Consider the following 54,377-nt stretch of genomic DNA (forward strand, 5'->3'; position numbering starts at 1 on the left):
CATCGTTCAGTTTTCAAAGTCCGATATGTCGTTTGACGACTTTTAAATCTTACAGTAAAGTATTAACTGGTGTCAATGACTTTTTTATAAGTTATTTTTCGTTTTCGACGTGTCCGTATGGCGTGTGCCTCAGCGACATGTATTAATATATCAACTCTTCTTTTTCCCGTCAACTGTTTTTCTAAAAAAATATTAAAAAAAGAGAGTCACCTTTCTAACAGATGATTTTGTCAGAAAGGTGACTCTTCGTTTATGCTCTTTTTCCAGAAGGTGCCTTGGCTGCAGCCGGTTTTTCCTGCAAGCGGTGCAACATTAAAATTTGATACGCATTACAAACGAGTAACGTGGCAAGTGCCGCCCATAACATCCGCTTGTCTTGCGTCGCCTGAAGTGCCGGAACCCATTCAATCAATGTGATGACTGTCATCAAAAATAACGTCGGCACGAATGCCGTGAAGTTCGTCTCTCGTGCTTTTGTTCGAGCGACAAAAAACGCAATGATTAATAACACGACCATTTCCCCGATGTATAGATTCGTCTTTTCGAACCCGAATGCCAATCCCCGTAAATAGATCCCGTCGAATAAGGCAAATGCAATCAAGACGATTTGGACCCGATCCCAGAGCTTAGCCCCTCGGAAAATATCGAGTCCGACCCGGTGAAGGATCAGATATGAAAAGAATCCCATCAAGCTGATTGCAGTCCATGTACTACTGTAAGCCAGTGCCGTGACATATCCGCTAATCGATTGATTCCGGACATACCCTGGTTCAGCAACAAGGTTAAACACGAAGCCGGCGAGCGTTCCGATCAGGAGCGTCATCCAAAACAGCTTCAAAAATCCTTTAGTCTTCATTTTTATCCCTCTACTTTTTCGATGACACGCGTTGCGAGTTCATTATAGTGTGTTTCAAATGGATGACCGTCACGATAGATGGACGGTGCGAAATCCGTCTCATTCGCATACGGCTGACCAAGTGGAATCTTAGCTAGAATATCTGTTTTTAACGCTTCTGACAACTTCTCTCCGCCACCTGAACCAAAGACGTACTCTTTTTCACCTGTCGTCTTGCTTTCGAAATACGCCATGTTCTCGATGATACCGAGCAGGCGGTGGTTCGTTTTGATCGCCATCGCCCCGGCGCGTGCTGCAACGAATGCTGCGGTCGCGTGTGGTGTCGTGACAATCAGTTCCTGACAGCTCGGCAACATCGAATGGATATCGAGCGCGACGTCGCCTGTACCTGGAGGTAAATCCAGCAATAAATAATCCAGTTCGCCCCACTCGACGTCTGAGAAGAAATTATTTAACATCTTCCCAAGCATCGGACCACGCCAGATGACCGGTGCATTGTCTTCGACGAAGAAGCCCATCGAGATGACTTTGACGCCAAAACGTTCAGGCGGCACGATCCGGTCATTGACAACCGTCGGACGTGTTTCGATTCCCATCATATCCGGAACACTGAATCCGTAGATATCCGCGTCGATCAAACCGACCTTCTTCCCTGCACGTGCCAAGGCAACCGCTAAGTTGACGGATACCGTTGATTTTCCGACGCCCCCTTTACCGGATGCAATTGCGATGAACGTCGTCCCTGATTCCGGTTTGAGGATAGATGGTGTTGTCGCTGCTTGGATGCCGTGATCACCTAGTGCCTCAAAACGTAAACCAACTGTCTTGAATCCTTTTTCTTTCAACTCTTTGACGATTTGTTGCTGTAACGCGAGCTGTTCGCCGGATCCTGCTTGCGCAAGCGCAATTTTGAGACTGACATAGTCTCCCTTGATGCGGACATCCCGAATCCCGTTCGTATCTGTAAGCGAGCGTTCAATCGTCGGATCGACGAGTTTACCAACCACCTCGCGAATTTCTTGTTCATTCAACATAGTGCCTTCCCCCTGAGAACGTTCGATTTAATCCATTTCAGTATAACAAAAATAAGATAGCGCTTGCACATTTCGACTCGGAAAGGATGACATTTCCTTGTCGACTTGGAAGAACCCACGCTGACGACGCCTAAAAAAAGAGATCGTCCTCATCGCTACCGCAAAAAGAAGATCCCTTGTCTTTAAAACATACGATTCCACGTCGCGGGGCCAACGACCCCGTCGACCGCTAATCCTTGACGCGTTTGATAGGCACGGACGTTTTCAACCGTCTCTGCGTCAAATCGTTTCGTGACCGTCGCTTTGACGGCGCGTTGAATCCGCTCGATGTCCCGACTGTTCATGTTGACAGCCCCTCTATAAAGGGGTTGACCCGGATACGGAACTAAGGCATCCGTCGTTGATTTGTTTAATTCAAAGTGTGGATAATCCTTGAACCCGTCCCAATCTCCGCCCCATGAAAAACCTTGGCGTTTCATCGCCTGCACGATTTGTTGAAAGTTGGCATCGTTAGTAAAGATGGCTTTTGTCCCATCCATCGAATATTGAAACAGATCAACGGCAATCCCCCGGTTATGATTCGATTGTCCTCCGCGGGCGTTCGTGACGATTGCTCCCGGCGTCGTCCGTCCTTGCGCATACAGCTTCTCCTGCTCGGCATAGGAACGGAATCCTTGGGCGACGCCGACATAAATGCCTTTGACATGGAGCTCACGGATGACCTGGCGGGTCTTTCGGGCGACTTCCGGCGAGAGTCCCGGAACATTCAGTTTCCGATTCGCCCGTTCCAGCAACCAACTGACTGATACTGTCATCTTTCACCACACTCCTTTCTCATCTGTTCCCGAAAACGGAATCCGGTATACTTGACGGTGGACTTGTTCTCACCAATCAATCGGAAAAAGGAGTTTTTTGATGAAAAAGATGTTAGTCGTTACGGGCGTCTTGACCGTTCTCTTACATATGGGTTATGCGATCTACTTTTATGCGGTCCATGAAGCAAACGCGACTTATCAGCCCGCTCTCCCTGAGAACAGCACCGTGTTAAGTCAGGATACATCATTTGTCGGTCAGGTCGGTTCACAAACGGAGTACGATCCTATTTTTTTTTTTAAGGATCTTTTCCTGTGGAGCATTCCGCTGACATTCATTGGTTTGATGGCACTTTTATTCCTCATCCGAACCATCCGACGTCGTACATTCTGAACAACAGACCGCTTTTTGACCGCTACCGGTCAGAAAGCGGTTTTTTTTGCATAAAAAAAATCTCCCACCCGTAAGGATGAGAGATAAAACGATTAACGTTTTGAGAACTGAGGTGCACGACGTGCTGCTTTAAGACCGTATTTTTTACGTTCTTTCATACGAGCATCGCGTGTGAGGAAACCTTTAGCTTTAAGTGTGCCACGGAAGTCTGGATCCGCTTGAAGAAGAGCACGTGAGATACCGTGACGGATTGCGCCTGCTTGACCAGTGAAGCCGCCGCCTTTGACCGTTACCATGATATCGTATTTGCCTTCTGTTTCTGTGAGTACAAGTGGTTCTTTTGCAGTCATGATTAATGTTTCATAACCGAAGTATTCGCTGATATCGCGCCCGTTAACTGTGACTTTACCGTCTCCAGCAACGAGGAAAACGCGAGCTGCCGCGCTTTTACGGCGACCAGTGCCGTAGTAACGTACATCTGCCATCGTGTAGTTCCTCCTAAATTCGTATTAACCGCGAAGTTCGTAAACTTCTGGTTGTTGTGCTTCTTGCTTATGAGTATCTCCAGCGTAAACGTGGAGTTTGTTGAACATTTGACGACCGAGGCTACCTTTTGGAAGCATCCCTTTGATCGCGAGTTCAAGCATACGCTCAGGTTTGTTAGCGAGTAAGTCGCGTGCGACAGTCTGCTTCAAGCCGCCTGGATGACCAGAGTGACGGTAGTAGACCTTTTTGTCGAGTTTGTTACCAGTTAATACGATTTTCTCAACGTTGATGAGGATAACGTGATCCCCACAGTCAACGTGTGGTGTGAACGTAGGTTTGTGCTTACCGCGGAGAAGTGAAGCCACTTCGCTCGAAAGACGACCGAGTGTTTTGCCTTCTGCGTCGATAAGGAGCCATTTGCGTTCTACATCAGTAGCTTTCGCCATGAAAGTTGTGCGCATGTAAAATACCTCCTAAGGAATTTAAAAATTTCTTTTTTGATTTTTCATTTATTCACTGTGTGAATCTATCAGAATCTTAGGTGTACGGGGCTAAGATTGTGGTTTCATAATAAATGAAATGCCAATAAACATTGTATGTTTTTTAGCGGCTAATGTCAAATGCCTTTTTTAGACTCTGGGTAGAAAACTTCCCAAAGGTATAACCCGTGCGGTGGTGCCGTCACACCAGCGACGTTTCGATCTTTCGCTTCGAGCATTCGTTTGATGTCTTCCGGAGCAAAACGCCCGCGTCCGACATCAAGCAACGTGCCGACCATGATCCGAATCTGATTGTAGAGAAAACCACTTCCGTGAAAACGGAAAATCAGTTCGTCTCCTTGCTCGATCAGTTCCGCCTCATAAATCGTCCGAACACGATTGTCCGTCTCTGTCTTCGCGACACAGAACGAACTAAAGTCATGAGTCCCGACTAAATACGCTAATCCCAGACGAATTTGCGCCACGTCGAGTGAATACGGAATCAAGACCGATTGATGACGCCGAAACGCATCTTCCGCCTGACGCACGAAGTACCGATATTCTTTCCCTACTACATCATACCTTGCTTCGAAGTCAGAAGCGACCTCTTTACAGTCCCGAACCCGAATATCGTCCGGTAATAACGTATTTAACGCCTTCACCATGCTGTCTGGAGCAATCGAAAGTTCCGTATTAAAATGAATGACCTGTCCCTGAGCGTGTACACGGGCATCTGTACGTCCGGAGCCGATGACCTTGACCGGATGCTTGTGCATCCGTTCCAGCGTCTTCTCGATCACTTCCTGGATCGTCAGACCGTTCGGTTGCACTTGATACCCAGAATAGTCCGTCCCATCATACTGAATCGTACATTTAAAACGCCGCATCAAAACCCTCCTCGTAAATAAACTAAAAGGAGTCCGAGTGCGATAAGGAGAATCATCAGACCCGTATCCCGCCCGGTCCACTTCGACTCGCGGAGCCGTGTTCGGCCTTCACCACCACGGTACCCCCGCGCTTCCATCGCTGTCGCGAGATCTTCGGCCCGTTTAAAGGCCGAGATGAACAGGGGAATCAGCAGAGGAATGATGGCCCGCAACCGTTCTTTGATCGGACCTGCCGACAAATCGACGCCACGTGCCTGTTGCGCCTTCATGATCTTCTCCGTCTCTTCTGCCAGGGTCGGCAGGAAACGGAGCGAGATCGACAGCATCAAGGCAATTTCATGCGTCGGGACACGGACGACCTTAAACGGTTTAAGCAGCAGCTCAATCGCATCCGTCAGTTCGATCGGTGACGTCGTCAGCGTGACGAGTGTCGTGATCGAGACCAGATAAAAGAATCGGAGCGAGACGATGATCGCAAGACGTAACCCTTCTTCGTAGATCTTGAACCAGCCGAATTCGAGCAGTACCGCCCCTTCCCGGGTAAACAGCAGCTGAATGATAAACGTAAAGACGATTAAAAATAAAATCGGCCGTAGTCCTTTTAAGACATAACGGATCGGTAATTTACTGCTCGCGAGCGCCAAAAACGTAAAGACGAGTAAAAAAAGATTGGTTGCTGCATTGTTGGCCAAAAAGACGAGCGGAATGAAACAAAACGCAAAAATGATTTTGGCGACAGCAGACGAACGGTGTAAATACGATGTTCCCGGTATATGTTGGCCAACGATCATCGTCTTCCCTCCCGTACATGCAAAATCCACTCAATCAATTCGGCTTCTGTCTGAAGGGCCGGCCGGTTGACGTTCAACTGATCCGCCATTTGCCAAGCGAATGCTAAGACGTGGGGTAAGTCGAGATGGAATTGACGCAATAACGTTTCTTGACGGAATAGACCCATTGGTTCTCCATCATACGCCACTTGCCCGTCTTCCATGACGACGACCCGGTTCGTATATTCGAGCACTTGGTCCATATCGTGTGTGATCAACAGTAACGTCATCCCGGATTGTGCGTGAAGCTCAGCGAACAGACGAAGCATCTGCTTTCGTCCTTGCGGATCGAGTCCTGCCGTCGGTTCATCGACGATCAACACGTCTGGTTGACTAGCGAGTACGCCCGCAATCGCAACACGCCTCATTTGCCCACCAGACAGGTCAAACGGTGAACGTGACCAAAAGACTTCATCCAGCCCGACGGTACGTAATGCGTCCTTTGCCAAACGTTCAGCTTCTGCCGGTTCATGACCGAAATTCATCGGACCAAACATGACATCCTTCAAGACGGTTTCTTCAAACAGTTGATATTCCGGGTACTGAAAGACAAGACCCACCCGTTTACGGAGCGCCTTTAAATCTTGTTTTCGTTTTGGTTCGATGATGATGTCATCGACCTGTACCTTACCGGCAGTCGGCTTCAACAAGCCATTGATGTGTTGGACGAGTGTGGATTTCCCGGAACCGGTATGCCCCACAAACGCAACAAGCGCCCCTGACGGAATCTCAAGATTCACATCACGCAGCGCGACTCGTTCAAACGGACTATTGAGTTGGTACGTATAGTTCAATTCCTGGATTAAGATTGGCATAAGCGGTTCACCAAGTCTCTTTCATCTAGTATCGTGTCCTCATAAGTAAGACCACGTGCCGAAAGTTGCTCCTGCACCCGGACGACAAATGGAACATCTAGTCCAATCTGCTCAAGAAACGCGGATTGTGCAAACACCTCTTGCGGTGTTCCTTCTAATACGATTTGACCCGCATCCATGACAATGACACGACTGGCCCGTAAGACTTCGTCGAGTTCATGCGTAATGGCAACGACGGCCATCGGATGTTGTTCATATAATTCCTGGACGGTCGACATAACCTCAGTTCGTGCAATCGGATCAAGCATCGATGTCGCTTCATCGAGCACGAGAACATCAGGGCGCATCGCAAGCGCCGAGGCGATTGCGACACGCTGCTTCTGTCCGCCGGATAGTTGATGGGGTTCCCGATCAACAAAATCCGTAAGGCCAACGCGCGCTAGACTGTCGTCGATACGACGAACCATTTCCTCGCGTGGCACGCCCCAATTTTCGAGGGCAAATGCCACGTCGTCGCGCACGGTCGTGCCAACGAATTGATTATCCGGATTTTGAAAGACGATACCGATTGCGCGGCGCATCTCCCACAGTTGCTCCGGCACTGCACTCGAGAACATCTCGTTGACAGTGACCGTTCCTTGTTCAGGAAGCAACAATCCGTTAAACAACTTCGTCAGCGTTGATTTTCCGGAGCCGTTGTGTCCAACGATCGCGACCCATTCCTGCGAACGGATCGTCAGAGAGACATCTTGCAACGCTGGTTGTTCTTGTTCCGGGTAACGATAGGTCACCTGTTCCAACTCAATCAGCTTTGCCATGTCCGCTCCTCCTTCATCAAATCAAAATAATTTCATTTGTAACAAAAGGGCAGAAGCGAGTTACGCACTGCCCTTTTATCCGAATCATTTAAAAATTAAACGAGTTCGATGATGACCATTTCTGCGCCGTCACCACGACGTGGTCCCATTTTCATGATACGTGTGTAACCACCTTGACGCTCAGCAAAACGTGGAGCAACATCAGCAAACAATTTTTGGATTGCATCTTGTGTTTTACCAGCTTCGTTTTGACCAGCAGCTTCGCGACGAACGAACGATGCAACTTGACGACGAGCGTGGAGATCACCGCGTTTACCTAAAGTGATGAGTTTCTCAACGACTGGACGAAGTTCCTTCGCTTTTTGTTCTGTAGTTTGGATACGCTCATTGATGATGAGATCAGTCGCAAGGTCACGCAAAAGTGCCTTACGTTGTGAGCTTGTACGGCCTAATTTCGAGTATGCCATGGATGGATTCCCTCCTTCGTGCAATTAATAGTTTTAGTCTTCTTTACGTAGGCCCAATCCGAGTTCATCGAGTTTCGCTTGAACTTCTTCGAGTGATTTACGTCCGAGGTTACGAACTTTCATCATCTCGTCTTCGCTCTTGTTCGCGAGTTCTTGAACCGTATTGATGCCGGCACGTTTCAAACAGTTGTACGAACGAACTGAAAGATCGAGTTCTTCGATCGTCATTTCAAGTACTTTTTCTTTTTGATCTTCTTCCTTTTCGACCATGATTTCGGCATGGAGCGCTTCGTCCGTAAGACCAACAAAGATGTTTAAGTGTTCTGTCATGATTTTTGCACCGAGTGACACTGCTTCTTCAGGGCGGAGTGAACCGTCCGTCCAAACATCAAGCGTCAATTTATCGAAGCTCGCATCTTGACCGACACGTGTTTTTTCAACTTGATAGTTTACACGTTGAATTGGCGTGTAAATGGAATCAATTGGGATGACGCCGATTGGCATATCGTCCCGTTTGTTATCTTCAGCCTGAACGTAACCACGACCACGACGAGCGGTCAGACGCATATGAAGTGATGCACCTTCTGCAAGTGTTGCAATGTGGAGTTCTGGGTTGAGGATTTCGACGTCGCTGTCATGCGTAATGTTCGCAGCCGTGACAACGCCAGCGCCTTGGATATCGATCTCAAGTGTTTTCTCTTCTTCCGAGTAAACTTTGAGGGCGAGTTTCTTAAGGTTCAAGATGATTTGGGTAACGTCTTCTACAACGCCATCAATTGTCGAGAACTCATGAAGAACGCCATCGATTTGGACTGCAGTGACTGCAGCACCCGGAAGTGAAGATAATAGGATACGACGCAAAGAGTTACCAAGCGTTGTACCGAATCCACGCTCAAGCGGTTCTACCACGAATTTACCAAACGTAGCGTTGTCGCTTAATTCGACCGTTTCAATCTTCGGTTTTTCGATTTCGATCATCTGAACCCCTCCTTGAATATCGTCATGTTGGCCATCGCGTTCAATCGCCAACCGTCTTGTGTACGTGTCTACTGCCATGCTTGGTCAAACGATCAACGAAAGTCTACTCGAATTTCCGCTTTGCAGTACAAGACGGGTTACACGCGACGACGTTTTGGAGGGCGGCAACCGTTGTGTGGGACTGGAGTTACGTCACGGATCGCTGTTACTTCAAGACCGATTGCTTGGAGCGCACGGATTGCAGCTTCACGACCTGCACCAGGACCTTTAACGTTAACTTCTACAGTACGCATACCGTTATCCATTGCTGTTTTCGCAGCAGTTTCAGAAGCGAGTTGCGCAGCAAATGGAGTTGATTTACGTGAGCCTTTGAAGCCCATGTTTCCTGCAGTTGCCCAAGAGATTGCATTCCCTTGCATGTCAGTGATCGTAACGATTGTGTTGTTGAATGTTGAACGGATATGAACGATACCAGACTCAATATTCTTTTTGACTTTACGTTTACTACGAACATTCTGTTTACGTTTTGCCATCTTAGTTTACCCTCCCTTACTTCTTCTTGTTCGCTACTGTACGGCGTGGGCCTTTACGAGTACGCGAGTTGTTTTTAGTGTTTTGACCACGAACTGGAAGACCACGACGGTGACGAACACCACGGTAGCAACCGATTTCGATCAAACGTTTGATGTTGAGTGAGATTTCACGACGAAGGTCACCCTCAACTTTTACTTTATCTAATCCATCACGGAGTTGGTTGAGTTGTTCTTCAGTCAATTCACGAGTACGAGTATCTTCAGAGATACCAGCTTCTTTCAAGACTTTCTGAGCAGTCGTTTTACCAACACCATAGATGTAAGTGAGTGAGATAACGATGCGTTTCTCACGTGGAATATCTACACCAGCAATACGTGCCATGTGTGCACCTCCTTGTTTAATTACCCTTGTTTTTGTTTATGCTTAGGGTTTTCGCAAATAACCATTACTTTGCCTTTACGGCGGATAACTTTACACTTTTCACAGATCGGTTTAACCGAAGGTCTTACTTTCATTGTGAATACCTCCTCCTGAAAAAATCGGAGTTTTTATTTGAAACGGTATGTGATCCGTCCGCGAGTCAAGTCGTATGGTGACAACTCAACTGTTACTTTATCTCCTGGCAGGATCCGAATGAAGTGCATCCGAATTTTCCCTGAGACGTGCGCGAGGACCGTGTGGCCGTTTTCTAACTCCACCTTAAACATCGCGTTTGGAAGCGGTTCGATAACCGTACCTTCCACTTCGATTACATCTTGTTTCGCCATCAATTATACCCCTTTCTCTATAAAGTTGATTGGGAGCCCAGACGATTTGTAGCGCTTAGGGGCTTTCTACAGTAGCCGTGAGAGAATCATCGGTCACAAACACGAGTGGATAGCGGCTTATAGAAAGGTGACACCAATAACGCGCACAGCTCACTCTGCATCGACCGTTAAGATCTCGTAGCCTTCGTCTGTGATGGCGATGGTGTGCTCAAAGTGGGCGCACATGCTACCGTCCACTGTCACTACCGTCCAATTGTCGGATAGCGTGCGAACATAGCGTTTCCCGACATTAACCATTGGCTCAATCGCCAAGGTCATGCCGGTTTTCAGGCGCGGCCCTTTCCCCGGTGGTCCATAATGTGGGATTTGCGGATCTTCATGCAAATTTTGTCCCACGCCGTGGCCCACATATTCGCGGACTACAGAAAAATTCGCAGCTTCAACATGTGACTGGATCGCATGCGAAATATCTGTCAGGTGCACGCCAGCTTTGGCGCGCTCCAATCCTTTATACAGAGATTCTTCAGTTACGTCAAGTAACCGCTTCGTCTCTTCAGAGATTGTACCTACCGGATATGTCCAGGCTGAATCTCCGTGATATCCGTTATACTCCGCCCCGATATCAATCGAGATGATGTCTCCATCGTGGAGTACGCGGTCACCCGGAATACCATGGACAAGTTCTTCATTTACTGACGCACAAATGCTCCCAGTAAATCCATTATAACCTTTAAACGATGGTGTTGCCCCTTGACTTCGAATATAACGTTCAGCAATCGCATCGAGTTGCCCCGTTGTGACCCCTGGACGAATATGAGCTTGAAGCTCTTTATGCGTCCGGGCGACGATTTGTCCTGCCTTACGCATAATATCGATTTCACGCGGCGCTTTCGTAATGATCATTACTGACCACCAAGAAGTGCTTGAACATCGGAGTAAACTTCATTAATCGGACGATCACCGTCCAAATTACGAAGATACCCTTTTTCAGCGTAAAAGTCAATCAAAGGTTGCGCTTGCGCGACGTTGACTTCAAGACGACGGCGAACCGTTTCTTCTTGATCATCTTCACGTTGTACCAGTGCTGATCCGTCGATATCACATACTCCGTCCACTTTTGGTGGGTTATAGATGACATGATACGTTGCTCCACATGTTGGGCAAATCCGGCGACCTGTCAAACGAGGGACAAGTTTCTCCGGGTTCACACCGATGTGAATGACGTGATCGATTTGTTTGTTTAGATCCGCAAGCAACACTTCAAGTGCGTCTGCTTGTTTCACTGTGCGTGGGAAACCGTCAAGAAGAAAACCATTTGCACAGTCTTCTTTGGCGAGACGTTCACGTACGATGCCGATTGTGACTTCATCCGGAACGAGTTCCCCTTTATCCATGTACGATTTCGCTTCCTGCCCGAGCGGTGTTGAATCTTTGATCGCCGCGCGGAACATGTCGCCTGTCGAGATGTGTGGAATGGCGTAGTCTTCGATGATTTTCGCAGCCTGCGTCCCTTTTCCAGCACCCGGCAAGCCCATCAATACAAGATTCATGTCGGTAGCCTCCACTTCTATAGACTCTATAGACACAACAGAAAGGAAAGGGATGGTCCCCTTCCTCCCGCCTTATCGGATAAAGCCTTTGTAGTGTCGTTTAACCAGTTGACTTTCAATCTGTTTCATCGTCTCAAGACCTACACCGATGACGATCAGCAAGCTTGTTCCACCAATCTGGACCGAGTTCGGTAAACCAGCGAACTTAATAAAGAACGTTGGCGTAACCGCGATCACAGCGAGGAAAAGTGAGCCGAAGAATGTCAGTCGATATAGGATCTTCGTGATGTATTGTTCCGTTTGCTTACCAGGACGAATACCAGGAATGTATCCGCCTTGTTTTTGAAGGTTCTCTGCCATTTGTTCCGGGTTAACCTGAACAAATGTATAAAAGTACGAAAATGCGATGATGAGCGCCACATAAATCGACATACCGATTGGACTCGTATAGTCGAAGATGTCACGAATCTTCGTCGCGTTTTCCGGACTTGCCAAGAAACTTGCAATCGTTGGTGGAGTCACCATAAACGATACAGCGAAGATAACTGGGATAACCCCAGCAGCGTTAAGCTTAATCGGCAAGTGTGTCGATTGGCCGCCAACTGGAGCACGGTTCACCGTACGCTTGGCGTACTGAATCGGAATCTTCCGGGCAGCTTGCTGCACATAGATGACACCGACGATGACCGCGATGATGATTAAAAGCAACAGTACGATATAAAGCACGTTGACAAACAAAGCATCCCCTGCATTTTGGAGCTTTGTTTCGTAAATCTGACGGAATGCGTTCGGGAAGCCCGCGACGATCCCAGCGAAGATGATCATTGATATCCCGTTACCAATGCCCTTCTCCGTGATGAGTTCACCGAGGAACATTAAGAATGCGGTACCCGCCGTCAAAACAAGTGCAATCATCACGTACGTCCAGGTGCCAAAATCTTCATTGACAAGACCTGGGTAGATACGGTTAAATCCAAGCGCGATTCCAAACGCTTGGACTAAGCCGAGTACGATCGTTCCATAGCGCGTTACCGTTGCTAACTTCTTACGGCCCGCCTCTCCTTGTTTTGCCCATTCGGCAAACTTTGGAACAACGTCCATCTGTAAGAGTTGGACAACGATCGAGGCCGTGATATACGGCATGATTCCCATCGCAAAGAGTGAGAAATTCTGCAAAGCATTCCCGCCGAAGGAGTTCAAGAAGCCAAGAATACCATTCTCGTCAATCTTGAATACTTCAGTGTTTACCATTGGGACTGGGATATGTGCACCGATACGGAACACGATAATCAGGGCCAAGGTAAAGAGAATGCGCCGACGGATGTCGGCTACGCGCCACATATTGGAGATCGCTTGAAACATTAGATCACCTCAACCGTACCGCCGGCAGCTTCGATCGCTTGCTTCGCAGCTTCGGAGAACTTGTGAGCTTTTACTGTCAGTTTCTTTTCAATCTTACCGTTAGAAAGGATCTTCACGCCATCTTTCATACCTTTGACTGCGCGAGTCTCGATAAGAAGTTCTGGTGTTACTTCCGTTCCATCTTCAAAACGGTTAAGTGTGTCAAGGTTGATAACCGCGAACTCTTTACGAGTTGGGTTGTTGAAGCCGCGTTTTGGTAAACGACGGAAAAGTGGGTTTTGTCCACCTTCGAAACCTGGACGAACACCACCGCCTGAACGAGCTTTTTGACCTTTGTGACCACGGCCAGAAGTCTTACCGTTACCAGAAGACATACCGCGACCTACACGGTTGCGTTCTGAACGTGAACCAGCAGCTGGTTTCAATTCATGGAGTTTCATAGTGGGGCACCTCCTCATAAAATTATATCGAACTATTACTCTTGAATTTCTTTTACTGTCAATAAGTGTGACACGTGGTTAATCATCCCACGCATAGCAGCGTTGTCAGGTACGACAACAGTTTGGTGCATCTTATGGAGACCAAGCGTACGAGTAGTAACGCGTTGGTTCTCCGGACGACCGATCATGCTGCGTGTGAGGGTAACTGCGAGTTTCGCCATCTGTATTCCCTCCCTTTCTTAACCGCGAAGTTCTTCGACGGTTTTACCGCGGAGTTTCGCAACGTCTTCAGCACGTTTAAGTGAAGTGAGACCTTTGACAGTCGCACGAACCATGTTGATTGGAGTGCTTGATCCAAGTGATTTCGAAAGAATGTCGTTGATTCCCGCTAATTCGAGAACCGCACGAACTGGGCCACCAGCGATGACTCCAGTACCTTCAGAAGCAGGTTTCAAGAATACGTGACCTGCACCGAAAATTCCGTTGATTTCGTGTGGAATTGTAGTGTTAACGATTGGAACGTTAACCATGTTTTTCTTTGCATCTTCGATTGCTTTACGGATCGCTTCAGGCACTTCCTGAGCTTTACCCGTACCGAAACCTACGTGACCATTCTTGTCACCTACGACGACGAGTGCAGCAAAACGGAAGCGACGGCCACCTTTTACTACTTTCGCGACGCGGTTTACAGTAACAACGCGTTCTTCGAGTTGATCCATGTTAATTTCTAACTGGCGCATGTAGAGGTTCCCTCCTTTTCTATTAGAATTTGAGACCAGCTTCACGAGCTGCTTCAGCTACTGCTTTGATACGTCCATGATAGAGATATCCTCCACGGTCGAAAACGACTGTTTCAATACCTTTTTCAAGAGCGCGTTCAGCTGCGAGCTTACCAACTGCTGTTGCAGCGTCAGTCGTGTTGCCTTTTTCAAGGTCGAGTGATGATGCAGATGCGAGTGTTGCATGTGTTGCATCGTCAATGACTTGTACGTAAATGTTCTTGTTCGAACGGAATACATTCAAACGTGGACGAGTTGCCGTCCCGATGATTGTACGACGTACACGACCATGACGCTTTTTACGTGTAGCGTTTTTGTCTGCCTTTGAGATCATTTATGCCACTCCTTTCCGGTCAATTCGTATCAACGAATTACTTACCTGTTTTACCTTCTTTACGACGAACGACTTCATCACTGTAACGAATTCCTTTACCTTTGTAAGGCTCAGGTTGACGGTACGAACGAATCAATGCAGCAACGTGTCCAACACGCTCTTTGTTGATACCGCGAACGATGATTTGCGTATTCGTAGGAACTTCGACTTCAATGCCTTGTTCCGGAGTGTACTCGATTGGGTGTGAATAACCGAGGTTGAGTACGATTTTGTTACCTTGCTTTTGAGCACGGTAACCAACACCTTGGATATCAAGTGTCTTAGCGAAACCGTTGTTTACACCTTCGACCATGTTCGCGATAAGCGCACGAGTCGTTCCGTGGATTGTACGGTTAGCTTTCTCGTCGTTTGGACGAGTGACAGTCAATTCATTACCTTCTACGTTGATAGCCATAGTCGGGTTGAACTCACGAGTGAGTTCACCTTTAGGACCTTTTACTGTAACTGTGCTGTTTTCAACTGTTACTGTAACGCCTGCTGGGATAACGACTGGCTTTTTACCAATACGTGACATTTAAGACACCTCCGTTCTTTTTATGCGTGAATTACCAGATGTATGCGATCACTTCGCCGCCGACTTTTTGTTGGCGAGCTTCTTTGTCTGTCATAACACCTTTAGATGTTGAAACGATAGCGATTCCGAGACCACCGAGTACTTTCGGGATTTCATCAGCTTTCGCGTAAACGCGAAGACCTGGTTTCGAGATACGTTTGAGTCCAGTGATGACGCGTTCGTTGCCTGCGCCGTACTTAAGGAATACGCGGAGCGTACCTTGTTTGCTGTCCTCGAGATATTCAACATCGCGGATGAAACCTTCACGTTTGAGGATTTCAGCGACTTCACGTTTGATTGTAGAAGCTGGCATTTCCAACTTCTCATGGCGAACCATGTTTGCATTACGAATGCGTGTAAGCATATCTGCAATCGGATCTGTCATAACCATGCGATGTACCTCCTTTCACAACTTTAATGAATTACCAGCTTGCTTTTTTGACACCAGGGATTTGACCTTTATGAGCAAGATCACGGAACTTAATACGGCTGATACCGAATTTACCAATGTAACCGTGTGGACGGCCAGTGATACTGCAACGGTTGTGTAAACGAACCGCTGAAGAGTTACGTGGGAGTTTGCTCAAGCCGATGAAGTCGCCTTGTGCTTTCAATTCTGCGCGTTGTTCAGCGTAGCGCTCTACGAGTGCTTGACGTTTTACTTCACGTGCGATCATTGATTTCTTAGCCATGTTGTCGACCTCCCTTATTTTTGGAATGGCATGCCGAGTGCTGTGAGAAGCTCACGGGACTCTTCATCCGTATTAGCAGTTGTTACGATAACGATGTCCATACCACGGACTTTCGATACGCGATCGTAGTCGATCTCTGGGAAGATCAATTGTTCCTTCACGCCTAGCGTGTAGTTACCACGGCCATCGAATGATTTCTTCGATACACCACGGAAGTCACGTACACGTGGAAGTGACACGTTGATCAACTTGTCGAGGAACTCATACATGCGCTCTCCACGAAGTGTTACCTTCGCGCCGATTGGCATACCTTCACGAAGTTTGAAACCAGCGATCGATTTCTTAGCTTTCGTGATGAGTGGCTTCTGACCAGTGAGGAGCTGAAGCTCTTCGACTGCCATGTCAAGTGCTTTCGTGTTCGTAACAGCGTCACCAACACCCATGTTGATTACGATTTTATCGACTTTCGGCGCTTGCATTACAGAAGTATAGTTGAATTTCTCCATCATTACTTTGACGATTTCGTCTTGGTATTTAACTTTTAAACGGTTCATCAGAAAGTGGACCTCCTTTCTTTAAATCTTCTTATTTATCTAAAGCTTCGCCCGATTTTTTAGCGATACGTACTTTCTTGCCGTCAACCACAGTGAAACCAACGCGTGTTGGGTTTCCTGTCTTAGGGTCGATAAGCATAACGTTCGATACGTGAATCGGTGCTTCTTTCTCGACAATTCCGCCTTGCGGGTTGAGTTGAGAAGGTTTTGAGTGTTTCTTGATCATATTAACGCCTTCGACGATAATGCGATCTTTTTTAGGCATAGCAGTAAGGACAACACCTTGTTTGCCTTTATCTTTACCAGTCATAACCTGAACTTTATCACCTTTTTTGACATGCATCGTTAGAGCACCTCCTTGTAGGAATTCTTTGGAATTAAAGTACTTCCGGTGCCAACGAGACGATCTTCATGAAGTCTTTTTCACGAAGTTCGCGTGCGACTGGTCCGAAGATACGTGTGCCACGCGGGCTTTTATCATCTTTGATGATGACTGCTGCGTTTTCGTCAAAACGGATGTACGAACCGTCTTTACGACGAACGCCACGTTTAGTACGAACGACTACTGCGCGTACAACTTCACCTTTTTTGACAACGCCACCTGGTGTTGCTTGTTTAACTGTGCAAACAATTACGTCACCGATGTTAGCAGTTTTGCGACCAGATCCACCGAGGACTTTGATCGTCAAGACTTCACGAGCTCCTGAGTTGTCTGCTACTTTCAAGCGAGATTCTTGTTGAATCATACGATTGTACCTCCCTCCGGATGTTTATTCATCCGAACTAATTAGAGTTTAGATGATTACTGCTTTTTCGACGACTTCTACGAGACGGAAACGTTTGTCTTTAGAAAGTGGACGTGTTTCTTGAATGCGTACGACGTCACCGATTTTAGCTGTGTTGCTTTCATCATGCGTTTTATACTTCTTCGAGTAGTTTACGCGTTTGCCGTAGAGCTTGTGCTTTACTTTTGTCTCAACTGAAACCACGATCGTTTTATCCATTTTGTCAGATACGACGCGTCCAGTTAATACTTTGCGGTTGTTAGTGCGTTCCATTGAGTGTTCCTCCTCTCAGAATCCGAGTGAATTATGCGTTGTTGATGCCGAGTTCGCGTTCACGAAGAACGGTTTTCGCGCGTGCAATCGACTTGCGCACTTCACGGATACGAGCAGGGTTCTCAAGCTGACCAGTCGCGAGTTGGAAACGAAGGTTGAACAACTCTTCTTTCCACGAACCGACTTTACCGTTGAGCTCTTCTGTAGTTTGCTGACGGAGATCAGTTGCTTTCATTCGTATCACCACCATTTTCTTCACGTTTTACGAACTTACATTTTACTGGAAGTTTGTGTGATGCAAGACGGAGAGCTTCGCGTGCGATCTCTTCCGATACTCCTGCGATTTCGAACATTACTTTCCCCGGTTTGACGACTGCAACCCAGCCCTCCGGAGCACCTTTACCTGAACCCATTCGGACTTCAAGAGGTTTTTTAGTGTATGGTTTGTGTGGGAAGATCTTGATCCACACTTTACCACCACGTTTCATATAACGAGTCATCGCGATACGCGCTGATTCGATTTGACGGCTAGTGATCCAGCTAGCTTCTTGAGCTTGGATACCGAACTCGCCGAAATGTACTGTAGTACCACGTTTCGCTTTACCACGCATGTTGCCGCGGTGAACACGACGATATTTTACACGTTTTGGTAACAACATGTTGTGTTGCCTCCTTCCCTAGACGGATGTGGATTATTGTTCGTTAGATGCTGCTTTTTTCGTAGGAAGCACTTCACCGTGGTGGAGCCATACTTTTACGCCGATTTTGCCGTAAGTTGTATCAGCTTCTGCAGTACCGTAATCGATGTCTGCACGGAGTGTATGAAGTGGAACTGTTCCTTCTGAATACTTCTCTGAACGAGCGATATCAGCGCCACCAAGACGACCAGAAACTTCAGTCTTGATTCCTTTGATACCTGAACGCATAGAACGTTGGATTGATTGCTTCATTGCACGACGGAACGATACACGACCTTCAAGTTGGCGTGCGATGTTCTCAGCGACGAGTTTAGCAACTGCATCCGGGTTTTTCACTTCAACGACGTTAACGTGAACGCGTTTGCCTTTTGCAAGGTTAGTGATGTCTGTGCGAAGTGTTTCGATTTCCGAACCGCCTTTACCGATAACCATACCCGGTTTAGCAGTGTGAAGTGAAATGTTCAAGCGGTTTGCTGCGCGCTCGATTTCAACTTTAGCAACACTTGCGTCTTTAAGACGTTTTTCGATATATTCACGAACTACGTAGTCTTCATGAAGGAGATCAGCATAGTCTTTATCTGCGAACCAACGTGATTCCCAGTCTTTGATGATACCTACGCGAAGACCAGTTGGGTTAATCTTCTGACCCACGGTAATCCCTCCTTATTTTTCAGATACCACGATATGAACGTGGCTCGTACGTTTGTTGATGCGGCTTGCGCGACCCATTGCACGTGGGCGGAAACGTTTGAGCGTTGGACCTTCGTTGACGTAAGCCTCTGTTACTACGAGGTTTTCGATGTTCATGTCGAAGTTGTGCTCAGCGTTCGCGATTGCCGATTTCAATACTTTCTCAACGATTGGCGTTGCTGCCTTGTTCGTGTAAGCAAGAATCGAAAGTGCTTCGCCGATTTGCTTCCCGCGGATTAAGTCTACTACTAGACGTGCCTTACGAGGAGCAATGCGAACCATGTTAGCCGATGCTTTTGATTGCATAATGAGTACCTCCCCTCAGATTAACGTTTAGTCTTCTTATCGTTTCCAGCATGTCCTTTATAAGAACGTGTTGGCGCGAATTCACCAAGTTTGTGACCGACCATATCTTCTGTCACGTAAACCGGTACGTGTTTACGACCATCGTAGACAGCGATCGTGTGACCGATGAACTCTGGGAAGATTGTAGAACGGCGTGACCAAGTTTTGATAACATGCTTGTCACCAGCTTCGTTGGCTTTGTCAACCTTAGCAAGCAAATGGTGATCTGCAAATGGACCTTTTTTCATGCTGCGACCCATAGTTGTACCTCCCTTTGGCATGATTCAGGAACGGTTCCTGCGAACCGTTCAGAAATCACGTAATTATTTTTTAGAACGACGGACGATATATTTATCGCTCGCTTTGTTTTTCTTACGAGTTTTGTATCCGAGTGCCGGTTTACCCCAAGGAGTAAGTGGGCCCGAACGACCGATTGGAGCACGTCCTTCACCACCACCGTGTGGGTGATCGACTGGGTTCATAACAGAACCACGAACTGTAGGACGTTTTCCGAGCCAGCGTGAACGACCAGCTTTACCGATATTGACGAGCTCATGCTCTTCATTACCGACAGCGCCGATTGTTGCACGGCAAGTAGCAAGGATCATACGTGTTTCGCCTGATTGGAGACGAACGATCGCGTATTTACCATCTTTACCGAGCAGCTGAGCAGAAGTACCAGCTGAACGAACGAGCTGACCACCTTTACCTGGCTTAAGTTCGATGTTGTGGATCAATGTACCAACTGGGATGTTTGAAAGTGGAAGAGCGTTACCGACTTTAATATCAGCGTCAACTCCTGACATGACTTGCATGTCAACTTTCAATCCTTTAGGTGCGAGGATGTAGCGTTTTTCACCATCGATGTAGTGGACAAGAGCGATGTTTGCAGAGCGGTTCGGATCGTACTCGATTGTAGCGATACGGCCAGCGATGCCATCCTTGTTCCGTTTGAAGTCGATGATACGGTATTTACGTTTGTGTCCGCCACCTTGGTGACGTACTGTCAAGCGACCTTGGTTGTTACGTCCGCCCTTTTTCGTAAGCTTTTCAGTTAACGATTTTTCAGGACGTGAAGCCGTAATCTCCGCAAAGTCAAGAGCAGTCATATTACGACGACCGTTAGTGGTCGGTTTAAACTTTTTAATTCCCATCGAGAGTTCCCTCCTTTTCTACAGAGTACCGATTAACCGAGGTAATCGAGTTCTTTGCTATCTGCAGTAAGCGTGACGACCGCTTTTTTGCGGCGTGCTGTGTAACCAGCGTGACGACCTACGCGTTTTGCTTTTGGTTTTGAGATAAGTGTGTTGATTTTTTCAACTTTAACGCCGAAGATCGCTTCAACTGCATCTTTGATTTGTGTCTTAGATGCCTTTACGTCTACTTCGAACGTGTACTTTTTCTCAGCCATTTGGTTCACTGAGCGTTCAGTAATTACAGGACGTTTGATAATGTCGTGTGCGTTTGCCATTATGCAAGCACCTCCTCTACTCTCGCAACAGCATCCTTCGTGAAGATGACTTTGTCGTGTGCGACAAGATCAAGGACGTTTACTCCAGCAGCGTCAACGACTGTGACACCAGGAATGTTGCGTGTTGAAAGAACGACTGTCTCGTTGTAATCAGCTGTAACGACGAGGACTTTACGTTCGATTGAAAGAGCAGCGAAGACCGAAATCATGTCTTTTGTTTTCGGAGCATCGATTGTCAATCCTTCAAGAACGATGAACTCGTTGTTAGCGACTTTCGAAGAAAGTGCTGAACGTAATGCGAGACGACGAACCTTTTTAGGAAGTTTATAAGCGTACGAACGTGGTGTTGGACCGAAGACTGTTCCACCGCCAACCCATTGTGGCGAACGGATCGAACCTTGGCGTGCACGACCAGTACCTTTTTGTTTCCATGGTTTACGGCCGCCACCGCGAACTTCCGAGCGACCTTTTGTATCATGTGTACCTTGGCGACGTGAAGCTTGTTGCATGACGATTGCATCGTATACGACTGCTTCGTTTGGCTCGATTCCGAAAACGGCATCTGCGAGCTCAATATCTCCAACTTGTGTACCTGTTTGGTTAAGCAAAGCTACTTTAGGCATTCGTTATTCCTCCTTTCCTTGCAAACAAATTAGTTGCCTTTTACCGCAGTTTTGACGACAACTTGGCTCTTACGTGCGCCTGGGATAGCACCCTTGACGAGGAGTAAGCCGCGTTCTACATCAACTTTTACGATTTCAAGGTTTTGAACAGTGACTTGCTCTCCACCCATGCGTCCTGGGAGCAATTTCCCTTTGAATACACGGTTTGGAGCGACAGGACCCATTGAACCTGGGCGACGGTGGTAACGCGAACCGTGAGCCATTGGACCACGTGATTGGTTGTGACGCTTGATTGCTCCAGCGAAACCTTTACCTTTCGACGTACCTGTTACATCAACCATTTCGCCTGCAGCGAAAGTATCTGCTTTCATCTCTTGACCGATTTCGAAATCTGCTACTGATGTACGGATTTCTTTAATGAAGCGCTTAGGTGTCGCACTAGCTTTCGCTGCGTGACCTTTTTGCGGTTTGTTTTGACGACCTTCTTTAATATCACCAAAGCCGAGCTGGACTGCTTCGTAACCGTCCACTTCCATTGTCTTCAATTGAAGAACAACGTTACCTTCTACTGAAACGACAGTAACTGGTACTACTTCACCTGATTCGTTAAAGATCTGTGTCATACCGAGTTTAGTTCCTAAGATTCCTTTAGCCATGAGATACACCTCCTAATATTGAATGATTTTGATCTTCTGGCTAGTATCAACTATTTATAGAAGAAAAATTAAAGTTTGATTTCAATGTCAACGCCCGATGGAAGTTCAAGACGCATAAGCGCATCAACTGTTTTCGGTGTTGGGTTAACGATGTCGATCAAACGTTTGTGTGTACGCATTTCGAACTGCTCACGAGCATCTTTGTACTTGTGAACGGCACGAAGTACTGTGTAGATCGCTCTCTCTGTTGGGAGTGGGATCGGACCAGATACAGTAGCACCAGAACGTTTTGCTGTTTCGACAATTTTCTCAGCCGATTGATCAAGCACGCGGTGATCGTATGCTTTCAAACGGATCCGAATTTTTTCATTTGCCATGTTGTTTCCCTCCTTTTCGCCTATTTTGTAAATAGACATTCTCCGCGGAAATTTCCACACTAGCCATGGCAATGCCGCCTGGTGTGTCATAACCTCCCGCTTCATCGCGTTGTGTTTGTGACCAACATATTCTAGTGTACTTAATTCCAAGACGGAAAGCAAGTAAAATAAAATAGAATTTGTTTTCAAGTCTCTCACCACTCGCACAAACACTTTCCTCAGTATATAAGATGTCAGACCATGTTGCAAGACTGTTTTCAAAGAAACAAAAAAAGGTCTTCCGTCACGGGAGACGAAAGACCTTTTTGCTTAAAAATTACTCAACGATTTCTGTAACTGATCCAGCGCCTACTGTACGGCCACCTTCACGGATTGAGAAACGAGTTTCTTTTTCAAGAGCGATTGGCGCGATGAGTTCAATAGTCAATTCGATATTGTCCCCAGGCATAACCATTTCAGTTCCTTCAGGAAGTTGGCACATACCAGTTACGTCAGTTGTACGGAAGTAGAACTGTGGACGGTAGTTACCGAAGAATGGCGTGTGACGGCCACCCTCTTCTTTTGAAAGGATGTAAACTTGCGCTTTGAAAATTTTGTGCGGTGTGATTGTGTTTGGTTTCGCGAGAACTTGTCCACGCTCGATGTCGTCACGTGATACACCACGGAGAAGAGCTCCGATGTTGTCGCCAGCTTCAGCATAGTCAAGAAGCTTACGGAACATCTCTACACCAGTACATACTGATTTTTTAGTTTCTTCGTGAAGACCAACGATTTCAACTTCGTCGTTGACTTTAAGAACTCCACGCTCAACGCGGCCAGTAGCTACTGTACCACGACCAGTGATTGAGAAAACATCCTCAACTGGCATCATGAAGTCTTTTTCAGTGTCACGAGTTGGCTCAGGGATGTACTCATCAACAGCTGTCATGAGTTCCATGATTTTTTCTTCCCATTTAGCTTCGCCGTTAAGCGCGCCAAGAGCAGATCCTTGGATAACTGGGAGGTCATCGCCTGGGAAATCGTACGCAGAAAGAAGTTCACGGATTTCCATTTCAACGAGTTCAAGAAGCTCTTCGTCGTCAACCATGTCGACTTTGTTCATGAATACTACGATGAAAGGAACACCTACTTGACGTGAAAGCAAGATGTGCTCACGTGTTTGTGGCATTGGACCATCAGTTGCAGAAACAACGAGGATCGCGCCGTCCATTTGTGCAGCACCAGTGATCATGTTTTTAACATAGTCAGCGTGACCTGGGCAGTCAACGTGTGCATAGTGGCGTTTTTCTGTTTCGTACTCGATATGAGCTGTTGCGATCGTGATACCACGCTCGCGCTCTTCTGGAGCACCATCGATTTGGTCAAACTTAGTAGCAGTTTTCCCTTGTGATTTTGCAAGTACAGCTGAAATAGCAGCTGTTAAAGTTGTTTTACCGTGGTCGACGTGACCAATTGTACCAACGTTAACGTGCGGTTTAGAACGGTCGAATTTTTCTTTACCCATTCTGAATTCCTCCTCTATATGTCTAATAATATTTTATAACTAGGAAGGTGAATCGTCGAATAACGTACACCTTCCTTAGCTTACACTAATCAAATAAGCGTGACAACCTGTGAAGGATTAGCCGTTTGCTTTTTTAATGATTTCTTCAGCAACTGATTTCGGTACTTCTTCATAATGATCGAAGTGCATCGAGTACGTACCGCGTCCTTGTGTCCGCGAACGAAGTCCTGTTGCATATCCGAACATTTCTGAAAGTGGAATCATCGAGCGAACGACTTGTGCGTTCCCACGTGCGTCCATACCTTCAACGCGTCCACGGCGTGATGTAACATCACCCATGATGTCTCCCATGTATTCGTCTGGGATGACGATTTCAACTTTCATCATTGGCTCAAGGATAACAGCGCCGCTCTTATCTTTAAGTTGTTTGACGGCCATTGAAGCCGCGATTTTAAATGCCATCTCGTTTGAGTCGACATCATGATACGAACCGAAAACGAGTGCCGCTTTAACGTCAACTACTGGATAACCAGCAAGGATACCGTTTTGAAGCGCTTCTTCGATTCCGTGTTCAACCGCTGGGATGTATTCACGTGGAACGACACCACCGACGATTTTGTTGTTGAACTCAAAGCCAGCACCTTCTTCGTTTGGCTCGAATTCTACGACGACGTGACCATACTGACCACGACCACCTGATTGACGAGCAAACTTAGAATCGATTTTCGCCGCTTGGCGGATCGTTTCACGGTAAGCTACTTGTGGAGCACCAACATTTGCTTCGACTTTAAATTCGCGACGCATACGGTCAACGATGATGTCGAGGTGAAGCTCACCCATACCTGAGATGATCGTTTGACCAGTCTCTGGGTTTGTTTCAGTGCGGAACGTTGGATCCTCTTCAGCAAGCTTAGCGAGTGCTTGACCCATTTTATCTTGGTCAGCTTTCGTTTTTGGTTCGATTGCGACCGAGATAACTGGTTCTGGGAATGTCATTGATTCGAGAACGACGTTGTCTTTCTCAGAACAAAGCGTATCACCAGTAGTAGTATCTTTAAGACCTACAGCAGCTGCGATGTCACCAGCGAAGACCATTGGGATCTCCTCACGGCTGTTCGCGTGCATTTGAAGGATACGTCCAAGACGCTCACGTTTCCCTTTTGTTGAGTTCTTGACATATGATCCTGCCGTAGCTGTACCTGAGTACACACGGAAGAATGTCAATTTACCAACATACGGGTCAGTCATAACTTTGAATGCGAGTGCAGAGAATGGCGCTTCGTCAGTTGACTCACGAATAACCTCTTCCTCTGTATCCATGTTAATCCCTGTGATTGCTTTTACGTCGACTGGTGATGGGAGGTAGTCAAGGACTGCGTCAAGCATAAGCTGAACACCTTTGTTCTTGAATGCCGAACCTACGAGAACTGGGTAGAAATCAACTGTAAGCGTCGCTTTACGGATACCCGCTTTAAGCTCTTCAATCGTGATTTCCTCGCCCTCGAGGTATTTCATCATCATTTCTTCTTCGTAGTCCGCAACGGCCTCGATCAATGATGCACGAAGTTCTTCAGCTTCTTCTGCAAATTCCGCAGGGAACCCTTCAGTTTCTTCGATATCTGTACCCAGGTCATTTCCGTACATGTATGTTTTCTTTTCAACGAGGTCGATGATTCCTTTGAATTCATCTTCCGCGCCGATTGGAATTTGGATTGCGTGTGCGTTTGCTTGAAGGCGATCGCGAAGCGTTCCAACCGAGTACAGGAAGTCTGCACCGATTTTATCCATTTTGTTAACGAAAACGATACGTGGTACGCCGTAAGTTGTTGCTTGACGCCATACTGTCTCAGTTTGTGGCTCAACACCAGACTGAGCATCAAGTACTGCAACGGCACCATCAAGTACACGGAGTGAACGTTCAACTTCAACAGTGAAGTCTACGTGTCCAGGTGTATCAATGATGTTTACGCGGTTCCCTTTCCATTGAGCAGTTGTTGCTGCCGATGTAATCGTGATTCCACGCTCTTGCTCTTGCTCCATCCAGTCCATCTGTGAAGCACCTTCGTGCGTTTCACCAATCTTGTGGATACGACCCGTATAATAAAGGATACGCTCAGTCGTTGTTGTTTTACCAGCATCGATGTGGGCCATGATTCCGATATTACGGGTGTTCTTAAGGGAGAATTCTCTTGCCATCTTTAAACATTCTCCTTTCGTATTTTAGTTTAGTGTCCGTGTGTTGCCACACGTCATGACTATACCCGAAAGCCACCTCATATTTCCATACAAAATGGCATAGATGAGGTGGTTGATTCCGGATTTACCAGCGATAGTGAGCAAACGCTTTGTTCGCTTCCGCCATTTTGTGCATATCTTCGCGCTTCTTAACTGAAGCACCAGTGTTGTTTGCAGCGTCCATGATTTCATTCGCAAGACGAGCATCCATTGTTTTTTCGTTACGGAGACGTGAGTAGTTCACGAGGTAACGAAGTGCAAGTGTCGTACGGCGCTCAGGGCGGACTTCGACAGGAACTTGATAGTTAGCTCCACCTACACGGCGTGCTTTTACTTCAAGAACTGGCATGATGTTGTTCATCGCCTCTTCAAAAACTTCCATTGCGTCGCGACCTGAACGTTCAGCGACAGCTTCAAAAGCTTTGTATAAGATTTGTTGAGCAGTACCTTTTTTACCATCTAACATAAGACGGTTGATAAGGCGGGTAACGAGTTTAGAGTTGTAGATCGGATCAGCCATTACATCACGGCGTTCTACTTGACCTTTACGTGGCATTCCGAGTCCCTCCTTTCATATAGTGAGGTGATATCTTTTGATATCTAGATTATTTTTTTGCTGCTTTTGGACGTTTAGTACCATATTTCGAACGACCTTGCATACGGCCGTCAACTCCAGCTGTATCGAGTGCACCACGAACGATGTGGTAACGTACCCCTGGTAAGTCTTTTACGCGACCGCCGCGAATAAGAACAACACTGTGTTCTTGCAAGTTGTGGCCGATACCTGGGATGTAAGCTGTTACTTCCATTGTGTTCGTTAAACGTACACGTGCGTACTTACGAAGAGCCGAGTTCGGTTTCTTCGGAGTCATTGTACCTACACGAGTACAAACACCACGTTTTTGTGGTGAGCTGATGTCAGTACGAGCTTTGATAAAGCTGTTGTACCCTTTGTTCAGCGCTGGCGAATCTGATTTTACAACTTTTGATTGACGTCCTTTACGGACTAATTGGTTGATAGTAGGCATCTTTGAGATCCTCCCTTCCTGAATTCATGACAAGTTTCAAAACCACCGAGCCGGGTGGTTCATCGAAAGTCATAATGAAACGTTTTGCGTGGCTCAGGCATTCCATCGCCACACAAAACGTATTATCAAACTTTCTTAATAGCAACGGCAGTTGCCGCAACGTCGATTCCACAAGCCTTACCAAGCTCAAGCTTAGAAGGAACGCTCACGACTGGAACGTCTGCTTGTTTCGCCGCGTCGAGCAATGCTTGCTTTACGTGTTCATCTGCGTCATCTGCAATGATCACTTCCGACGCCTTGCCAGAACGCAATGCTTTGAGCGTTTGTTTTTGACCAACAAACTTCAAATCTGCGCCGACTACTTTTTTGTAAGACATGAAGATATCCTCCAAAATAACACAGCCGGTTGGCAACACTATATCATAGTAGCACCGCCATACCGACGTGTCAAGGCGTTTTATTCTACAGGAGAATCTGCTTCTACAGGTGTTTCGCCTGCTATCTCGAGACCGATTTGACGGTAACGTGTCATTCCTGTACCAGCTGGAACAAGTTTACCGATAATAACGTTCTCTTTCAAGCCGCGAAGGTAGTCGCTCTTCCCTTTAATCGCCGCATCCGTAAGGACACGAGTAGTTTCCTGGAACGAAGCAGCTGATAGGAACGAGTCCGTCTCAAGCGACGCTTTTGTGATACCGAGGAGAACTGGTTTAGCGGAAGCGAGTGCTTTACCGGCACGGAGCGCTTCTTTACATGCTTCTTTAAATGTGCTGATATCGACAAGCGAACCTGGTAAGAGTGAAGTCTCACCCGACTCGATGACACGAACGCGACGGATCATCTGACGTACCATGACCTCGACGTGCTTATCACCGATCTCAACCCCTTGCATCCGGTATACTTTTTGAACTTCTTGGAGAAGATAGTTCTGTACGCCAGATACACCTTTGACGTTCAAGAGTTCTTTCGGGTCGATTGAACCTTCCGTGAACACTTGACCGGCAATGACTTCTTCACCGAGTTGAACACGTAGACGTGATCCGAAAGGAATCGTGTATGTCCGTGTTTCGCTCAGACCTTGAATCGTCAACTCACGCTTATCACGCGACTCTGTAAAGTCGATGACTTGTCCATCAATTTCCGAGATGACCGCTTGACCTTTCGGGTTACGGGCCTCGAACAACTCCTGGATACGCGGGAGACCTTGTGTGATATCATCTCCGGCAACCCCACCTGTGTGGAAGGTACGCATTGTAAGCTGCGTTCCTGGCTCACCGATTGATTGTGCCGCGATGATTCCGACTGCTTCGCCGACTTCGACGTCGTTACCAGTCGCAAGGTTACGTCCGTAACATTTCTTACAGACACCATGACTTGTGTTACAAGTGAAGGCTGTACGAATCTCAACATTGTCGATACCGGCGTCCGTAATCGCACGCGCGATATCTTCGTCGATAAGTTCGTTAGTTGAAACAAGGATTGCGCCTGTTTCTGGGTGGACGACTTTTTCGAACGCCGTACGGCCAACAAGTCGGTCGTAGAGGTTTTCGATTTCTTCCGTCCCTTCACGAAGTGCTGTGACACGAATACCACGATCCGTTCCACAATCATCTTCGCGAATGATAACATCTTGCGCGACGTCAACGAGACGACGAGTCAGGTAACCTGAATCGGCAGTCTTCAAGGCTGTATCGGCAAGACCTTTACGCGCACCGTGCGTCGAGATGAAGTATTCCTGAACCGTCAGACCCTCACGGAACGAAGATTTGATCGGGAGCTCGATGATCCGTCCACTTGGAGCGGCCATGAGTCCACGCATCCCTGCAAGCTGCGTAAAGTTTGATGCGTTACCACGGGCACCAGAGTCACTCATCATGAAGATCGGGTTCAGACGGTTAAGGGATTTCATCAGACGAGACTGAATTTCATCTTTCGCGTCATTCCACGATTTAACGACACGCTCATAGCGCTCTTCTTCCGTGATGAGACCACGGCGATACGATTTCATAACGCGGTCAACATTATCTTGTGCTTCGACCAGGATTTCCTGTTTGTCCGGAAGTACGATGATATCGGCGATACCAACCGTAATACCCGCACGTGTCGAGTGTTTGAAACCAAGGTTTTTCATGCGGTCAAGCATACGGCTTGTTTCAGTCGTTTCAAAACGCTTAAAGACTTCCGCGATAACATTTCCGAGGAATCCTTTTTTGAATGGTTCGATGATCGGACGGCTCTTGATTTCAGCAGCGACATCCGTTCCTCTTTCAAGGAAGTACTGATCAGGCGTTGCTTCCTGCAGATTGTTCATCGATGGTTCATTCAAGTATGGGAACGTCGTTGGGAGGATCTCGTTGAAGATCAACTTACCGACCGTCGTAACCAATAACTTCTCGTTTTGCGCTTCCGTGAATGTCGGGTTTTTGAGAACGCCGGCCGGAACAGCAACACGTGTGTGGAAGTGGACATACCCATTTTGGTAGGCAATCAACGCTTCGTTCACCGTCGAGAATGTTTTCCCTTCGCCGATTGCGTTTTCACGCTCAAGCGTCAGGTAGTAGTTCCCGAGGACCATATCCTGCGATGGTGTAACAACAGGCTTACCGTCTTTCGGGTTCAAGATGTTTTGTGCAGCGAGCATGAGAAGACGTGCTTCTGCTTGTGCTTCTGCTGAAAGTGGTACGTGAACCGCCATTTGGTCACCATCGAAATCGGCATTGTATGCCGTACATACGAGTGGGTGAAGACGGATTGCGCGACCTTCGACGAGTGTTGGTTCGAACGCCTGGATACCGAGACGGTGAAGGGTCGGGGCACGGTTCAAGAGAACCGGATGCTCACGAATGACTTCTTCTAATACATCCCAAATTTCAGGTTGGACACGTTCGATTTTGCGTTTCGCACTCTTGATGTTTGGTGCGATGCCACGCGAGACAAGCTCTTTCATGACAAACGGTTTGAAGAGTTCAAGGGCCATTTCTTTCGGAAGACCACATTGATACATCTTCAGGTTTGGACCAACGACGATAACCGAACGACCTGAATAGTCGACTCGTTTACCGAGTAAGTTTTGACGGAAACGTCCTTGTTTCCCTTTCAACATATGTGAAAGAGATTTTAACGGACGGTTACCTGGTCCTGTGACCGGACGGCCACGACGACCGTTATCGATCAAGGCATCAACCGCTTCTTGTAACATCCGTTTTTCATTCTGAACGATGATGTTCGGAGCGCCAAGGTCAAGAAGACGCTTGAGACGGTTGTTACGGTTGATGACACGACGGTACAAATCGTTTAAGTCAGACGTCGCGAAACGTCCACCATCAAGCTGTACCATCGGACGAAGTTCCGGTGGAATGACTGGTAATACTTCGAGAACCATCCATTCCGGATTGTTGCCTGAGTTACGGAAAGCATCTAAGACTTCAAGACGTTTGATTGCACGTGTACGACGTTGTCCTTGAATCATTCGAAGATCTTCACGTAAACCAGCTACTTCTTTTTCGAGTTCGACGTCACGGAGCAATTTACGAACCGCTTCCGCTCCCATTTCAGCCGTAAACGAACTACCGAATTTCTCACGGTAAGCCCGGTACTCTTTTTCTGAAAGGAGTTGTTTCTTCTCGAGTGTCGATTCGCCCGGATCCGTCACGACGTACGACGCGAAGTAAATGATCTCTTCGAGTGCACGGGGTGACATATCAAGGACGAGACCCATACGACTTGGGATTCCTTTGAAATACCAGATGTGCGAAACCGGTGCAGCAAGCTCAATGTGACCCATGCGCTCACGACGGACTTTCGACTTCGTTACTTCAACACCACAGCGGTCACAAATGATTCCTTTATAACGGATTCGTTTGTATTTCCCACAGTAACATTCCCAGTCTTTTGTTGGACCAAAAATCCGTTCACAGAACAAGCCGTCTTTCTCTGGCTTGAGCGTACGATAGTTGATCGTTTCCGGCTTCTTCACTTCCCCGAAAGACCACGAACGGATCTTTTCAGGGGAAGCGAGGCCGATTTTCATATATTCAAATCTATTAACATCTACCAAGGGGTGGACCTCCCTTTCGCTTATTCCTCTTCAGTAACAACTGGTGCGACAGGCGCTTGAACTTCTTCGAGTGCTGGAGTCGCGTTCGGGATATTGTCATCGTCATCGTCTTTCATTTCGATCTCTTCATCTTCGGCAGACATCATCTTAACATCCATACCGAGGGATTGAAGTTCTTTAATGAGGACTCGGAACGATTCAGGTACGCCCGGTTGTGGTACGTTTTCACCTTTAACGATCGCTTCATATGCTTTAACACGACCGATTGTATCATCCGACTTGATCGTCAGGATCTCTTGGAGCGTATAAGCGGCACCATATGCTTCAAGTGCCCATACTTCCATCTCACCGAAACGCTGTCCACCGAACTGGGCTTTACCACCGAGCGGCTGTTGCGTAACGAGTGAGTAAGGACCCGTCGAACGTGCATGAAGTTTATCATCGACCATGTGGGCGAGTTTGATCATATACATGACACCAACCGAGATACGGTTATCGAAGGCTTCACCAGAACGTCCGTCATAGAGGATAGTTTTAGCGTCACGGTCCATACCGGCTTCTTCAATCGTTGCCCAAACATCTTCCTCACGCGCACCATCAAATACTGGCGATGCGACTTTGATTCCGAGTTGGCGTGCAGCCATACCAAGGTGAAGCTCGAGCAACTGCCCGATGTTCATCCGCGATGGTACACCAAGTGGATTCAACATGATGTCGATTGGTGTGCCGTCTGGCATGTACGGCATGTCTTCTTCTGGCAAGATACGTGAGATAACACCTTTGTTACCGTGACGTCCTGCCATTTTATCTCCTTCGTGAATCTTACGCTTCTGAACGATGTACGCACGGATCAACTGGTTGACACCAGGTGACAGTTCGTCGCCGTTATCACGATCGAAGATTTTCACGTCAAGGATGATACCGTCGCCACCGTGCGGTACACGGAGTGAAGTATCACGGACTTCACGTGCTTTTTCACCGAAGATTGCATGAAGCAGGCGTTCTTCAGCCGTCAATTCCGTTACGCCCTTAGGTGTAACTTTACCGACTAGGATATCCCCGTCTTTCACCTCAGCACCGACGCGGATGATTCCGCGATCGTCGAGATTTTTCAAGGCGTCGTCGCCGACGTTCGGAATGTCACGAGTGATCTCTTCCGGTCCGAGTTTTGTATCACGTGACTCACACTCATATTCCTCAATGTGGATCGACGTGTAGACATCATCTTTCACAAGACGTTCGCTCATGATGACGGCATCCTCGTAGTTGTAACCATCCCATGTCATGAAACCGACGAGTACGTTACGACCAAGCGCAAGTTCCCCACCGTCCATCGATGGACCATCTGCAAGAATCTCGCCTTTGTCGACTGGATCGCCTGCTTTGATGATTGGTTTTTGGTTATAGCACGTTCCTTGGTTGGAACGAATGAATTTTTGGATCTTATAACGATCGAGTTCGCCTTGAACGATGTTGCCATCGACTTCCGTCGTACGACGGACAAGGATTTCACGCGCCGTTACACGCTCAGCGATACCTGAATGTTTTGCAACAACGGCAGCACCTGAGTCTTTTGCAGACACATACTCCATCCCAGTCCCAACAATCGGTGATTCCGGGTCGAGAAGTGGCACGGCCTGACGTTGCATGTTCGCTCCCATGAGGGCACGGTTCGAGTCATCGTTCTCTAGGAACGGGATACATGCCGTCGCTGCCGAAACAACCTGTTTCGGTGAAACGTCCATGTAATCGACACGAGCTGGTTCAACAGACAAGTTTTGTCCGCGGAAACGAGATAAGACGTGTGTATCTTGGAACGTCTTCTCTTCCGTCAATAACATGTTTGCCTGTGCGACGACGTAGAGATCTTCTTCGTCTGCCGTCATGTAGTGAATTTCATTCGTGACGACACCCGTTTCCGGATTGACACGACGGTATGGCGCTTCAATGAAACCATACTCATTGACCTTCGCGAACGAAGACAGTGAGTTGATCAGCCCGATGTTCGGACCCTCAGGCGTTTCGATTGGACACATACGGGAATAATGCGAGTAGTGAACATCTCGAACTTCAAAGCCGGCGCGCTCACGTGTGAGACCACCGGGTCCAAGTGCAGAGAGACGACGTTTGTGCGTCAACTCAGCAAGCGGGTTCGTTTGGTCCATGAACTGCGATAACTGCGAGCTACCGAAGAACTCCTTAATCGATGCGATAACAGGACGAATGTTGATCAATGCCTGTGGCGTGATCGCATTCTGATCCTGAATCGACATCCGCTCCTTGACGACACGTTCCATACGGGAAAGACCGATTCGGAACTGGTTTTGGAGCAATTCACCGACTGAACGGAGACGACGGTTACCGAGGTGGTCGATATCGTCTGTCGTTCCTACTTCATGCAACAAGTTGAAGAAATAGTTGATTGCAGCAATCATGTCACCAGGCGTAATGTGCTTGATATCACGATCGATGTTACCGTTACCGATGATATTGATGATGCGTTCACCTTCAGCATCGTCCGGTGCGAACACCTTGATCGACTGTAAGTTGAAGGCTTCACCTTGTGTCACGCCGCCAGTTGGCATCGCTTCGATGTAACCAACAGATCCTTCAAGGAATGGTAAGACTTTGTCGAGCATACGACGGTCAAGTACTGTTCCTTCTTCTGCGATTACTTCCCCTGTCTCAGGATCCACAAGCGTTTCTGCAAGTTTCTGTCCGAACAGACGATTCTTCAAATGAAGTTTTTTATTGATTTTATAACGACCAACGTTTGCCAAATCATAACGTTTCGGGTCAAAGAACCGTGACACGAGAAGTGCTTTCGCATTTTCGACAGTCGGTGGTTCTCCCGGACGTAGACGCTCATAAATCTCGATGAGGGCTTTTTCCGTTGTTTCTGTATTATCTTTTTCAAGGGAGTTACGGAGGTATTCATCATCTCCAAGAAGATCGATGATTTCCTGATCCGTACCGAAACCAAGAGCACGTAAAAGAACCGTTACTGGAATCTTACGCGTGCGGTCGATTCGAACGTATACGATATCCTTCGCATCTGTCTCAAGTTCGAGCCATGCTCCACGGTTCGGGATGACCGTTGCCGAAAATCCACGTTTACCGTTCTTATCTAACTTATTGTTGTAATACACACTTGGCGAACGAACAAGCTGAGAAACGATGACTCGTTCCGCACCATTAATAATGAATGTTCCCGACTCCGTCATAAGCGGGAAGTCACCCATGAAGACTTCTTGTTCCTTCAATTCACCCGTCTCTTTGTTTTGAAGACGGACTTTTACGCGTAGTGGTGCCGAATAGGTCACATCGCGTTCTTTTGATTCATCAGTCGAATACTTTGGCTCTCCGAGCGAGTAATCGATGAATTCTAATACGAGATTTCCTGTGAAGTCGGAAATCGGCGAGATATCACGAAACATCTCACGAAGACCTTCCCGTAGGAACCATTCATATGAATTCGTTTGAATCTCAATAAGGTTTGGAAGTTCTAAAACTTCGCTGATACGTGCATAGCTTCTTCTCTGACGGTGACGACCGTACTGAACAAGTTGACCAGTCAACTGATTCACCTCTCAGACCCAGTTCTTCTTCTAGAGAAGGACGGGTGTAATATCGAACATTGAAGCCATTTTTTGACCGATAAGCGCAAAAAAAGCGACGTCTTGTCTACTCAATCATCTGTAGTCGAGAACGCCAGCTGCTTCAAACTGCTTATCCAAAAATCACTCCAATGGCATTTTATAATATTATCATAGACACTAGACAAGGTCAACGACAAATCACTCGATTTGTCAAGACCGAATTGATTTAAATATCGAGTACCCTTTATCCCGGGTAACCGTCTCACATGAACCGAAGACTTCTTCCATCAATTTTTTAGCTGACGGTCCGCCTTGTTTTTTCTGAATGACGACCCATAAGGCACCGCCGACTTCCAAATGATCATACGCTTCTCGTAAAATACGGTGGACAACTGTTTTCCCTGCCCGAATCGGTGGATTCGTCACGATCGCTGCAAACGTCTGATCAGCCACGCCAGCATATCCGTCACTTACACCGGTCGTCACGGAAACACCATTCGCGCGTGCATTTTCAGCAGCAAGCTCAAGTGCTCGCTCGTTTACATCCACTAAAACCACATCTCGTCCTGTCGTCTTCGCAAGCGAAATCCCCATCGGTCCATACCCACAACCCACATCAAGAATCGCACCCGTTATGTCCGGTTCGACAAACGCTTCAATGAGTAGACGTGAACCAAAATCAACACCGCCTTTTGAAAAGACTCCATGATCGGATGTAAAACGGAACGTTTCACCACGCAAGATAAACTCCCACGACTTCGGATCCCGTTTCGAGGAGGGATCATTTGTGTAATAATGATCTGCCATGTTTCCTTCCCCTCTCTGCATTAAAGTTGAAAACAAAAGAAGCCCGCAAAGCGAGCTTCTTTTGTTTTACGTGAAGAAGAAAATTACTTAACTTCTACGCTTGCGCCAGCTTCTTCAAGCTTAGCTTTGATTGCGTCAGCGTCTTCTTTCGAAACACCTTCTTTAACTGGAGCTGGAGTTCCGTCAACGAGTGCTTTCGCTTCTTTAAGACCGAGGCCTGTCAATTCGCGAACTGCTTTGATGACGTTGATTTTACCAGAACCTGCGCTAGTAAGGATTACGTCGAATTCAGTTTGCTCTTCAGCTGCTGCTGCGCCTGCACCTGCTGCTGCTACTGGAGCTGCTGCTGATACGCCGAATTCTTCTTCGATTGTTTTTACGAGTTCGTTAAGTTCAAGAACAGTCATGCCCTTGAGGTCTTCGATAAATTGCTCTTTGTTGAAAGCCATTATGGTTTTCCTCCTTTGATTTAGCCCACGTTGGGGTTTGAAAAATTGTGTGTTTGCCTATCCCGCTAAGCGGACATTAAGCAGATTGTTCTTCTTTTTGCTCTGCAATTGCGTTCGTTGCCACCGCAAGACCGCGGATTGGCGCTTGAAGCACGCTGAGAAGCATCGAAAGGAGACCTTCGCGTGACGGAAGTTCCGCAAGGGCTTTGACATCTTCTACTGAAGTGACTTTGCCTTCGATGATACCACCTTTAAGCTCAAGAGCTTTGTGTTCTTTCGAGAAGTTGTTTAAGATCTTAGCTGGAGCGATAACGTCTTCATTGCTGAAGGCGATCGCAGTAGGACCTGTAAAGACTTCCTCAAGACCTTCAAGATTGCTTTGAACTGCTGCACGGCGGAGGAGACCGTTTTTGTAAACTTTGAATTCAACGCCCGCTTCGCGGAGTTGTTTACGAAGTTCAGTTACTTCGTCTACTGTGAGACCACGGTAGTCGACGACGATCGTTCCAGCACTCGCTTGCATTTTCTCAGCGATCTCAGATACGAGATCCGCTTTGACAGCGATAACTTTTTCGTTTGCCATTTCTGTTGCACCTCCTGGTAAATAGAATGTACCGGCGCGAGGGGCTGCTCGATTTCAAATAAAAAGCCTCCGTCTGCAGAGCAGAGGAGGCGTAATCGTCAAAAAGGATACCTGAACAAACAGGCTCTCTGAGCAAGAACACCTCGGAAGGGTTTATGCTCAATCGATGAGCACCTTCTGTCTACGGTATGTCGAATATATCAACGTTTTATACTGTAACAGCGTTCTTAGAACGTTGTCAAGTTCGTTTTAGACGAAATTATTTCGCAAAGTCAACCGCAGATACTTTTACACCAGGACCCATTGTTGAAGCGATCGCGATGTTCTTCAGGTAAACACCTTTAGCAGTAGCTGGTTTAACTTTGACGAGAGTTTCCATAACGGTCGTGATGTTTTCAATCAACTTCTCGTTATCGAATGATTTTTTACCGACTGGAACGTGGATGTTACCTGATTTGTCGACACGGTACTCAACTTTACCAGCTTTGATATCGTTGATTGCTTTTGTGACGTCAAATGTAACTGTTCCTGTTTTCGGGTTAGGCATGAGGCCTTTAGGTCCGAGAACACGGCCGAGTTTACCAACTTCACCCATCATGTCAGGTGTCGCAACGATAACATCGAAGTCGAACCATCCTTGTTGGATTTTAGTGATGTACTCAGAATCACCAGCGAAGTCTGCTCCAGCAGCTTCCGCTTCTTTTAATTTCTCACCTTTAGCAAAGACGAGAACTTTTTGTGTTTTACCAGTACCGTGTGGCAATACGACTGCTCCACGGATTTGTTGATCTGCTTTCTTCGGATCGACTCCGAGGCGAACAGCAAGTTCGATTGTTTCATCGAATTTCGCAGTTGCAGACTTTTTAGTAAGATCTACAGCTTCAGCGAGTTCGTATGAAACCGTACGATCGATAAGTTTAGCAGCTTCTTTATACTTCTTACCCATTTTAGGTTCCTCCTTTGTGGTTGTGCGGAAAATCCTCCCACATAATGAAAGGGTAGCAAGGCTTCAAGTAACTATCCGCCTGCGACCCTCATCGTTGTTCCTTGTAATCAAAAGACTTAGTCTTCGATTACGATACCCATAGAACGTGCAGTACCTTCAACCATCAACATCGCTGTTTCAACAGATGCTGCGTTGAGGTCTGGCATTTTCGTTTCAGCGATTTCGCGAACTTTGTCACGTTTGACAGTCGCTACTTTCTTACGGTTAGGCTCGCCTGAACCGCTCTCGATTCCAGCTGCTTTCTTCAAGAGAACTGCTGCTGGTGGAGTTTTAGTAATAAACGTAAATGAACGATCTTCAAAAACCGTGATGACTACAGGAATAATCAAGCCGGCTTGGTCTTGTGTACGAGCGTTGAACTCTTTACAGAAGCCCATGATGTTCACACCTGCTTGACCGAGTGCCGGTCCAACTGGTGGAGCTGGGTTTGCTTTGCCCGCAGGAATTTGAAGTTTAACTAGTTTCATAACCTTCTTCGCCACGAGACACACCTCCTTAATTCTTTAATGTGGTTTAATTGGACGTTGCGCGTCCTCCCACTCATTCTATTCGACGAGTAATTTATCGAAATAAGCACAACATCAAACAGGAAAAATTGTACCATTAAAACAAAAGTTTCGCAATAGGAAACTTAATCTATTTTCTCAACCTGCGAGAAATCAAGCTCCACTTTCGTTTCACGACCGAACATATCGACAGAAACCTTCATTTTTTCCGTTTCCGTGTCGAGCTCTTCAACCGTTCCTTCTAGGTTCTCAAACGCACCTTCTTTGATCCGAACAATTTGTCCCATCGTAAAGTCGTAACGACTCTTCATGTCGACAAGTCCCATTGATCCAAGAATGTTTTCTGCTTCTTCAGGAAGAAGTGGTGTCGGTTTTGAACCGCCGCCGACCGAACCAAGGAATCCTGTGACGTTCGGCGTGTTACGGACGACATACCAAGAATCATCGGTCATGACCATTTCCACAAGGACATACCCTGGGAAGATCTTGATTTCACGTTCCTTGATTTTCGTCTCACCTTTTTTATTCGTTACTTCTTCCTGTACCGTTTCGATCGGAACGAGTACACGGAAGATCTTCTCGTCCATGTTCATAGATTCGATCCGACGTTCAAGGTTTGCCTTGACGTTGTTTTCGAATCCAGAGTACGTTTGGACAACAAACCACTGCTTATCCATGGTACGTCACCTCTTCTTTTTACTTAATCAACCAACTCATGAATGCGCTGAGCCCAGAATCGATACCGAAGATGAAAACACCCATGAAAATGACCATACCGATTACGGTCAGCGTATACTTCGTCAGTTCTTTTCGTTTTGGCCAGCTCGTCTTTTTCAGTTCATTCCATACGTCACGCAAAAATTTCATCGTACTTTCCCTCCAGGATGTATTAAATCGGGACAGATGAAGCCTTATTTCGCTTCTTTATGAATCGTATGCGCGTTACAGCGGCGACAGAATTTTTTTAGTTCCAAGCGGATGCTGACATCCTCTTGTTTCATCGTCGTGTAGTCGCGGGCACCGCAAATATCACAAGCAAGGCCTACTTTCTTAGCCATCTCAAAAGACCTCCTTCTTTGCCACTCCTTCTCTTCAAGAAGAGAACCCTCTCTCCAAAAAAGAGCGTAAAAAAAAACGCCTATGAGCGGCGTCTCGCTAGTAAGGCGCTATTTATACAGTAGCACACCGGAATGAGGTGGTCAATCCACCTCTCGATCATACGGTCAGTTTCCGCGCCTCGAGGTACCGTTCTAATTTCTTCTTGACACGTTGAAGGGCATTGTCGATTGACTTGACATGACGATCGAGATCATCCGAAATTTCTTGATACGTTCTCCCATCGAGATAAAGAGCAAGGACTTTACGTTCGAGATCACTTAAGATTTCATCCATCTTACTTTCGATGTCCGCATACTCTTCCCGGTTCACAATCAGAATTTGTGGATCGGAAGGGACCGTCGACGTGATGATGTCGAGTAACGTCCGCTCTGATTCATCATCGTAAATCGGCTTATCAAGCGAGATGTAAGAATTGAGCGGAATATGTTTTTGCCGTGTCGCGGTTTTGATAGCCGTGATCATCTGTCGTGTGATACAGAGTTCGGCAAATCCTTTAAAAGAAGCGAGCTTATCCGTCCGGTAATCACGGACCGCTTTATATAGTCCGATCATTCCTTCTTGGATGATATCTTCCCGGTCCGCCCCAATCAAGAAGTAGGACCGTGCCTTTGCACGCACGAAGTTCCGATACCGCTCGATCAGAAATTCGAGCGCATCACTGTTGTCAAATACCTTCGCTTGTTCCACAAGCGCCTCATCGGTCATGCACTCAAACTGGTCGAACGAAACCAAACTCATCCTTCATCCCTCCAAGTTTCTCTGACAAACTAATCGATTGTTTCTAATTATACAATAATTTCCTATCGTACGACAATAAAAATTGGCATGACCTCTTTTTTCTTCCATTTTGGCACATGGTGATCTGACAAATGATTTAAATACAAAAAACGAGATCCACGATCTACTCGTGAATCCCGTTCGTCCACCCCTGTCATGAATCCGAGTTTTTACGCCGGCGTATTTGTTCGAGACGTTCGATGACATCTGCCGGCATATCAATCGTCGACCGTGGTTTTTTGCTTGTCTTCGAGATTGACGTCTGTCCTCGAATGACCACGACAGCTGCTTTCCAATCGCGGCGTAACTCTTGTGCCGAGATCCGAAGCGCCCCCAGCGTAAAGATGACCCATTGCTCCGTAAAATCATTGGTCGCAACGGTCAACTTGACCCGGATATCTTGTAACCACTCTGCTGCTGTTTTCTCAATCCATTCATCGGCCGTTTCATTTTCACGGGTATAAATGACTTCAATCCCACTTTTCTTGATTCGGGATTCTCGTCCCGGTTGGAGATAGGCATCGAAGACAATCGTCACGCTAATTCCTGTTACGGCTTGGTACTCGGCCATCGCATCGACCAATCGTTCCCGTGCTAATTCAAAATCCTGCTCCCGCAATGTCCGGAATTCCGGCCATGCGCCAATGATATTGTAGCCATCAACGATCAGACGGTCATATTTCATCGCGAATACGGCTTTCTCGTCCGGTAGACCTCATACAACAGTAAAGAGGCTGCGACCGACGCATTCAGCGACGTGACGTGTCCTGCCATCGGGAGATGGACAAGGAAATCACATTTTTCGCGGACGAGCCGGCTCATCCCTTTTCCTTCACTGCCGATGACGATGCCGAGTGGCATCGTTCCGTCGAGCGTCCGGTAGTCGTCACTTTCACGTGCATCCGTTCCGACAAACCAGATCCCTTTTTTCTTCAAGTCTTCCATCGTCCGGGTCAAGTTCGTCACACGGACGACTGGTATATGTTCGATTGCACCGGTGGATGCTTTCGCGACGACTTGCGTCAATCCGACGGACCGGCGTTTTGGGATGATGATGCCGTGGGCACCCACCGCATCCGCCGTCCGGAGAATCGATCCCAAATTATGCGGGTCTTCCAGTTCATCCAGCAAAATCATCAACGGGGTCTCACCTTTTTTCTCCGCGAGCGCAAAGATGTCATCGAGTTCCGCATATTCGTAAGCCGCGACGGCCGCGACGACCCCTTGGTGGTTGTCACTCCCCGTCAGACCATGGAGTTTCGAACGGGGAACGATTTGGGTCTGGACACCCGCTTCTTTGGCCATCGCGTGAATGACCGCGAGTGGTCCTTTCTGTTGCCCTTCTTGAATGAACAACTTGTTCATCTCCCGTCCCGTCCGTAAGGCTTCAAGGACCGGGTTCCGTCCGTATAAGAAATCCTGTCCTTCTTCGAGCGGCTCAATCACGATCGGGTCTTCCTGTTTCTTTTCAATCCGTTTCTGTTTCTCAACACTCGGCTTATCACCTTTTGGTTTCCGTAATGGGTTGCCTGATTTATTTTCCGTCCGTTGCTTCGTTTTCGAGTAATGTGAACGCTTGTCCGATGAGTTCTTCAAGACGATCCCCTCCTTTTGAAAGATAAACATATCCTAACAGGGCTTCAAATGCCGTCGCGTAACGATACGTGTGGACATCCGTACTTTTAGGTACAGAACCTGATTTCGCATTTTTACCACGACGGACGACAGCCTGTTCTTCTTCCGTTAACGTGTCCGTGTTCAGCCAGTGGGTGACGACGAAGGCCTGAGCTTGCGCCCGGACATATCGAATCGCCGCCTGATGCAGGTCTCCCGGTTTGACGAACCCTTGATCGAGTAACCGTTCCCGGACATGTAACTCATACACGACATCGCCCATATAGGCGAGTGCCAATGCATTTAATTGTTTATAATTTTTCATCCGCGCTTCCACCGCATCCCCTGCGCCGTGTCTTCAAGTAAAATGCCCTGGTCACGCAGTTGATCCCGGATCGCGTCAGCTCGTGTGAAGTCACGGTCTTTTCGTGCTGTGTCCCGGTCGCGGATCAATTGTTCAACTTCTTCGTCGAGCAATCCTTTATCGACCGTGAGTGTGACACCAAGAACGGTCGACAACTCATCGAAGACGGCTAAAAATCGTTCGAGGACGTCCGTTGCGACTTGTTCTTCTCCGAGATACAGGTTTGCTTCTTTCGATAGATCAAACAAATCTGTTACCGCATTCGCCGTATTGAAGTCATCATCCATCGATGTCACGAAATGTTGTTTGATTGCTTCAATCCGTTTCAACCACTTCTCATTCGATGTGCCGAGGTTCGCCGTCATCGCCAGACGATGTTCGACGTTTGCGACCGATTCACGAATCCGCGCCAGACCATTTGCCGCCTGATCGATCAGTTCACGGCTGTAGTTGATCGGGTGACGGTATTGGACCGATAACATGAAGAAACGTAAGACCATCGGATCGACCGCTTGGATCGCTTCGTGGACCGTCAGAAAATTCCCGAGTGATTTTGACATCTTTTCATTTTCAATGTTGAGGAATCCATTATGCATCCAGTAATTCGCGAATTTTTGCGAGTTGCAAGCTTCCGACTGAGCAATCTCATTTTCATGGTGCGGGAATTTTAAGTCTTGTCCCCCCGCGTGAATATCAATCGTATCCCCGAGATACTTTTTCGCCATCGCCGAGCATTCGATATGCCAGCCGGGACGCCCTTCGCCCCATGGACTGGTCCATGCCGGTTCATCCGGTTTGGCTGCTTTCCATAACACGAAGTCGAGTGGATCTTCTTTTTTCTCACCGACTTCAATCCGGGCGCCGGACCGGAGCTCATCGATCGACTGTTGGCTTAATTGGCCATAATCTTTAAAACTGCGTGTCCGGAAGTAGACATCGCCGCTTGACGCATACGCATTTCCTTTTTCGACAAGTACTTCGATGAAGGCGATGATGTCGTCCATCGTTTCTGTGACCAGTGGATGGATATCTGCTTTTTGGACATTCAATGCACCGGTATCGGCATGATATGCGTCGATGAACCGTTTCGTCAGCGCGTGGTAATCTTCTCCGAGCTCATTCGCCGTCCGAATGATCTTATCGTCGACATCCGTGAAGTTCGAGACGTATTTGACTTCATATCCCCGATACGTGAAGTAGCGGCGGACGGTATCAAAGACGATGGCCGGACGGGCATTCCCAATGTGAATGTAGTTATAGACAGTCGGTCCACAGACATACATCTTGACCTTTCCTTCTTCTAACGGCTTAAATGGTTCCTTTTTTCCGGTCATGCTGTTGTAAAGTTGTATCATGGCGGCGTCCTCCTTTTATTCGTTCAATCTCACGTTTTAATTGTTCGAGCTCTAGTTCAATTCGTTCTTGGCATTCACGGACCGGGTCCGGTAACTGATGATCTAATGGCGCATCAACTTTGATTCCGTCTTGGACGACGACTCGACCAGGAATACCGACGACTGTTGCGTTTGCCGGAACATCCTTTAACACCACGGAACTCGCACCGATTTTGGAGGAATCTCCTATTTTAATATCTCCGAGTACGCGGGCTCCCGCTGAAACGAGGACCCCATTTCCGAGTGTCGGATGCCGTTTCCCCGTCTCTTTCCCCGTTCCGCCAAGCGTCACACCTTGAAACAGGGTGACATCATCCCCGATAATCGCCGTTTCACCAATAACGACTCCCATACCATGGTCGATGAACAAACGTCGTCCGATGGTTGCTCCAGGATGGATTTCAATCCCCGTTAAGAAACGACTGAATTGAGCGAGCATCCGGGCAGCCAGATGCAGATTCATCTTCCACAAACGATGAGCGAATCGGTGCATCCAGACGGCATGGAGTCCAGGATAGGTCAATACGACTTCGACTGTACTCCGAGCTGCCGGATCTTGCTTAAATACATTGCGGATATCTTCACGCATCCGTGTCATGTTCGTTCTCCTCCCCATAAGAAAAAGCGCCCCCGTGCATCGCTGCACAGAGACGCTAATCAGCGCGGTCCCACTCTGTTTGGATGAAAAACTTCATCCCTCTCCGATCCGTTAACGCCGGAGATACGTCTACGCCTACTCTCACTGATTTCGGGTAGCACTCAGAGGGGCATTTCGAAACGCGTCTGTTCAAGCTCTCTCATCACGCAAGCTCGTCTCTGTACAACAGGCATCGGTTCTACTTTCCTCATCTACGCTTTATTTATGCGTCCAGACGCGCGAGTACGCGGTCTTTTCCTAATAGTTGAATCGTGTTCGGAAGTTCTGGTCCGTGTGTCTGTCCGGTCGTTGCGACGCGGATTGGCATGAACAAGTTTTTTCCTTTTTGTCCAGTTGCTTTTTGTGTCGCTTTAATCGCACCTTTGATGGCTTCCGGCGTCCAGTCTTCCAGTGTCCGCAACTGAGTCGCGAACTCACTTAAGACGGTAGGAACCATTTCTCCTGCCAAAACAGTGTTTGCCTCTTCATCATACACCAGTTCTTCTTCAAAAAACATCTCTGAAAGCTCAACGATTTCTGCACCATGTGTCATCTGTTCCCGGTACAGTCCGACTAGATCTTGTGCCCAGATTCGTTCTTCTTCCGTCGGCTCACTTGATACACGACCCGCTTCTTGTAAGAACGGCAGACTCGCTTCGAATACTTCTTCAAACGATTGGTGTTTCATGTATTGGCCGTTGATCCAAGCCAGCTTTTGTTGATCAAAGACAGCCGGACTTTTCGAAAGGCGGGAGGCATCGAAGATTTCAATGAACTCTTCCTTCGTAAAGATTTCTTGTTCACCAACCGGCGACCAACCGAGTAACGTCACGAAGTTGAGTAACGCTTCCGGCAGATATCCGAGGTCTTTATACTGCTCGATGTATTGAATGATCGATTGGTCACGTTTTGACAATTTTTTATGCTCTTCATTGACGATCAGCGTCATGTGACCGAACGTTGGATACGCCCAACCGAAGGCATCATAAATCATCATCTGTTTTGGTGTGTTCGAGATATGATCGTCTCCGCGAAGTACATGGCTGATTGCCATCAAGTGATCATCGATGACAACAGCAAAGTTGTATGTCGGGATACCGTCCTTTTTGACGATGACCCAATCTCCGAAGTCCTTTGACTCAAACGAGACGTCTTCTTTAACAATATCATGCCATGTATACGCCACATCTTCCGGTACACGAATCCGAATCGATGGTGTTCGTCCTTCTGCCACAAATGCCTCTTCTTGCTCTTGCGTCAAGTTACGGTGTGCACCCGAATAACGTGGCGCTTCACCGCGTGCGATCTGGGCTTCCCGTTCTGCTTCGAGCTCTTCTGATGTCATATAGCAGCGATACGCAAGCCCTTTTTCAAGCAACTCGTCCGTATACTTTTTGTATAGATCCAGTCGTTCCATTTGGAAGTAAGGACCGTATTCGCCACCACGACCTGGACCTTCATCCCACTCGATGCCGAGCCACTCAAGATACTTCATCTGACTTTCGACACCGCCGTCAATGTTTCGTTTCTGATCCGTATCCTCAATTCGTAAAATCATTTTCCCGCCTGCATGTCGTGCGAACAGGTAGTTAAACAACGCTGTTCGTGCGTTTCCAATATGAAGATGTCCAGTTGGACTTGGTGCATAACGTACACGTACTTCTGCCATTACCGATCCACTCCCTTAGTCTAAAATTCGCTTACCTAGTATACCTTATTCTTCGATTCGTTTCAGCAAAATCACAGCCTGGCATGCGATTCCTTCTTCACGTCCCGTAAAGCCAAGCCATTCTGTCGTCGTTGCCTTAACATTGATTTGTTCAATATCCGCTTCGAGCAGTTCTGCGATCCGGGCACGCATCGTATCGATATACGGACGTAATTTCGGCGCCTGTGCGATCACCGTCGCATCGAGATTACCAAGTTCATATCCCTGCTCCTTGACGAGCGCATACACATGTTGCAACAGTTTTGCGGAATCCGCATCTTTGAATTCCGGATCCGTATCAGGGAAATGTTTCCCGATATCGCCTGCTGCGATGGCTCCAAGTGCAGCGTCGGCAATCGTATGTAACAAGACATCCGCATCGGAATGACCGAGCAATCCTTTTGTATGTGGAATCTCGATTCCACCTAAAATCAGTTTCCGATCCTCTGCAAACGCATGTACATCAAATCCTTGTCCAATTCGAATCATCATCATTTCCCCCGTTTCGTTAAAATCGCTTCACCAAATACTAAATCGTCGGGTGTCGTTACTTTAATGTTCTCGTATTGTCCGGTCACCTGAGTCACCGTTCCTCCGTCCCATTCTATCAAACTTGCATCATCCGTACCTAAAAATTCTGTCGCTGCTTTTTCATGGACCGTCCGAATCGTCTCGAGCTGAAACGCTTGTGGGGTTTGAGCCGCCATCAACTGCTCCCGTGGAACGGTTTCGACAATCCTATCCCGCTCGACCCGTTTGACGGTATCTTTGATTGGGACGGCCAGGATGGCCGCACCCGTTACTTCAGCTGCTGCGACGACACGGTGAATCGCGTCGAGTGTCACGAATGGACGTGCTCCGTCATGAATCAGGACGATGCCAGGCTCGGTGATCACGGCTAATCCTCGCCGGACACTCTCCTGCCGTTCGCTTCCACCTGGAATCAGTTGGATCGTCGTCTCGTACTGTGTCGTGATCGATTCAAACCAAGGCTGTTCTGCTGGATTGATCGCAAGGATGATCTCAAGACATTTGTCGTCTTGTTCGAAGACATCCAGCGTCCACTCGATGATGGAGCGGTTTCGTAACAACAACATCAATTTATTTCGATCGGCTCCCATCCGTTTACCTGCTCCGGCAGCCGGAATGACAATGCGATAAGTCTGTTCTTTCATCTATTTCCCTCTTTTCCCATAAGTAAAGACTGCCAAAACGAATTTGGCAGCCTGCTGTTTATTTTTCTTGAGGTTTTGCAAAAATCATCCGACCTGCAGACGTTTGAAGCACACTGGTCACGACGACACCAATCGTCTTCGAAATCAGATGTTTTCCTTCTTCGACGACGACCATCGTTCCGTCTTCGAGATAAGCGATCCCCTGCTTTTGTTCTTTTCCTTCTTTGATGACAAGAACCGTCATCTCTTCACCGGGAATGACGACCTGTTTGACGGCATTCGCCAAATCATTGATGTTCAAGACCGGTACATTCCGGACTTCGCAGACCTTATTTAAGTTGTAGTCGTTTGTGACGACGATCCCTTTAATCAGTTCGGCGAGCTTAATCAACTTGATGTCCACTTCCGACACGTCTTCAAAATCACCGTCATAAATTTCGACTTCCATTCCGGGAATGGATTGTAATTCTTTTAAGACATCCAGTCCTCGGCGTCCCCGGTTCCGTTTCAGTGTATCCGATGAGTCCGCGATGTACTGTAACTCTCCGATGACGAATTGCGGCACGATCAATTTGCCTTCGACGAAACCTGTTTTCGCGATATCGGTAATCCGTCCATCGATAATGACACTCGTATCGAGGACTTTACTGTTCGATTTTGCGACGACGACAGGTTCTGCCACCGCCTTTTTCTCTGCTTGATTACTGTTATTGCGCAAGAAGACTTTCGTCAGTTCATGACGTTTCCGGTAACCGACCGTAAATCCGAGGTATCCGAACAACGCTGTCACGAAAATCGTTAAGACGTTGCTGAGTAGCGGAATATCAACGAGTTCGATTAACATGCTGACGAGAAATGCCATGACAAGACCAATCAGTAGACCAAAAGTGCCGAAAAACAAATCAGCGACCGGTGCCTTGACTAACTTTTCTTCTAAAAACCGGAGAAGTCGAATCACAGAATCCGTAATGAATAATCCAATTAATAAAAATATGAGTGCACCAATCGTTCCTGTTACGTATGTGGTCATCAACCAGTCCGGGAAAGCCATCTTCGTCGCTGCTTCAATCAGTTGAAATAATTCAGGAAGCAACAAGATACCAAGTGCAAGACCCAGTAACGCAAAAAAGATCCTGATGACGATTTTCAATCTTCCCACCTCCTTTTATTATTTTAAGTTCATTGTAACATGTATTAATTTGATTCACCTACGCCTTAGGAAGGGGAAACTGTTTACAGGTCTGTGACAGTCGCCCCTTCCTTTACCGTAGTTGCACTGACTTAAAAAGGAATCGTTTCGCGTAATGCTTCATCCACACTTTCGACACCAATCACTGTGATGCCTGGGGGATACGTCCATCCACCTAAGTTGTTTTTCGGAATGATGGCACGCGTGAAACCAAGTTTTGCAGCTTCCGCGACCCGTTGCTCGATCCGTGACACCCGTCGGACTTCTCCGGTCAAGCCGACTTCGCCGATAACGACGTCGGTCGGTCGTGTTGGTTTATCTCGAAAACTCGAAGCGACGGCGACACAAATCGCTAAATCAATCGCTGGTTCATCGAGTTTGACACCACCCGCTGCCTTGAGATACGCATCTTGCGTCTGAAGTAATAAGCCGGACCGTTTTTCTAAAACCGCCATCAACAAGGCCACTTTATTCTGATCGATTCCCGTCGCCATGCGACGTGGATTGCCGAATGAAGTTGGTGAAATCAAGGCTTGTAACTCGACAAGAACCGTTCGTGTTCCTTCCATCGACGCGACGATCGTCGAGCCAGACACCCCGGACGTTCGTTCTTCCAAGAAGATTTCCGATGGATTCAAGACTTCTTCGAGACCTGACTCCCGCATTTCAAAGATTCCAATCTCATTCGTCGAGCCAAACCGGTTTTTGACAGCCCGTAAAATCCGAAACGTATGGTGACGTTCGCCTTCGAAATACAACACGGCATCCACCATGTGTTCAAGCAGACGTGGACCCGCAATCGATCCTTGCTTCGTCACGTGACCGACAATGAAGATGGCGATCCCACGACTCTTGGCAATTTTCATCAACATGGCTGTACATTCACGAACTTGGGTCACACTTCCTGGTGCGGACTGAATCTCATCAATATAAACCGTTTGGATTGAATCAATGATCAAGAAAGCAGGATTTTCTTCATCGACGACCCGCTCGATCATGTTCATATCGGTCTCACTGAGGACAAATAAATCCTGAGTCGGTAAGCCGAGTCGCTCCGCTCTTAATTTCGTCTGCTTCAGTGATTCCTCACCGGAAATATAAAGCACCTTTTCACCACGCTGTGCGAGACGAGCACTCGTCTGGAGTAAAATCGTCGACTTCCCGATTCCGGGATCACCTCCGACGAGCACCATCGAGCCGGGTACGATTCCGCCACCGAGGACACGGTCAAACTCACTGCTCCCTGTGAAGACACGACTCTCTTCTTGCGATACGATATCCGACAGTCGCTCCGGTTTTAATTGTTTAGTTGTCGTATGAACAAAAGCCGATCCACGCCGTGCCTTTTTCTCCTCGATGACTTCCTCCACCATCGTATTCCACTCACCACAGCCGGAGCAACGCCCCATCCATTTTGGAGATTCCGTCCCACAGCTTTGACAAACAAATTTTGTCTTCAGTTTAGCCAATCGATTCATCCTTTCTCTTTATCAAGAAAAAAGTCCAGCTTTCGCCTCATACTTGCGAAAGCTGGACCCTGTTGATCACTTATTCAGTGGTTGCTGGTTCAGCTTGATGACGGCGGACGATGAATTCGCCATCTTCGACATCAAGTGCTACACGTTCACCTTTTTGGATGTCTCCCGCAAGCAAGGCTTCCGACAAACGATCCTCCGCTTCACGTTGAAGCGCACGGCGAATCGGACGCGCTCCGTACTCTGGATCATATCCGATATCCGCAATTTTCGAGAGCGCAGCTGGCGTCAACTCGAAATGCACTTGTTGTTCAGCAAGTCGTTGTTCCAGTGTTTTCGCCATCAATTTCACGATTTCTTCGATGTGTTTCTTCTCAAGTGAATGGAAGACGATCGTTTCGTCAATTCGGTTCAAGAACTCAGGACGGAAGGCTTTTTTCAGTTCATCCATGACTTTGCCCTTCATGTCTTTGTACTCACGGTCCGTATCATCCGAGACGGCAAAACCAACATATTTGTTCCGTTTGAGTGCACTTGCACCGACGTTCGACGTCATGACGATAATCGTATTTCGGAAGTCGACTGTCCGACCTTTTGAATCCGTCAAACGTCCATCATCCAGCACTTGAAGTAAGATGTTGAAGACTTCAGGGTGCGCTTTTTCAATCTCATCGAGCAAGATGACTGAATACGGTTTCCGGCGGACTTTTTCTGTTAACTGGCCGCCTTCTTCATACCCGACATATCCCGGAGGCGAACCGACAAGGCGACTTGTCGCATGTTTCTCCATGTACTCAGACATGTCGATTCGGATGATGGCATCCTCGTCACCGAACATCGCTTCTGCGACCGCTCGTGCGAGTTCCGTTTTACCGACACCAGTCGGACCGAGGAAGATAAACGAACCAATCGGACGTTTTGGATCTTTGAGTCCAGCCCGAGCCCGACGGATGGCTTTTGAAATGGATTTAACCGCTTCGTTTTGACCGATGACACGACCATGAAGAATTTCTTCGAGACGCAATAAACGATCCGTTTCTTCCTCCGCGATTTTCGTGACCGGAACACCCGTCCAGTTGGCGACGACTTGTGCGATATCGTCTTTTGTGACTTCAAGTTTTTCGTTGCCTTGTTTGTTCTGCCATTCTTCTTTCAAACGCTCCAGCTCGTCGCGCAACTTTTGTTCCGTATCGCGAAGACTTGCTGCTTTTTCAAATTCCTGACTTTGAACGGCTTCATCTTTATCTTTACGAATACCTTCAAGCTTCGCTTCAACTTCTTTTAAGTTGGGTGGTGCTGTATACGAACGAAGACGGACTTTTGAAGCTGCTTCATCAACGAGGTCGATTGCTTTATCCGGTAGGAAACGGTCCGAAATGTACCGATCCGAAAGCGTAACAGCTTCGTGAATCGCTTCATCCGTGATGGTGACACGGTGATGCGCTTCATAACGGTCACGAAGACCAAACAAGATTTGTGTTGCTTCATCCGTTGTCGGCTCAGCGACTTGGATCGGTTGGAAACGACGTTCGAGTGCCGCATCTTTTTCGATGTATTTCCGGTACTCATCAAGTGTCGTTGCTCCAACACATTGAAGTTCCCCACGCGCGAGTGATGGTTTCAGGATGTTGGACGCATCGATTGCACCTTCTGCTCCACCAGCACCGATCAACGTGTGCAACTCATCGATGAAGAGAATGATGTTTCCGGCCTGACGAATCTCGTCCATGACCTTCTTCAACCGATCTTCAAACTCACCACGATACTTCGTGCCCGCGACGAGTGTCCCCATGTCGAGTACCATGACGCGTTTATTCCGTAACGTCTCCGGCACTTCATTATTGACGATTTGTTGCGCTAGCCCTTCGACGACAGCTGTTTTACCAACACCTGGTTCCCCGATCAAGACGGGATTATTTTTCGTCCGGCGGCTTAGGACTTCAATGACACGTTGGATTTCTTTTGCACGACCGATGACCGGGTCAAGACGTGTTTCACGAGCTTGCTGTGTTAAGTCACGAGCGAGACCGTCAAGTGTTGGTGTCGCGACGCCTGAGCCAGCTTGTGAGGCATTTGCTGTCGTTTCACTGTTGCCGAGCAACTGGAGTACTTGCTGACGTGCTTTTGAGAGGCTGATGCCAAGGTTATTTAAAACGCGAGCAGCGACACCTTCTCCTTCACGGATTAAACCGAGCAAAAGATGTTCTGTTCCCACGTATGAATGACCTAATTTACGTGCTTCATCCATCGAAAGTTCGATGACCTTTTTCGCACGTGGTGTATAGTGAATCGTCGTCGCACCATCTTGACCACGACCGATCAATGCTTCGACTTCCATTTGAATCTTATCTGAACTGAGTCCGAGTGCCGTTAATGCTTTCGCCGCAATCCCGTCTCCTTCACGTACAAGTCCGAGTAAAATATGTTCTGTCCCGATATTATGGTGACCAAGACGTACCGCTTCTTCTTGTGCAAGTGCGAGTACGCGTTGAGCACGTTCTGTGAATCGTCCAAACATCATTACGCAAAACCTCCTTGTGTGTGATCCCTGTTTGTCTGTTCGGTTAACATCTCACGAATGACAGTCGCTCGTTCGATGTCCCGTTCTCTTGATGTTAATTGTTTCCCGAAATGCTTTTGTAGAAAACCTGTTTGTAACGATACAAGTAAATGATGGAACAAACTTGGCGGAAGTTCGACGGCTAAACCTAAGCTGTCAGCCAACCGAACATCGGATAACCGTTCCGTCGCTTCTCGCGCCGTAATCAAACGCGCAGATCTTAGAATGCCATACGACCGATACAACCGGTCCTCTAGTTCTTCTTGATACATCTCCAATAATCCTTTTCTTGCGGCTTGTTCCGCCTCAATTAATGCTTCGACGGCGAATTGATAATCGGTAATCAGCATATCTTCACTCGCTCCAAGTGTCCGTTGATTCGACAATTGAAACATTCTTCCAGACGCATTGCTACCTTCGCCGTAACGTCCACGAATCGCAAAACCTAGCTGTCGCAAGTGTTTGATATAGCCTTGGATTTGATTCGTGAGGACAAGACCAGGCAAATGCAACATCACCGAAGCACGAAGACCTGTGCCGACGTTGCTCGGACAAGTCGTCAAGTAACCAAGTGTATCGTCAAAAGCGATTTTAAAGCGTTCACTAATCAACAGGTCGACTTGTTTCGCTATCCGAAAAGCCTCTTCTAGTTGCAGACCGGGTAACAATGTCTGAATGCGGAAATGATCTTCTTCATTCACCATGACACTAATTTGTTCATCTTCACTCACAAAGAGTCCTGTGCGTGGATGAGTTGCGAGTGCCGGACTGATTAAATGTTTTTCTACTAAAGCAGTTCGTGTTAAAGCATCGACTTGGTCGACCCGTCCGAATTGAAACCCTTTTAACCCCGATAGCTGTCGCTCAGTTTCATCAATCAAGGCAGTAGCCTGCGTTTCTGTCAATCTTGTCGAGAACGGATAATGGGTGACATTGCGAGCTAAACGAATCCGGGTGGAGACGACGATATCATCATAGGGTGCTTGTTGGTTCATCTTTTCGCTAAGAGGTTGCGTCAATAATTTTTCAAACATGGCGCAAGTCCTCCTCCACATTTAAAATTTGTTGTTTCAGGACCTCGGCTTCTTCATAATCTTCTGATAAAATTTTACGATTCAACTGTTCTTTGAGTCGACTTAATTGTTGCGATAAACGTCTTTCGACTGACTCTTCTTCAGGCCGTGAACCATAATGTTTCGTATGACCGTGTTGAAATTGGCGAATCATCCCATCGACTTCTTCTTTAAAAAACGAATAGCATGTCGCACACCCAACTTTTCGTAAATGTAATACCTGTTGACGTGTCATTCCACATGAAGGACAAGCTGTTTCTTGATAGGCTTTGGCCATTTCCTTTACACAAACCGAACAGAGTACTTGTTCGGTTCCCTCTGTATCTTGTGGAAGTTTGACACGGACAACGGCTTCACGTTCACCACACCGTTGACAACGCATACACATTCCTCCCGTGTCAAAGTCGTTTGATTGTTTTCAAAAGTGTCTGCATCAAATGAGCCCGCATCCGACGTTGATCTTCAACTACCATCGGCAAACTTTCTTTTTGTAACAAGGATTGGACGACAATGGCTTCACGTCGTGTTAAAAGTTGTTCATTCACTAAGCGAATCAAATAATCTTCCGCTGCTTGTTCCGTCAAGTCATTTCCAATCCATCGGCTCATCTCGTCTAACAGATCATGGCTATCCAAAATTACGATTTTTTGAATCCGGATATAACCGCCACCACCACGTTTACTTTCAACAAAATAACCTTTTTCAATCGTAAAACGGGTATTAATGACATAGTTGATTTGTGATGGTACACAATCAAAACGTTCAGCAATTTCTTGACGTTTGATTTCAATTTTTTTCTCATCATGTAAAATCTGCTTTAAATAGGCTTCGATGATATCTGTGATGTTTTGCATGGGCACCACCTCTCTGACCATCTTTGACTATTGTTTGATTTAATAGTAATCATCTTAAAAGTGAAATGCAACCATTTAGTCTTTTCATTTGTCATACACAAAAAGACCGATCTGCGGTATGCAGATCGGTCCTTTCAATGGCCTGGCAACGTCCTATCCTCGCAGGGGGAAGCCCCCAACTACTTTCGGCGTTCAAGTGCTTAACTTCCGTGTTCGGCATGGGAACGGGTGTGACCACTTGGCTATCGTCACCAGACGACAGGCG

Annotated in this window: 70 protein-coding genes, 1 rRNA gene and 2 other annotated features; of the genes, 1 reads left to right on the forward strand and 70 read right to left on the reverse strand. The window is 47.3% G+C overall.

Annotated features, from left to right (window positions below):
- Positions 1–250 precede the first annotated feature (250 nt).
- The 3 genes from BLD48_RS14840 to BLD48_RS14850 form a co-directional block, all read right to left on the reverse strand.
- Positions 251–856 carry a KinB-signaling pathway activation protein gene (locus BLD48_RS14840; RefSeq protein WP_071500898.1) on the reverse strand — a complete coding sequence of 202 codons (606 nt, stop codon included), beginning with the start codon at positions 854–856 and terminating at the stop codon, positions 251–253.
- A gap of 2 nt (positions 857–858) precedes the next feature.
- On the reverse strand, positions 859–1,890 hold the full coding sequence (locus BLD48_RS14845; protein ID WP_071500899.1) for a P-loop NTPase: 1,032 nt from the start codon (positions 1,888–1,890) through the stop codon (positions 859–861).
- A gap of 182 nt (positions 1,891–2,072) precedes the next feature.
- Positions 2,073–2,705: a M15 family metallopeptidase gene (locus BLD48_RS14850; RefSeq protein WP_071500900.1), complete on the reverse strand. Its 633-nt coding sequence runs from the start codon at positions 2,703–2,705 to the stop codon at positions 2,073–2,075.
- Between the two features lie 100 nt (positions 2,706–2,805).
- Here BLD48_RS14850 and BLD48_RS14855 point away from each other — a divergent pair, with 100 nt between their 5' ends.
- Positions 2,806–3,096, forward strand: a complete 291-nt coding sequence (locus BLD48_RS14855; protein WP_071500901.1) for a hypothetical protein — start codon at positions 2,806–2,808, stop codon at positions 3,094–3,096.
- 92 nt (positions 3,097–3,188) lie between these two features.
- Here the strand turns inward: BLD48_RS14855 and rpsI are convergent, their stop codons facing one another.
- The 67 genes from rpsI to rrf all read right to left on the reverse strand — a co-directional run bounded on the left by rpsI (position 3,189) and on the right by rrf (position 54,368).
- Complete coding sequence (gene rpsI, locus BLD48_RS14860) at positions 3,189–3,581, reverse strand: 30S ribosomal protein S9 (protein WP_014969171.1); 393 nt, start codon at positions 3,579–3,581, stop codon at positions 3,189–3,191.
- Between the two features lie 24 nt (positions 3,582–3,605).
- Positions 3,606–4,043, reverse strand: coding sequence for a 50S ribosomal protein L13 (gene rplM / locus BLD48_RS14865; RefSeq protein ID WP_012369041.1), 438 nt, complete (start codon positions 4,041–4,043; stop codon positions 3,606–3,608).
- A 155-nt stretch (positions 4,044–4,198) separates the two neighbouring features.
- Entirely contained in the window at positions 4,199–4,948 is a 750-nt protein-coding gene (truA, locus tag BLD48_RS14870) for a tRNA pseudouridine(38-40) synthase TruA (protein WP_071500902.1), read from the reverse strand.
- Positions 4,948–5,739, reverse strand: coding sequence for an energy-coupling factor transporter transmembrane component T family protein (locus tag BLD48_RS14875; RefSeq protein WP_071500903.1), 792 nt, complete (start codon positions 5,737–5,739; stop codon positions 4,948–4,950). The genes truA and BLD48_RS14875 overlap by 1 nt, the downstream gene beginning before the upstream one ends.
- Positions 5,736–6,593 (reverse strand): energy-coupling factor transporter ATPase, encoded by an 858-nt coding sequence (locus BLD48_RS14880; RefSeq protein ID WP_071500904.1) that lies wholly within the window; start codon positions 6,591–6,593, stop codon positions 5,736–5,738. The genes BLD48_RS14875 and BLD48_RS14880 overlap by 4 nt, the downstream gene beginning before the upstream one ends.
- Positions 6,581–7,411: an energy-coupling factor ABC transporter ATP-binding protein gene (locus BLD48_RS14885; protein ID WP_014969167.1), complete on the reverse strand. Its 831-nt coding sequence runs from the start codon at positions 7,409–7,411 to the stop codon at positions 6,581–6,583. Before BLD48_RS14885 ends, BLD48_RS14880 begins: the two co-directional genes overlap by 13 nt.
- 95 nt (positions 7,412–7,506) lie before the next feature.
- Positions 7,507–7,878 (reverse strand): 50S ribosomal protein L17, encoded by a 372-nt coding sequence (rplQ, locus tag BLD48_RS14890; RefSeq protein WP_012369036.1) that lies wholly within the window; start codon positions 7,876–7,878, stop codon positions 7,507–7,509.
- Between the two features lie 33 nt (positions 7,879–7,911).
- A complete protein-coding gene (locus BLD48_RS14895; RefSeq protein ID WP_071500905.1) occupies positions 7,912–8,856 on the reverse strand; it encodes a DNA-directed RNA polymerase subunit alpha in 945 nt (314 codons plus the stop codon).
- A gap of 137 nt (positions 8,857–8,993) precedes the next feature.
- Positions 8,994–9,389, reverse strand: coding sequence for a 30S ribosomal protein S11 (rpsK, locus tag BLD48_RS14900; protein WP_012369034.1), 396 nt, complete (start codon positions 9,387–9,389; stop codon positions 8,994–8,996).
- Between the two features lie 16 nt (positions 9,390–9,405).
- Positions 9,406–9,771: a 30S ribosomal protein S13 gene (rpsM, locus tag BLD48_RS14905; protein ID WP_012369033.1), complete on the reverse strand. Its 366-nt coding sequence runs from the start codon at positions 9,769–9,771 to the stop codon at positions 9,406–9,408.
- Between the two features lie 20 nt (positions 9,772–9,791).
- Complete coding sequence (gene rpmJ, locus BLD48_RS14910) at positions 9,792–9,905, reverse strand: 50S ribosomal protein L36 (protein WP_003156543.1); 114 nt, start codon at positions 9,903–9,905, stop codon at positions 9,792–9,794.
- Positions 9,906–9,938: 33 nt separating this feature from the next.
- A complete protein-coding gene (gene infA / locus BLD48_RS14915) occupies positions 9,939–10,157 on the reverse strand; it encodes a translation initiation factor IF-1 (protein WP_012369032.1) in 219 nt (72 codons plus the stop codon).
- A gap of 150 nt (positions 10,158–10,307) precedes the next feature.
- Positions 10,308–11,060 (reverse strand): type I methionyl aminopeptidase, encoded by a 753-nt coding sequence (gene map / locus BLD48_RS14920; protein WP_014969164.1) that lies wholly within the window; start codon positions 11,058–11,060, stop codon positions 10,308–10,310.
- Positions 11,060–11,707, reverse strand: coding sequence for an adenylate kinase (locus tag BLD48_RS14925; RefSeq protein WP_071500906.1), 648 nt, complete (start codon positions 11,705–11,707; stop codon positions 11,060–11,062). The genes map and BLD48_RS14925 overlap by 1 nt, the downstream gene beginning before the upstream one ends.
- A 72-nt stretch (positions 11,708–11,779) precedes the next feature.
- On the reverse strand, positions 11,780–13,069 hold the full coding sequence (gene secY / locus BLD48_RS14930) for a preprotein translocase subunit SecY (RefSeq protein ID WP_071500907.1): 1,290 nt from the start codon (positions 13,067–13,069) through the stop codon (positions 11,780–11,782).
- Entirely contained in the window at positions 13,069–13,509 is a 441-nt protein-coding gene (gene rplO / locus BLD48_RS14935; RefSeq protein ID WP_012369028.1) for a 50S ribosomal protein L15, read from the reverse strand. The genes secY and rplO overlap by 1 nt, the downstream gene beginning before the upstream one ends.
- 35 nt (positions 13,510–13,544) lie before the next feature.
- Positions 13,545–13,730 carry a 50S ribosomal protein L30 gene (gene rpmD, locus BLD48_RS14940; RefSeq protein WP_014969161.1) on the reverse strand — a complete coding sequence of 62 codons (186 nt, stop codon included), beginning with the start codon at positions 13,728–13,730 and terminating at the stop codon, positions 13,545–13,547.
- Between the two features lie 18 nt (positions 13,731–13,748).
- Entirely contained in the window at positions 13,749–14,249 is a 501-nt protein-coding gene (gene rpsE, locus BLD48_RS14945) for a 30S ribosomal protein S5 (RefSeq protein WP_012369026.1), read from the reverse strand.
- Between the two features lie 22 nt (positions 14,250–14,271).
- Positions 14,272–14,622 carry a 50S ribosomal protein L18 gene (gene rplR, locus BLD48_RS14950; RefSeq protein ID WP_014969160.1) on the reverse strand — a complete coding sequence of 117 codons (351 nt, stop codon included), beginning with the start codon at positions 14,620–14,622 and terminating at the stop codon, positions 14,272–14,274.
- Between the two features lie 37 nt (positions 14,623–14,659).
- Positions 14,660–15,196, reverse strand: coding sequence for a 50S ribosomal protein L6 (gene rplF, locus BLD48_RS14955; protein ID WP_026826919.1), 537 nt, complete (start codon positions 15,194–15,196; stop codon positions 14,660–14,662).
- A 31-nt stretch (positions 15,197–15,227) separates the two neighbouring features.
- Positions 15,228–15,626: a 30S ribosomal protein S8 gene (rpsH, locus tag BLD48_RS14960; RefSeq protein WP_071500908.1), complete on the reverse strand. Its 399-nt coding sequence runs from the start codon at positions 15,624–15,626 to the stop codon at positions 15,228–15,230.
- A 31-nt stretch (positions 15,627–15,657) separates the two neighbouring features.
- The gene (gene rpsN / locus BLD48_RS14965; protein ID WP_014969158.1) at positions 15,658–15,927 is read right to left on the reverse strand and encodes a 30S ribosomal protein S14; all 270 of its coding nucleotides are present in this window, start codon (positions 15,925–15,927) and stop codon (positions 15,658–15,660) included.
- Positions 15,928–15,941: 14 nt separating this feature from the next.
- On the reverse strand, positions 15,942–16,481 hold the full coding sequence (gene rplE / locus BLD48_RS14970; protein WP_014969157.1) for a 50S ribosomal protein L5: 540 nt from the start codon (positions 16,479–16,481) through the stop codon (positions 15,942–15,944).
- Between the two features lie 31 nt (positions 16,482–16,512).
- Positions 16,513–16,824, reverse strand: a complete 312-nt coding sequence (gene rplX / locus BLD48_RS14975) for a 50S ribosomal protein L24 (RefSeq protein WP_014969156.1) — start codon at positions 16,822–16,824, stop codon at positions 16,513–16,515.
- A gap of 34 nt (positions 16,825–16,858) precedes the next feature.
- Complete coding sequence (gene rplN, locus BLD48_RS14980; protein WP_012369019.1) at positions 16,859–17,227, reverse strand: 50S ribosomal protein L14; 369 nt, start codon at positions 17,225–17,227, stop codon at positions 16,859–16,861.
- Positions 17,228–17,275: 48 nt separating this feature from the next.
- Positions 17,276–17,539: a 30S ribosomal protein S17 gene (gene rpsQ, locus BLD48_RS14985; protein WP_014969155.1), complete on the reverse strand. Its 264-nt coding sequence runs from the start codon at positions 17,537–17,539 to the stop codon at positions 17,276–17,278.
- A 31-nt stretch (positions 17,540–17,570) separates the two neighbouring features.
- Positions 17,571–17,774, reverse strand: a complete 204-nt coding sequence (gene rpmC / locus BLD48_RS14990) for a 50S ribosomal protein L29 (protein WP_012369017.1) — start codon at positions 17,772–17,774, stop codon at positions 17,571–17,573.
- Positions 17,761–18,198, reverse strand: a complete 438-nt coding sequence (gene rplP / locus BLD48_RS14995) for a 50S ribosomal protein L16 (RefSeq protein ID WP_012369016.1) — start codon at positions 18,196–18,198, stop codon at positions 17,761–17,763. Before rplP ends, rpmC begins: the two co-directional genes overlap by 14 nt.
- Positions 18,199–18,231: 33 nt before the next feature.
- On the reverse strand, positions 18,232–18,888 hold the full coding sequence (rpsC, locus tag BLD48_RS15000; RefSeq protein WP_071500909.1) for a 30S ribosomal protein S3: 657 nt from the start codon (positions 18,886–18,888) through the stop codon (positions 18,232–18,234).
- Positions 18,889–18,900: 12 nt separating this feature from the next.
- Positions 18,901–19,233: a 50S ribosomal protein L22 gene (gene rplV, locus BLD48_RS15005; protein WP_012369014.1), complete on the reverse strand. Its 333-nt coding sequence runs from the start codon at positions 19,231–19,233 to the stop codon at positions 18,901–18,903.
- Positions 19,234–19,253: 20 nt separating this feature from the next.
- The gene (gene rpsS, locus BLD48_RS15010) at positions 19,254–19,532 is read right to left on the reverse strand and encodes a 30S ribosomal protein S19 (protein WP_014969153.1); all 279 of its coding nucleotides are present in this window, start codon (positions 19,530–19,532) and stop codon (positions 19,254–19,256) included.
- 63 nt (positions 19,533–19,595) lie between these two features.
- On the reverse strand, positions 19,596–20,426 hold the full coding sequence (rplB, locus tag BLD48_RS15015) for a 50S ribosomal protein L2 (protein ID WP_014969152.1): 831 nt from the start codon (positions 20,424–20,426) through the stop codon (positions 19,596–19,598).
- Positions 20,427–20,458: 32 nt separating this feature from the next.
- Complete coding sequence (gene rplW / locus BLD48_RS15020; RefSeq protein ID WP_012369011.1) at positions 20,459–20,743, reverse strand: 50S ribosomal protein L23; 285 nt, start codon at positions 20,741–20,743, stop codon at positions 20,459–20,461.
- Positions 20,743–21,366, reverse strand: a complete 624-nt coding sequence (gene rplD, locus BLD48_RS15025; RefSeq protein WP_012369010.1) for a 50S ribosomal protein L4 — start codon at positions 21,364–21,366, stop codon at positions 20,743–20,745. Before rplD ends, rplW begins: the two co-directional genes overlap by 1 nt.
- Before the next feature lie 29 nt (positions 21,367–21,395).
- On the reverse strand, positions 21,396–22,022 hold the full coding sequence (gene rplC, locus BLD48_RS15030) for a 50S ribosomal protein L3 (protein ID WP_014969150.1): 627 nt from the start codon (positions 22,020–22,022) through the stop codon (positions 21,396–21,398).
- A 68-nt stretch (positions 22,023–22,090) separates the two neighbouring features.
- A complete protein-coding gene (gene rpsJ, locus BLD48_RS15035; protein WP_014969149.1) occupies positions 22,091–22,399 on the reverse strand; it encodes a 30S ribosomal protein S10 in 309 nt (102 codons plus the stop codon).
- Positions 22,400–22,715: 316 nt separating this feature from the next.
- Positions 22,716–23,903, reverse strand: coding sequence for an elongation factor Tu (gene tuf, locus BLD48_RS15040; RefSeq protein ID WP_014969148.1), 1,188 nt, complete (start codon positions 23,901–23,903; stop codon positions 22,716–22,718).
- Between the two features lie 117 nt (positions 23,904–24,020).
- Positions 24,021–26,099 (reverse strand): elongation factor G, encoded by a 2,079-nt coding sequence (gene fusA, locus BLD48_RS15045; RefSeq protein WP_014969147.1) that lies wholly within the window; start codon positions 26,097–26,099, stop codon positions 24,021–24,023.
- Positions 26,100–26,223: 124 nt separating this feature from the next.
- On the reverse strand, positions 26,224–26,694 hold the full coding sequence (gene rpsG / locus BLD48_RS15050) for a 30S ribosomal protein S7 (RefSeq protein WP_014969146.1): 471 nt from the start codon (positions 26,692–26,694) through the stop codon (positions 26,224–26,226).
- A 49-nt stretch (positions 26,695–26,743) separates the two neighbouring features.
- Entirely contained in the window at positions 26,744–27,166 is a 423-nt protein-coding gene (gene rpsL / locus BLD48_RS15055; protein ID WP_012369004.1) for a 30S ribosomal protein S12, read from the reverse strand.
- A gap of 125 nt (positions 27,167–27,291) precedes the next feature.
- Positions 27,292–27,543 carry a ribosomal L7Ae/L30e/S12e/Gadd45 family protein gene (locus BLD48_RS15060; RefSeq protein ID WP_014969145.1) on the reverse strand — a complete coding sequence of 84 codons (252 nt, stop codon included), beginning with the start codon at positions 27,541–27,543 and terminating at the stop codon, positions 27,292–27,294.
- A gap of 80 nt (positions 27,544–27,623) precedes the next feature.
- Positions 27,624–31,223 (reverse strand): DNA-directed RNA polymerase subunit beta', encoded by a 3,600-nt coding sequence (gene rpoC / locus BLD48_RS15065; protein WP_026830526.1) that lies wholly within the window; start codon positions 31,221–31,223, stop codon positions 27,624–27,626.
- A 20-nt stretch (positions 31,224–31,243) separates the two neighbouring features.
- The gene (gene rpoB, locus BLD48_RS15070; protein ID WP_071500910.1) at positions 31,244–34,801 is read right to left on the reverse strand and encodes a DNA-directed RNA polymerase subunit beta; all 3,558 of its coding nucleotides are present in this window, start codon (positions 34,799–34,801) and stop codon (positions 31,244–31,246) included.
- Positions 34,802–35,032: 231 nt separating this feature from the next.
- Positions 35,033–35,629 carry a class I SAM-dependent methyltransferase gene (locus BLD48_RS15075; protein WP_071500911.1) on the reverse strand — a complete coding sequence of 199 codons (597 nt, stop codon included), beginning with the start codon at positions 35,627–35,629 and terminating at the stop codon, positions 35,033–35,035.
- Between the two features lie 83 nt (positions 35,630–35,712).
- Positions 35,713–36,078 carry a 50S ribosomal protein L7/L12 gene (gene rplL / locus BLD48_RS15080; protein WP_012368999.1) on the reverse strand — a complete coding sequence of 122 codons (366 nt, stop codon included), beginning with the start codon at positions 36,076–36,078 and terminating at the stop codon, positions 35,713–35,715.
- A gap of 76 nt (positions 36,079–36,154) precedes the next feature.
- Positions 36,155–36,661 carry a 50S ribosomal protein L10 gene (gene rplJ / locus BLD48_RS15085; protein ID WP_014969141.1) on the reverse strand — a complete coding sequence of 169 codons (507 nt, stop codon included), beginning with the start codon at positions 36,659–36,661 and terminating at the stop codon, positions 36,155–36,157.
- A gap of 50 nt (positions 36,662–36,711) precedes the next feature.
- Positions 36,712–36,866 (reverse strand) — a sequence feature (ribosomal protein L10 leader region).
- A gap of 54 nt (positions 36,867–36,920) precedes the next feature.
- Positions 36,921–37,607: a 50S ribosomal protein L1 gene (gene rplA / locus BLD48_RS15090; protein ID WP_014969140.1), complete on the reverse strand. Its 687-nt coding sequence runs from the start codon at positions 37,605–37,607 to the stop codon at positions 36,921–36,923.
- A 116-nt stretch (positions 37,608–37,723) separates the two neighbouring features.
- Entirely contained in the window at positions 37,724–38,149 is a 426-nt protein-coding gene (rplK, locus tag BLD48_RS15095; RefSeq protein WP_012368996.1) for a 50S ribosomal protein L11, read from the reverse strand.
- 149 nt (positions 38,150–38,298) lie between these two features.
- Positions 38,299–38,850 carry a transcription termination/antitermination protein NusG gene (gene nusG, locus BLD48_RS15100; RefSeq protein ID WP_014969139.1) on the reverse strand — a complete coding sequence of 184 codons (552 nt, stop codon included), beginning with the start codon at positions 38,848–38,850 and terminating at the stop codon, positions 38,299–38,301.
- 19 nt (positions 38,851–38,869) lie between these two features.
- Positions 38,870–39,040 (reverse strand): preprotein translocase subunit SecE, encoded by a 171-nt coding sequence (gene secE, locus BLD48_RS15105; RefSeq protein WP_014969138.1) that lies wholly within the window; start codon positions 39,038–39,040, stop codon positions 38,870–38,872.
- Positions 39,041–39,084: 44 nt separating this feature from the next.
- Positions 39,085–39,231 (reverse strand): 50S ribosomal protein L33, encoded by a 147-nt coding sequence (gene rpmG / locus BLD48_RS15110; RefSeq protein ID WP_071500912.1) that lies wholly within the window; start codon positions 39,229–39,231, stop codon positions 39,085–39,087.
- Positions 39,232–39,388: 157 nt separating this feature from the next.
- A complete protein-coding gene (sigH, locus tag BLD48_RS15115) occupies positions 39,389–40,030 on the reverse strand; it encodes an RNA polymerase sporulation sigma factor SigH (RefSeq protein ID WP_026830523.1) in 642 nt (213 codons plus the stop codon).
- Between the two features lie 193 nt (positions 40,031–40,223).
- Positions 40,224–40,754: an NYN domain-containing protein gene (locus BLD48_RS15120; RefSeq protein ID WP_071500913.1), complete on the reverse strand. Its 531-nt coding sequence runs from the start codon at positions 40,752–40,754 to the stop codon at positions 40,224–40,226.
- Positions 40,751–41,515, reverse strand: a complete 765-nt coding sequence (rlmB, locus tag BLD48_RS15125; RefSeq protein WP_071500923.1) for a 23S rRNA (guanosine(2251)-2'-O)-methyltransferase RlmB — start codon at positions 41,513–41,515, stop codon at positions 40,751–40,753. Before rlmB ends, BLD48_RS15120 begins: the two co-directional genes overlap by 4 nt.
- A gap of 88 nt (positions 41,516–41,603) precedes the next feature.
- Positions 41,604–42,008 carry a Mini-ribonuclease 3 gene (locus tag BLD48_RS15130; protein WP_071500914.1) on the reverse strand — a complete coding sequence of 135 codons (405 nt, stop codon included), beginning with the start codon at positions 42,006–42,008 and terminating at the stop codon, positions 41,604–41,606.
- Entirely contained in the window at positions 42,005–43,402 is a 1,398-nt protein-coding gene (cysS, locus tag BLD48_RS15135; protein WP_071500915.1) for a cysteine--tRNA ligase, read from the reverse strand. Before cysS ends, BLD48_RS15130 begins: the two co-directional genes overlap by 4 nt.
- On the reverse strand, positions 43,356–44,039 hold the full coding sequence (cysE, locus tag BLD48_RS15140; protein WP_071500916.1) for a serine O-acetyltransferase: 684 nt from the start codon (positions 44,037–44,039) through the stop codon (positions 43,356–43,358). Before cysE ends, cysS begins: the two co-directional genes overlap by 47 nt.
- Positions 44,040–44,084: 45 nt before the next feature.
- Positions 44,085–44,302 (reverse strand) — a binding site (T-box leader).
- The gene (gene gltX, locus BLD48_RS15145) at positions 44,302–45,747 is read right to left on the reverse strand and encodes a glutamate--tRNA ligase (protein ID WP_071500917.1); all 1,446 of its coding nucleotides are present in this window, start codon (positions 45,745–45,747) and stop codon (positions 44,302–44,304) included. (Overlaps the previous feature by 1 nt.)
- 45 nt (positions 45,748–45,792) lie before the next feature.
- On the reverse strand, positions 45,793–46,275 hold the full coding sequence (gene ispF, locus BLD48_RS15150) for a 2-C-methyl-D-erythritol 2,4-cyclodiphosphate synthase (RefSeq protein ID WP_014969130.1): 483 nt from the start codon (positions 46,273–46,275) through the stop codon (positions 45,793–45,795).
- Between the two features lie 2 nt (positions 46,276–46,277).
- Complete coding sequence (gene ispD / locus BLD48_RS15155; protein ID WP_071500918.1) at positions 46,278–46,961, reverse strand: 2-C-methyl-D-erythritol 4-phosphate cytidylyltransferase; 684 nt, start codon at positions 46,959–46,961, stop codon at positions 46,278–46,280.
- 58 nt (positions 46,962–47,019) lie between these two features.
- Positions 47,020–48,111 (reverse strand): PIN/TRAM domain-containing protein, encoded by a 1,092-nt coding sequence (locus BLD48_RS15160; RefSeq protein WP_071500919.1) that lies wholly within the window; start codon positions 48,109–48,111, stop codon positions 47,020–47,022.
- A gap of 131 nt (positions 48,112–48,242) precedes the next feature.
- The gene (gene radA, locus BLD48_RS15165) at positions 48,243–49,619 is read right to left on the reverse strand and encodes a DNA repair protein RadA (RefSeq protein WP_026830518.1); all 1,377 of its coding nucleotides are present in this window, start codon (positions 49,617–49,619) and stop codon (positions 48,243–48,245) included.
- 79 nt (positions 49,620–49,698) lie between these two features.
- The gene (clpC, locus tag BLD48_RS15170) at positions 49,699–52,146 is read right to left on the reverse strand and encodes an ATP-dependent protease ATP-binding subunit ClpC (RefSeq protein WP_071500920.1); all 2,448 of its coding nucleotides are present in this window, start codon (positions 52,144–52,146) and stop codon (positions 49,699–49,701) included.
- Positions 52,146–53,219, reverse strand: coding sequence for a protein arginine kinase (locus BLD48_RS15175; protein ID WP_071500921.1), 1,074 nt, complete (start codon positions 53,217–53,219; stop codon positions 52,146–52,148). The genes clpC and BLD48_RS15175 overlap by 1 nt, the downstream gene beginning before the upstream one ends.
- On the reverse strand, positions 53,212–53,640 hold the full coding sequence (locus BLD48_RS15180) for a hypothetical protein (RefSeq protein ID WP_014969124.1): 429 nt from the start codon (positions 53,638–53,640) through the stop codon (positions 53,212–53,214). Before BLD48_RS15180 ends, BLD48_RS15175 begins: the two co-directional genes overlap by 8 nt.
- A gap of 16 nt (positions 53,641–53,656) precedes the next feature.
- Positions 53,657–54,112 (reverse strand): CtsR family transcriptional regulator, encoded by a 456-nt coding sequence (locus BLD48_RS15185; protein ID WP_071500922.1) that lies wholly within the window; start codon positions 54,110–54,112, stop codon positions 53,657–53,659.
- Between the two features lie 140 nt (positions 54,113–54,252).
- Positions 54,253–54,368: ribosomal RNA gene (gene rrf, locus BLD48_RS15190) — 5S ribosomal RNA — on the reverse strand.
- Between the last annotated feature and the right edge of the window lie 9 nt (positions 54,369–54,377).

The organism is Exiguobacterium sp. KRL4, from assembly GCF_001870785.1.
GTDB lineage: Bacteria > Bacillota > Bacilli > Exiguobacteriales > Exiguobacteriaceae > Exiguobacterium_A.

What these genes read in the sequence shown, in the direction of transcription:
- rplO (WP_012369028.1), bottom strand. Translation starts at nt 13,509, where the DNA reads ATGAAACTCCATGAATTGAAACCAGCTGCTGGTTCACGTTCAGAACGC.
- rplW (WP_012369011.1), bottom strand. Translation starts at nt 20,743, where the DNA reads ATGGCAAACGCACACGACATTATCAAACGTCCTGTAATTACTGAACGC.
- rplF (WP_026826919.1), bottom strand. Translation starts at nt 15,196, where the DNA reads ATGTCACGTATTGGTAAAAAGCCAGTCGTTATCCCAGCAGGCGTTACA.
- rpsM (WP_012369033.1), bottom strand. Translation starts at nt 9,771, where the DNA reads ATGGCACGTATTGCTGGTGTAGATATTCCACGTGAGAAACGCATCGTT.
- BLD48_RS15075 (WP_071500911.1), bottom strand. Translation starts at nt 35,629, where the DNA reads ATGGCAGATCATTATTACACAAATGATCCCTCCTCGAAACGGGATCCG.
- rplQ (WP_012369036.1), bottom strand. Translation starts at nt 7,878, where the DNA reads ATGGCATACTCGAAATTAGGCCGTACAAGCTCACAACGTAAGGCACTT.
- BLD48_RS14850 (WP_071500900.1), bottom strand. Translation starts at nt 2,705, where the DNA reads ATGACAGTATCAGTCAGTTGGTTGCTGGAACGGGCGAATCGGAAACTG.
- secY (WP_071500907.1), bottom strand. Translation starts at nt 13,069, where the DNA reads ATGTTTCAAGCGATCTCCAATATGTGGCGCGTAGCCGACATCCGTCGG.
- rplE (WP_014969157.1), bottom strand. Translation starts at nt 16,481, where the DNA reads ATGAACCGTTTAAAAGTTAAATACCAAGACGAAATCGTCAAAGTAATG.
- rpmG (WP_071500912.1), bottom strand. Translation starts at nt 39,231, where the DNA reads ATGGCTAAGAAAGTAGGCCTTGCTTGTGATATTTGCGGTGCCCGCGAC.
- rpsL (WP_012369004.1), bottom strand. Translation starts at nt 27,166, where the DNA reads ATGCCTACTATCAACCAATTAGTCCGTAAAGGACGTCAATCAAAAGTT.
- rplJ (WP_014969141.1), bottom strand. Translation starts at nt 36,661, where the DNA reads ATGGCAAACGAAAAAGTTATCGCTGTCAAAGCGGATCTCGTATCTGAG.
- BLD48_RS15180 (WP_014969124.1), bottom strand. Translation starts at nt 53,640, where the DNA reads ATGCGTTGTCAACGGTGTGGTGAACGTGAAGCCGTTGTCCGTGTCAAA.
- BLD48_RS14840 (WP_071500898.1), bottom strand. Translation starts at nt 856, where the DNA reads ATGAAGACTAAAGGATTTTTGAAGCTGTTTTGGATGACGCTCCTGATC.
- BLD48_RS14845 (WP_071500899.1), bottom strand. Translation starts at nt 1,890, where the DNA reads ATGTTGAATGAACAAGAAATTCGCGAGGTGGTTGGTAAACTCGTCGAT.
- rplM (WP_012369041.1), bottom strand. Translation starts at nt 4,043, where the DNA reads ATGCGCACAACTTTCATGGCGAAAGCTACTGATGTAGAACGCAAATGG.
- rplR (WP_014969160.1), bottom strand. Translation starts at nt 14,622, where the DNA reads ATGATCTCAAAGGCAGACAAAAACGCTACACGTAAAAAGCGTCATGGT.
- rplC (WP_014969150.1), bottom strand. Translation starts at nt 22,022, where the DNA reads ATGGCTAAAGGAATCTTAGGAACTAAACTCGGTATGACACAGATCTTT.
- rpsG (WP_014969146.1), bottom strand. Translation starts at nt 26,694, where the DNA reads ATGCCACGTAAAGGTCAAGTAGAACGCCGTGATGTAATGGCTGATCCG.
- gltX (WP_071500917.1), bottom strand. Translation starts at nt 45,747, where the DNA reads ATGGCAGAAGTACGTGTACGTTATGCACCAAGTCCAACTGGACATCTT.
- BLD48_RS15130 (WP_071500914.1), bottom strand. Translation starts at nt 42,008, where the DNA reads ATGAAAAATTATAAACAATTAAATGCATTGGCACTCGCCTATATGGGC.
- rpsH (WP_071500908.1), bottom strand. Translation starts at nt 15,626, where the DNA reads ATGGTTATGACAGATCCGATTGCAGATATGCTTACACGCATTCGTAAT.
- BLD48_RS14925 (WP_071500906.1), bottom strand. Translation starts at nt 11,707, where the DNA reads ATGAATCTTGTATTGATGGGCTTGCCGGGTGCTGGAAAAGGGACGCAG.
- nusG (WP_014969139.1), bottom strand. Translation starts at nt 38,850, where the DNA reads ATGGATAAGCAGTGGTTTGTTGTCCAAACGTACTCTGGATTCGAAAAC.
- BLD48_RS15175 (WP_071500921.1), bottom strand. Translation starts at nt 53,219, where the DNA reads ATGTTTGAAAAATTATTGACGCAACCTCTTAGCGAAAAGATGAACCAA.
- clpC (WP_071500920.1), bottom strand. Translation starts at nt 52,146, where the DNA reads ATGATGTTTGGACGATTCACAGAACGTGCTCAACGCGTACTCGCACTT.
- rpsN (WP_014969158.1), bottom strand. Translation starts at nt 15,927, where the DNA reads ATGGCTAAGAAATCAATGATCGCACGTGAAGTAAAACGTCAAGCACTC.
- rpsQ (WP_014969155.1), bottom strand. Translation starts at nt 17,539, where the DNA reads ATGGAACGCACTAACAACCGCAAAGTATTAACTGGACGCGTCGTATCT.
- ispD (WP_071500918.1), bottom strand. Translation starts at nt 46,961, where the DNA reads ATGAAAGAACAGACTTATCGCATTGTCATTCCGGCTGCCGGAGCAGGT.
- rpsK (WP_012369034.1), bottom strand. Translation starts at nt 9,389, where the DNA reads ATGGCAAAACGTAAACAGAATGTTCGTAGTAAACGTAAAGTCAAAAAG.
- rplX (WP_014969156.1), bottom strand. Translation starts at nt 16,824, where the DNA reads ATGCATGTCAAAAAAGGTGATAAAGTTCAGGTTATGACTGGTAAAGAT.
- rplN (WP_012369019.1), bottom strand. Translation starts at nt 17,227, where the DNA reads ATGATTCAACAAGAATCTCGCTTGAAAGTAGCAGACAACTCAGGAGCT.
- map (WP_014969164.1), bottom strand. Translation starts at nt 11,060, where the DNA reads ATGATCATTACGAAAGCGCCGCGTGAAATCGATATTATGCGTAAGGCA.
- rpsI (WP_014969171.1), bottom strand. Translation starts at nt 3,581, where the DNA reads ATGGCAGATGTACGTTACTACGGCACTGGTCGCCGTAAAAGCGCGGCA.
- rpmC (WP_012369017.1), bottom strand. Translation starts at nt 17,774, where the DNA reads ATGAAAGCAACTGATCTCCGTCAGCAAACTACAGAAGAGCTCAACGGT.
- BLD48_RS14855 (WP_071500901.1), top strand. Translation starts at nt 2,806, where the DNA reads ATGAAAAAGATGTTAGTCGTTACGGGCGTCTTGACCGTTCTCTTACAT.
- BLD48_RS15120 (WP_071500913.1), bottom strand. Translation starts at nt 40,754, where the DNA reads ATGAAATATGACCGTCTGATCGTTGATGGCTACAATATCATTGGCGCA.
- truA (WP_071500902.1), bottom strand. Translation starts at nt 4,948, where the DNA reads ATGCGGCGTTTTAAATGTACGATTCAGTATGATGGGACGGACTATTCT.
- tuf (WP_014969148.1), bottom strand. Translation starts at nt 23,903, where the DNA reads ATGGGTAAAGAAAAATTCGACCGTTCTAAACCGCACGTTAACGTTGGT.
- fusA (WP_014969147.1), bottom strand. Translation starts at nt 26,099, where the DNA reads ATGGCAAGAGAATTCTCCCTTAAGAACACCCGTAATATCGGAATCATG.
- infA (WP_012369032.1), bottom strand. Translation starts at nt 10,157, where the DNA reads ATGGCGAAACAAGATGTAATCGAAGTGGAAGGTACGGTTATCGAACCG.
- rplL (WP_012368999.1), bottom strand. Translation starts at nt 36,078, where the DNA reads ATGGCTTTCAACAAAGAGCAATTTATCGAAGACCTCAAGGGCATGACT.
- rpmD (WP_014969161.1), bottom strand. Translation starts at nt 13,730, where the DNA reads ATGGCGAAACTCGCAGTTACCCTCACACGCAGCATGATCGGTCGTCCG.
- BLD48_RS14885 (WP_014969167.1), bottom strand. Translation starts at nt 7,411, where the DNA reads ATGGCAAAGCTGATTGAGTTGGAACAGGTGACCTATCGTTACCCGGAA.
- rplP (WP_012369016.1), bottom strand. Translation starts at nt 18,198, where the DNA reads ATGTTGTTACCAAAACGTGTAAAATATCGTCGTGTTCACCGCGGCAAC.
- rplD (WP_012369010.1), bottom strand. Translation starts at nt 21,366, where the DNA reads ATGCCTAAAGTAGCTTTGCTTAACCAAACAGGTACACAAGTTGGAGAT.
- cysS (WP_071500915.1), bottom strand. Translation starts at nt 43,402, where the DNA reads ATGATACAACTTTACAACAGCATGACCGGAAAAAAGGAACCATTTAAG.
- secE (WP_014969138.1), bottom strand. Translation starts at nt 39,040, where the DNA reads ATGAAATTTTTGCGTGACGTATGGAATGAACTGAAAAAGACGAGCTGG.
- rplV (WP_012369014.1), bottom strand. Translation starts at nt 19,233, where the DNA reads ATGCAATCAAAAGCATCGGCTAACATGGTTCGCATTGCTCCTCGTAAG.
- BLD48_RS14895 (WP_071500905.1), bottom strand. Translation starts at nt 8,856, where the DNA reads ATGATCGAAATCGAAAAACCGAAGATTGAAACGGTCGAATTAAGCGAC.
- sigH (WP_026830523.1), bottom strand. Translation starts at nt 40,030, where the DNA reads ATGAGTTTGGTTTCGTTCGACCAGTTTGAGTGCATGACCGATGAGGCG.
- BLD48_RS15060 (WP_014969145.1), bottom strand. Translation starts at nt 27,543, where the DNA reads ATGTCTTACAAAAAAGTAGTCGGCGCAGATTTGAAGTTTGTTGGTCAA.
- BLD48_RS14875 (WP_071500903.1), bottom strand. Translation starts at nt 5,739, where the DNA reads ATGATCGTTGGCCAACATATACCGGGAACATCGTATTTACACCGTTCG.
- rpsS (WP_014969153.1), bottom strand. Translation starts at nt 19,532, where the DNA reads ATGGGTCGCAGCATGAAAAAAGGTCCATTTGCAGATCACCATTTGCTT.
- ispF (WP_014969130.1), bottom strand. Translation starts at nt 46,275, where the DNA reads ATGATTCGAATTGGACAAGGATTTGATGTACATGCGTTTGCAGAGGAT.
- rpsJ (WP_014969149.1), bottom strand. Translation starts at nt 22,399, where the DNA reads ATGGCAAATGAAAAAATTCGGATCCGTTTGAAAGCATACGATCACCGC.
- rpsE (WP_012369026.1), bottom strand. Translation starts at nt 14,249, where the DNA reads ATGCGCCAGTTAGAAATTAACATGGATCAACTCGAAGAACGCGTTGTT.
- rplB (WP_014969152.1), bottom strand. Translation starts at nt 20,426, where the DNA reads ATGGGAATTAAAAAGTTTAAACCGACCACTAACGGTCGTCGTAATATG.
- rpmJ (WP_003156543.1), bottom strand. Translation starts at nt 9,905, where the DNA reads ATGAAAGTAAGACCTTCGGTTAAACCGATCTGTGAAAAGTGTAAAGTT.
- rplA (WP_014969140.1), bottom strand. Translation starts at nt 37,607, where the DNA reads ATGGGTAAGAAGTATAAAGAAGCTGCTAAACTTATCGATCGTACGGTT.
- cysE (WP_071500916.1), bottom strand. Translation starts at nt 44,039, where the DNA reads ATGACACGGATGCGTGAAGATATCCGCAATGTATTTAAGCAAGATCCG.
- BLD48_RS14880 (WP_071500904.1), bottom strand. Translation starts at nt 6,593, where the DNA reads ATGCCAATCTTAATCCAGGAATTGAACTATACGTACCAACTCAATAGT.
- BLD48_RS15185 (WP_071500922.1), bottom strand. Translation starts at nt 54,112, where the DNA reads ATGCAAAACATCACAGATATCATCGAAGCCTATTTAAAGCAGATTTTA.